The organism is Blautia sp. AF34-10, from assembly GCF_003477865.1.
Classification (GTDB): Bacteria; Bacillota; Clostridia; order Lachnospirales; family Lachnospiraceae; genus Fusicatenibacter; species Fusicatenibacter saccharivorans.
The window spans coordinates 1-57,671 of sequence record NZ_QUED01000012.1 but is presented as its reverse complement, the minus strand read 5'-3'; the positions used below and the strand labels follow the sequence as shown (position 1 = coordinate 57,671).

The window sequence follows — 57,671 nt, the reverse complement described above, 5'->3', positions numbered from 1 at the left end:
CAAAAGCGCATTCCAATACGATCGGGGTTATCGTTCCGCACATCTCGCACCCGTTTTTCAGTAAAATGATCAGTGCACTCGAGAGCGCGGCGGCAAAGCGGGGCTACAAGATTCTGCTCTGCAACTCGAAAGATCAGCCGGAGAAAGAAACCGAATATCTCGATATGTTCATCTCCAACCGTGTAACCGGCGTTGTGATGGCAAGCCGCGATGTGCAGATTGAAAAGTTTCATGATCTGAAAATTCCGATCGTCAATTTCGAGCGAGAGGAAAATACGGAGGCCATTACAATCCAGTGTGACAACGAGCAGGGAGGAGCGCTTGCAGCATCGCATCTTGCGGACTGCGGCTGCCGCCATCTGCTTCATTTCGGCGGAATCGTCGGAAGAGATATGCCGGCGGACCGGCGTGCGGATGGATTCCTGCGCGTCTGCCGGGAGCGGGGGATTGAAGGGGAAGTTCTTTTGAGTGACCGCTTAAGCTACGGCTCCATGCACTATGAATCCTATATTGAAAAGGGCCTTCTGGAGCACCCGGAGACGGACGGCATTTTTGCAAGCAGTGACCTGATTGCCGCACAGGTACTCCAGCGCCTTTACGCCATGGGAAAACGGGTGCCGGAGGATATTAAAGTTGTCGGGTTTGATGACACTGTGATCGCCGGGATTACCACGCCTTCCATCACGACGATCCATCAGCCGATTGAGGAAATGTCGGAGCTTTCCATTGCGTATATCGACCGGAGAAGAAAGGGAGAGATGGTGCCGAATGTGACGACCATGCCGGTGAGCCTTGTGGTGCGCGATTCGGCGTGAAACAAAAACGAAAAGAAAACTCTGCGGAAAAAAGAAACCGCGGAGTTTTTTTCTGCCCTGCGGTAAACGATAGACAGAAAAATAGCAAAAAAGACAAAGAAGAAGCCGGAAATTTGTTGAAAAATATGGTATGTAAACGGTTGACATATAATTCACACAACGGTATACTGCAAGAGAAGAAACGTAACACAGAATTACCGTTACCGGAATGATGTGACAAAATAAAGAATAAGATAAAGGAGAATAAACAACATGACAGTGGAATATCAGAGAAGACTCGAAAAACACTACGACGAGCTGAAATGGCTCTACTGTGAGCTGTATCCAAACGGCCAGGGACGCTTTGAGGAACTCTGTGCAGCCATGGAGCAGTGGTACAAAGAGCGGAATAAAAAATGGAAAGCGCTGGATCGGAAAAGAGAAAAACAGAAAGACTGGTACAAGAGCCAGAAAATGCTCGGTATGATGCTGTACATCGACGCATTCGCAGATAACATCAGCGGCCTTGAGAAAAAACTGGATTATTTAAAAGAGTGCAACGTCAACTACCTGCATCTGATGCCGTTCCTTGCAACGCCGAAGGGAAAAAGCGACGGCGGCTATGCGGTTGCCGATTACCGCACGGTACAGCCGTCCCTTGGAACGATGGAAGATCTGGCTGCCCTCTCTGAAAAATGCCATGACCAGGGCATGAGCCTTTGTATGGATTTCGTTATGAACCACACTTCCGAGGATCATGAATGGGCAAAACGTGCACTTGCCGGTGAAAAAGAGTACCAGGACCGTTACTTTTTCTTCGACAACTACGATATTCCGTCCGAATATGAAAAGACCTGTCCGCAGGTATTCCCGACAACGGCACCGGGCAACTTTACCTGGAGAGAGGACTGCCATAAATTTGTCATGACGACGTTCTATCCATACCAGTGGGATCTGAACTATGCGAACCCGGTTGTCTTTAACGAGATGGTAAACAATATGCTCTATCTCGTCAACCAGGGAATCGATATCGTCCGCATTGATGCCGTTCCATACATCTGGAAACAGCTCGGCACCACCTGCCGTAACCTGCCGCAGGTACATACCATTGTCCGCATGATGCGTATGATCACCGAGATCGTCTGCCCGGGCGTTCTGCTGCTCGGCGAGGTTGTCATGGAGCCGGAAAAGGTTGTTCCGTACTTCGGAACACTCGAGAAACCGGAATGCCATATGCTGTACAACGTAACGACGATGGCATCCACCTGGCACACGGTTGCAACGGCGGATACCCGCCTGCTGAAACATCAGATGGATATTGTGACGAGACTGCCGAAGGACTATGTCTTCCTGAACTATCTGAGATGCCACGATGATATCGGCTGGGGCCTCGATTACGAATGGCTGAAACAGTTCGGCATCGCCGAGGCACCGCATAAGAAATATCTGAATGACTATTTCCGCGGTTATGTGGAGGGAAGCGACGCAAGAGGAGAGCTCTATAACGACGATCCGGTGCTGCAGGATGCGCGTCTCTGCGGAACAACCGCTTCCCTGTGTGGACTTGAGGCGGCAGGCTTTGAGCAGAATGAGGCGAAGACCGAACAGGCGATCCAGAGAATTGAGATGCTGAACGCATACCTTTTCATCCAGTCTGGTATTCCGGTTATCTACAGCGGCGATGAGATCGGCCAGGTCAACGATTATTCCTACAAAGAGAGTGAAGATTCTGACCGCGCAGCCGACAGCCGTTATCTGCACCGCGGCCACTTCCGCTGGGATCTGGAGCCCCAGAAGGAGAAAAAAGGAACGGTTCAGAATCAGATTTTGCTTCGATGAAAAAGATGGAGGAGCTGAAATTCAAATACCGTCCGTTTGAGGGTGAGGCGGATGTCTGGACCGAGGAAACGTATGATACGGCGCTTCTCTGTGTCTGCAGAAAATCCGGCAATGAGATGGTAACGGGTCTCTTTAACTTCAGCAATGAAGACCGCACGGCCTGGATCGATATGGGTGAGTTCACCTGGAAGGATCTGTTTACCGGCGAGAAACGTGTTCTGCGCGGCGTTCCGGTTCCGGCACGCGGTTACGCATGGTATTACCGGAAATGGAATTAAATCCCTTGCGAAGGAAAGAAAAGTATGATATGCTTTGTAGGCTATCCTGAAGTACGATATATGTGCAAGAATGGGATAGATTCACGAAAACAAAGAAAAGGCGGTTTTGCCAGATGATAAAAACAATCCGCGGTTTTATGAAGCGCCTGAATGAGGACCATGTCGGTGCTTATGCAGCGCAGAGTGCGTATTTCATTCTTCTTTCCTTTATTCCGTTTGTTCTTCTGGTTGTTACGCTTGTAAAATATACGCCGCTGACGCGCGACGATGTTTACAGCGTTCTGATCAATATGCTGCCCACGGAGTTTCAGAGCTACGTGGGCGGTATTGTAAATGAGATCTTTTATCAGTCCGTTGCTTATATGCCGATTACGATCATCACAACGCTGTGGTCGGCGGGAAAGGGCATTGCGGCGCTGACAAACGGGCTGAACAGCATTTATCACGTAACAGAGACACGTAATTACATCATCAACCGGCTGCGGGGCATGGCATATACCTTGATATTTGTCGCTGCATTCCTCACCAGTCTGGTGCTTCTGGTCTTCGGAACCCGCATTCAGAATAAGCTGACGGAACATCTGCCGATGGTGGCGCGCGTGACATCCTCTATCATGGGCATGCGTACCCTGATTACGACAGGCGTGCTGGCGGTTCTGTTCCTGGTGCTGTATAAATGCATTCCGAACCGGAAGGCGAGCTTTAAGAGCCAGTGCCCGGGCGCACTGATCTCATCCCTTGCCTGGTCTATTTTTTCCCTTGCATTTTCCATGTACCTCGACATCGCGCTTGCGGCGTCCAATATGTACGGCAGTCTGACGATGATCGTGTTTATCATGATCTGGATGTATTTCTGCATGTGGATCCTTCTGATCGGCGCGGAGATCAACGCGTATTTTGAGGATAAACTGCGGAAACTGCAGAACGCGGCGATCGAGCATTTTATGGAAAATAAAGAGACAAATAAAGAAGCGGGAAAATAATGGCTTGACATCCGGGGGTCAAGACGGTACAATAAACATTGTTTATGAAAGTTTTATAAATAATCTAACAGGAAAAATGCTGTGAAGATGTTCAGAGAAATATTTTTTCCGCCAGAGAGAGGGAGTCATCGGCTGCAAGCTCCTTCAGGTTCAGGAATATTTCAAATTTCGCATTGGAGCAGATGTCCGGAACGCATAGCAGGATACTGGAAATGCAAGTAGGGACAGACGTTTGGTGTACGTTACAGCACCGGTTATGAGTGTCTGCAGGAAGTAGCTGCAGAAATCAGGGTGGTACCGCGAAATTTCAGATCTCGTCCCTTTGTGGGGCGGGGTCTTTTTTTCGTGAGCAACGAGCCAGGCAGCCATGCTTGCATGGATATCTGGCGACTGCCACGAAAATCAGATGCTCCGCTGTTTGCAGCGGGGTATCTGATTGTTTTTCACATTTACCATCAAACAAGCAAGAAAAAGAAAGTAGGAGAGTCAAATGCAGGAAAAAAGTGTATTAACCGGCCATCTGTCTGAATTAAAACAGAAGATTGAAAATGGACTGGAAGAGCTGAAAAGCTCCAAAGAACTGTATGAATTTAAGAGCGAGTATCTGGAAGGAAAGAAAAGTAAGATCAGCGGGCTGATGAAAGAAATGAAAAACATTGCCCCGGAAGAGCGCGCAAACTACGGTAAATCCGTCAATGAGTTAAAAGAGTGGGCGCTTGGCCGCTTCCAGAAAGTGGAAGAGGAGATGAAAGAGCGCGAGCTGCAGAAGAAATATGAGTCCGAGAAAATCGACCTGACCCTTCCGGCAGAAGAGACAGCGATCGGAAACCTTCATCCGGTTACCCTGATCCGCAAACAGCTCATCGACATCTTTGCAGGCATGGGCTTTGAGGTATACGAGGGAAGAGAAATCGAGACCGATTATTACAACTTTACTGCACTGAATACACCACAGGATCACCCGGCAAGAGATATGCAGGATACCTTCTATCTCTCCCCGGAATTCCTGCTTCGTACCCAGACATCGGCAGGCCAGATTCATGTCATGGAAAACAAAAAGCCGCCGATCAAGATCCTTTCCCCGGGACGTGTTTTTCGGTCTGATGACGACGCAACCCATTCTCCGATGTTCCATCAGATGGAGGGACTCGTTGTCGACAAAAACATCACCCTCTGCGACCTGAAAGGAATGCTCGACGTACTCGTACAGAAGATCTACGGCGAGGGAACCACAACCCGTCTCCGTCCGTCTTACTTCCCGTTCACGGAGCCGTCCGTTGAGGTAGACTGCAGCTGCTTCGCCTGCGGCGGAAAAGGATGCAGCCTCTGCAAGGGAACCGGCTGGATCGAGGTCCTTGGAGCAGGTATCGTAAACAAACGTGTGCTGGAGAACTGCGGCATTGATTCAGAAGAGTACAGCGGCTTCGCTTTTGGTATCGGCCTAGAGCGTATCGCCATGCTGAAATACGGAATCAACAACATCAAACTGTTATTCGGTTCCGATCTGCGGGTTTTAAATCAGATTAACGAGAAATAAAGACGAAACAGTTTGAATTTGGAGGTTTAATATGTTAGTACCGTTAAGTTGGCTGAAAGAATATGTAGATATCGATGTTACCCCGGAAGAACTGGAGAAAAAACTGTTCGACGGCGGTTTTGAAGTAGAAGAGCGTTATCAGGTGGGAAAAGACATCAGCAATGTTGTTGTCGGTCTGGTGGAGGGCTGCGAGCCGATCCCGGAGACCCATCTTCATGTGTGCCAGGTAAATGCAGGAGAACACGGCGCCATGCAGATCTGCTGCGGCGCAGACAACGTGCACACCGGCGGAAAATTCCCGGTTGCCCTTCCTGGCGCTTCTGTTTATGCAACAGCAAAAGATCATAAGACCATCGAGGGTGTTATGACCATCAAAAAAGGAAAATTAAGAGGATATGAGTCCTGCGGAATGCTCTGCTCCGGCGTGGAGCTCGGCCTTACCGAGGATCTGTACCCGGGCGCAGGCTACAACGGACTGCTTGTTCTGCCGGAAGATGCCGAGCTTGGCGCAGATGTCAAAGAGCTGACAGGTCTTGACGACTGGATCTTTGATATCTCCCTGACTGCAAACAGACCAGACTGCCAGAGTATCCTCGGTATCGCAAGAGAAGTATCGGCGATGCTGGAAAAACCTTTAAAAATGCCGGCAACCGATTACACCGAGACGGATGTGGAAAAAGAAGGCTTCTCTGTCCGCGTGGAAGCTCCGGAACTCTGCCCGCGTTACAGCGCTCATTACGTATATGACGTAAAAATCGGAGAGTCCCCGGCATGGATGAAACGCCGTCTGGCACTCGTCGGCATGTCCGCGATCTCCAACGTGGTTGATATCACAAACTACGTCTTAAAAGAGATCGGCCAGCCGATGCATGCTTTTGACTGCTCTTATCTGGAAGGCAATGAAATCTGTGTCAGAAGAGCAAAAGAAAATGAAAAGATTGTGACCCTCGATGAGCAGGAATACACAATGAATGAGAACAACCTCGTGATCTGCGACGGCGTAAAACCGGTTGCACTTGCCGGTGTCATGGGAGGCTTAAACTCCGAGATCCGCGACACGACAGAGGCTGTTATGTTTGAGTCCGCAAAATTCGCACGCGACAACGTCAGAAAGACAGCCCGTGCGCTTGGAAAAGCGACGGATGCCAGTGCAAGATATGAGAAAGGCGTAGACGAGTATTCAACCGTACTTGGTATGAAACGTGCCCTGCATCTGATGGAAGAGCTTGGCTGCGGTAAAGTTTCCCGTACCCATTTCGATGTGAACACCGGAAACTCCATCGATCCGACTCCGATGACCGTCAGTGTCAGCAAAGTAAACGGCGTACTCGGTATCGAAGTTCCGGAAGCAGAGATTCTCCGCATTATGAAAAACCTGAACTTTGCACCGGAAATCAACGGCGATGAGCTGACCATCCAGGTTCCGGCTTACCGTGAGGATATGCTGCCGGAGGGAGAGAACGATGTCGAGCGCTATCCGGACGTGGCAGAGGAAGTCATCCGTATGTACGGCTACGATCACGTAACCGATACCTTCCTTTCCGCTGCACAGGTAACGATGGGCGGCTACAATGAAGAGCAGAAAGGCGAGCTGGCACTGAAGAATACCTTATGCACCATGGGTATCTACGAGTGCATGCATTACTCCTTCTTCTCCCCTGCAGATCTGGATCTCTTGAAACTGCCGGCAGATGCAAAAGAGAGAAATGCCATCGAGATCATCAACCCGATCAACCAGGATCTGTCCCTGATGCGTACCACACTGGCAGCTTCCATGCTGAATGCCATTTCCAGAAATGAGAAACAGGGCACCCTTGAAGGAAGACTGTTCGAGGTAGCAAGCATCTACATTCCGGAGTCCCTGCCGCTGACATCCTACCCGGATGAGAGAAAAGTTCTCTGCGTCGGAACCTTCGGAAACAACGAGAGCTTCTTCACTATGAAGGGCATCGCCAACACCATCGCCGAGAGCATGGACATTGAGTTCACCTACGAGCCGGTTCAGAAATCCTTCCTGCATCCGTATCAGGCAGTGAAAGTACTCTGCGAGGGTACAGAAATCGGATACTTCGGAAAAGCAGCATACGATATCCAGAACGAGCTGAGCATGCGTACTTCCTCTTACATCATGGAGCTTGACTTAAAAGAGCTCTCCAGATGGTACGGCAAAAAACGCACCTTCCAGCCGATCTCCAAATTCCAGGAGGAGAAACGTGACCTGGCATTTGTCATGGACAAAAACATCAGCTGCGGCGATGTAGAGAACTGTATCCGCGAGGCAAACAAATACGTAAAAGAGATCCGTCTGTTCGATGTTTACGAGGGCGGCCAGATTCCGGAAGGCAAGAAGAGCATGGCGTTCACCGTCACCTTTGCACCGAAGGAAGAAGCATTTGACTTCGAAAAAGTACAGAAATTTGTCGAGAAGATCTGCAAGAAACTGCAGAATGAGTTCAACATCGAACTGAGAGGCTGATTTTTATGAAACTTTATATCATACGCCACGGCGAAACTGCGTGGAATGTAGAAGGCAGACTGCAGGGCCAGTCGGACACCGAGCTGAATGAGAACGGTGTCCGTCTGGCGAAAGTGACGGCGGAAGGACTGAAAAATATCCCGTTTGACCTTGGAATTTCCAGTCCGCTGCGCCGCGCAAAGCACACGGCAGAGCTCGTCCTTGCAGGCAGAAATGTGCCGCTTACGACCGACGACCGCCTGATGGAGCTTTCCTTTGGCTCCTGGGAAGGGCTTGGATGCCGGGCAAACAATTTTGAGATTCCGTCTGAACACTTCGACGATTTTTACAGAGATCCGTTCCACTTCCGCCCGGCGGGAGACGGAGAGACGATCCAGGAGGTCTGCGACCGGGCAGAAGCGTTCTATCATGAGCTGACTGCAAAACCGGAGCTCCAGGACAAGACGATCCTGATCGCCACCCACGGCTGCTGCATGCGCGCGCTGCTGCGCAATGTCTATGAAGACAAGAACGACTTCTGGCACGGCGGCGTGCCGTACAACTGTGCGGTCAGCATCATCGAAGTACAGAACGGTGTTTCCACGCTGCTTGCGGATAATAAAATCTATTATGATCCGTCGGACTGCGTAAACTTTTATAAAGAAGTAAAATAAAAAATGATATTCAGAGGCAGACATAAAAGGAAAGTATTTCCCTTTGTGCCTGCCTCTTTAAATCACGTTTGCCGTCTGACAGAAAGTGTGATACTATAGAAATAACGGATTTTAACACCAGTAGACAAGAAGTTCCCCGTTTCTGAACCGGTGGGATGAATTGCTAAAAGAAACATAATGGCAGTGGCGGGCGGAGAGAAATCGGTATTCTCCACCGACATGAGGCAAGTCACAGTCGAACTATTTTCGACATGTCAGACTCCGTGAAATACCGACTGTGAGTGAAACAACGAAAGCGAAAAAGGAGGAACATAAGTATGTCCATGGTAACACTGGGAAGCACAGGAATCTGTGTAAACAAGAACGGCTTCGGCGCGCTGCCGGTACAGCGTGTCACGAAAGAAGACGCTGTTTATCTGCTGCGCAAAGCGTATGACGGAGGCATCCGCTTTTTTGATACCGCGCGTGCCTACAGCGACAGCGAGGAAAAATTAGGCGCAGCGTTTGAGGGAATGCGTGAGAAGGTCTTTATCTCTACGAAGACGATGGCAAAGGATGTGGAGGGCTTCTGGAAGGATCTGGAGACAAGCCTTTCCCTTTTGAAGACGGATTACATCGATATCTATCAGTTCCACAATCCGTCCTTCTGTCCTAAGCCGGGAGATGGAACCGGCCTGTATGAGGCGATGCTGGAAGCAAAAGCACAGGGAAAAATCCGCCACATCGGTATCACGAACCACCGCATGAGCGTGGCAGAGGAGATCATCGAGTCCGGTCTTTACGAGACGCTGCAGTTCCCGTTCTGCTATCTGGCAACGGACCGTGAGAAAGCACTGGTACAGGGATGCAAAGAGAAAAATATCGGCTTTATCGCAATGAAAGCGCTCTCGGGCGGCCTGATCACAAACTCCGCGGCTGCATATGTTTTTGAAGACCAGTACGACAACGTGCTTCCGATCTGGGGCGTCCAGAGAGAAAAAGAGCTGGACGAGTTCTTAAGCTACATTGCCTGTCCGCCTGCCATGACGGATGAAATCAAGGCGATCATCGAGAAAGACCAGAAAGAGCTCTCTGGCAACTTCTGCCGCGGCTGCGGTTACTGTATGCCATGTCCGGCAGGCATTGAGATTAACACCTGCGCGCGCATGAGCCTGCTTCTGCGCCGTTCCCCGTCCGCCAACCAGCTCACCGAGCGCGGCCAGGCGATGATGAAGAAAATCGAGGTTGTCTTCACTGCGGCGCCTGCATGAAGAAATGTCCCTACGGTCTGAATACGCCGAAGCTTCTCGAAGAGAACTACGAAGATTATAAAAATGTACTGGCAGGAAAAACACTGGTATGAGTAATCTGATCTTCAGCCTGAACGCGACGATGCCGATCTTCCTGACAATGATTTTGGGACTTTTCTTTCGAAAGGTTGGTATTCTGGACGAATCGTTCACAAGCAAAATGAACAAATTTGTGTTTAAAATCGCACTCCCGGTGCTGCTGTTCCAGGACCTGTCGGATTCTGATTTCTCCGCTGTGTGGGATATCAAATTCGTTCTGTTCTGCTTCTTTGCAACACTGCTCTCAATTCTTGCGGTATGGGGACTTTCCCATCTCTTAAAAGAGAGAAGTGCAAGAGGCGAATTTATCCAGGCGGCGTACCGGAGCAGTGCGGCGATCCTTGGTATTGCCTTTATCCAGAATATCTACGGAAATTCCGGCATGGCGCCGCTGATGATCATCAGCAGTGTGCCGCTGTATAATATCATGGCGGTTGTCGTTCTTGCGGTATTCGGTCCGGAACGGGAGGAGATCACGGCAGATTTTGTGAAAAAGACGGCGAAAAATATCGTGACAAACCCGATTATCCTCGGGATCGCTGCAGGACTTCTCTGGTCGGTGCTTCGCATTCCAAAGCCGGTGATTCTGCAGAAAACGGTGCAGAATATTGCGGTACTTGCAACGCCGCTCGGCCTGATTGCGATGGGTGCGTCGTTTGAGGCAAAGAGCGCGGCAAAGAATATCCGGCCGTCGATTGCTGCAGCTGCGATTAAGCTGGTCGGTCTTGCAGCTGTCTTTCTGCCGATCGCCGTGATACTTGGCTTCCGTCAGGAAAAATTGGTGGCAATCCTTGTGATGCTGGGTTCCGCAACGACGGTGAGCAGTTTTATCATGGCGAAAAATATGGGTCATGAGGGAAGTCTGACGGCAAACACCGTTATGCTCACAACGTGCGGCAGTGCCTTTACGCTGACGTTCTGGCTGTATCTGATGAAAACGCTGGCGTTTATCTAACCGGATTGCGAATATCCGCTTTGATTTTCAGTACACCAAAAGCGTGTCCGGGATTTTGTCCGGGCACGCTTTTATCAATCACAAAAATCAGAAAAAGAGGGAAAAGAATGGACTTCAAAAATGCGGTCAAAGCATTACAGATTGGAAAAAAGGAAGGAAAAAAATTCCGCCTTTCTACGGAATTTGGGAAAAATCCGGAAGAAGAGCTCCCGTTTCCGGAATATCCGCGTCCGCAGATGCGCCGGGAAAACTGGACAAATCTGAACGGATGGTGGGAGTATGCGTTCACGGAAACGCAGAAAATGCCAAAACAGCGGGACGGAAAAATTCTCGTTCCGTTTTCCCCGGAGTGCGATGCGTCCGGCGTGAAGCGGCAGCTGCTTCCAAAAGAATATCTGTGGTACTTCCGCACGATTCAGCTTCCCAAAATTCCTGCCGGAAAACGGCTGCTGCTGCAGTTCGGCGCCGTGGATCAGGATGCGGTAATTTACTGCAACGGAAAGCGTGCCGGAGGCCATCTCGGCGGGTATCTTTCTTTTTCAGTGGATCTTACGCCGTATCTCAAAACGGGAGAGAACGAGCTTGCCGTCAAGGTGCGCGATGAGACGGACACGGACTGGAAGGGCCGCGGAAAGCAGAGCCTTACCCCGGGCGGCATGTTTTACACCGCGCAGAGCGGCATCTGGCAGAGTGTCTGGATGGAATGGGTGCCGGAGACATATCTGGAACGCATCGTGATCACGCCGGAATATGATACGGCGAGCGTGAAAGTACGGGTTTTTCTCAACGGACCGGATACTGGACTGACGAAAAAAATTACGGTGCGGGAGAGCGAAGCGCCGGATGCGAAGGTGATCTGCATCCGGGAGACGAGAGAAAACGAGGCGGAGCTGATTCTCGGTAATTTTGCAGGCTGGAGCCCGGAACATCCGCATCTCTATGGGGTTTCCATTGAAGCGGGAGAAGACCGCGTCGAGAGTTATTTCGGCATGCGCAAATTCGGCATTGGAAAAGATGAGAAAGGAATCACGCGTCTTTTCTTAAACGGAAAGCCGTATTTCCAGAACGGTGTCCTCGACCAGGGTTATTGGCCGGAAAGCCTCTACACGCCGCCGTCCGATGAGGCGATGGTTTATGACATTAAGACGGCCAAACGCCTCGGTTTCAATATGATCCGGAAACACCTGAAAGTTGAGTGCGCAAGATGGTATTCCCACTGCGACCATATCGGTATGCTGGTGTGGCAGGATATGATCAACGGCGGCGGCCGGTCGGTCCAGACGTTCCTTTTGTACCTTCCGACCGTACTGCCGTTTGTGACAACGGAATTCAGGGATAACTGTTATCCGCTCTTTTCGCGGACCTCAAAAACGGGAAGAGAGTGGTGGAAGCGGGAGTGCCGCGAGACGGTTCATCAGCTTTACAATGCACCGTGCGTGTCGCTCTGGGTTCTGTTCAACGAGGGATGGGGACAGTTTGATGCCAGGGAGATGACAGAAATGGTGCGCGCTCTCGATCCGACGCGGCAGATCGACCACGCGAGCGGCTGGTACGATCAGGGAGCGGGGGACATCAAGAGCCTTCACAATTACTTTCGTCCGTTAAAAGTAAAACCGGAGGAGCGCGCGTTTGCTTTTTCTGAATACGGTGGCTATACGTATCCGGTACAGGAGCATCTCTACTCCGAAAAATCGTTCGGCTACCGCACGTACCAGAACCAGACACAGTACCAGAAAGCGATGAATGCACTGGCAGAAAAGATAAGAGAACTCACAGAACAGGGACTTGCCGCAGCAGTCTACACACAGCTTACCGATGTCGAGGAGGAGTCGAACGGCATCCTTACGTATGACCGGAAGGTATGCAAATGGGAACCACAGGAGGCAAAAGATTTTTGCCCAAAAGAATAATTTGGTAAAATTTTTGTTGACAAAGTGAGGATAAGTTGCTAATATATTGGATAAGGCGTTGGAAGTTGTAAGAAATTGCTGAAAATCCGCGGCGCCTGCGGATGGAGGAAAGTTGGTGTTTATGGAACAGAAAAGAACATTATCCCTGCTGGTGGATAATACGCCGGGACTTTTAAGCAGAGTAGCTGGTCTTTTCAGCCGACGCGGATACAATATCGAGACGATCACCGCCGGTGTGACAGCAGACCCGCGATACACAAGAATGACTGTTGTTCTGTACTGCAGTGATGAAATGATTCTGGAGCAGATCAAAAAACAGCTGGCAAAACTTGTCGATGTGCGGGATATCAAAGAGCTGAAGCCGGACGAGAGTGTCAGACGAGAGCTGATGCTGGTCAAAATCCGTGTGAATGAAAATGAACGCCGCAATGTCATCGCCATCTCCGATGTCTTCCGTGGAAGAATCGTGGATGTGGGACAGGAAAGCCTGATTGTAGAGCTGACCGGAAACCAGTCAAAGCTCGAAGGGTTCCTGAATCTGGTACAGGGATACGAAATCCTGGAACTGGCCAGAACAGGAGTGACAGGACTCTCCAGAGGAGCCCACGATGTGCGTTACCTCGATTAACGCAGATCACATTACATACGTTTGCTAGAGGAATGAAATTTTTGTATAGAAAAGTTCATTTCCCTGACAAACAGCAAAAGGCAGAAATGCTTTTCGCTGTATAAATTGACCGACCTGCCGCCGGTCAAGACATTCTATATATTATGGAGGAAAATAAAATGGCAGCAAGACTTTTTTATCAGGAAGATTGTAATCTCTCTTTACTGGAAGGCAAAAAAATCGCAATTATCGGCTACGGAAGCCAGGGACATGCTCATGCACTGAACCTGAAAGATTCCGGCTGTGATGTTATTATTGGACTTTATGAAGGCAGCAAATCCTGGGCAAAAGCAGAGGCACAGGGATTCAAAGTATACACCGCTGCTGAGGCTGCAAAACAGGCTGATATCATCATGATCCTGATCAACGATGAGAAACAGGCTGCAATGTACAAAAAAGATATCGAGCCAAACCTGGAAGAGGGCAACATGCTGATGTTCGCTCATGGTTTCGCTATCCACTTCGGACAGATCGTACCTCCGAAGAACGTAGATGTAGCTATGATCGCTCCGAAAGCACCTGGCCACACAGTAAGAAGCGAGTATCAGGCTGGAAAAGGAACTCCTTGCTTGGTTGCTGTTGAGCAGGATTACACCGGAAAAGCTCTGGACAGAGCACTGGCTTACGGCCTTGGAATCGGCGGAGCAAGAGCTGGTCTTCTGGAGACAACCTCAGAACTGAGACCGAAACAGACCTGTTCGGTGAGCAGGCAGTTCTCTGCGGCGGTGTATGCGCCCTGATGCAGGCTGGATTTGAGACTCTGTGCGAGGCTGGATACGACCCAAGAAACGCATACTTCGAGTGCATCCATGAGATGAAACTGATCGTAGACCTGATCTATCAGTCGGGATTCTCCGGAATGAGATACTCCATCTCCAACACAGCCGAGTACGGCGATTACATCACCGGACCGAAGATCATCACAGAAGAAACCAAGAAGACCATGAAGAAGATCCTTTCCGATATCCAGGATGGTACTTTCGCAAAAGACTTCCTTCTGGATATGTCCCCAGCAGGCGGACAGGCTCACTTCCGTGCAATGAGAAGAAAAGCTGCAGAGCATCCGTCAGAGAAAGTCGGAGAAGAAGTCAGAAAACTGTACAGCTGGAGCAACGAGGACAAACTGATCAACAACTAATCGGTTTGCTGTCAAATGATCCATATCGGGAGGCTGCCTTTGCGGGCAGTCTCCTTTTTTCGTTCTATCGTTTTATCATAGAAAAAACACTTCCGCGCCATGCATATCCCCCAATATGATAGGGCGCGGAAGTGTTATCTTTTCTGTATTCGTTTTTTTTATGCCTCCTGACGACAGGCAGGAAAAGCACGGTAGTATTTGATATAAGAACTTAAAATATCAAAAAATTCGGAATTGGTCGGTTTTGTCAGAACCGGATGCACAGAAAGCGAAAAGAGCAGATCACGGTTTCCGCGGGTCCAGCAGACGGAAATAGCGGTGCGGATGTCTCGTTCGACGCAGGAGGACGATACCTGAAACGTTTGCGCGATCTTTGGGTACAGCGTTTTGCTGACCCGAAGGAGATAATCTTCGTCTTCCATGCATAAAGCGATACCATAGGCGAGATAGCGAAATCCGCGGTATTTTGCACCAATTCCTAAAGAGTGTAGTAGAAAGTAAATTTCAGTTTCCATTACGATGTCTCCTTTTATTCAGTTTTTACATAGTCTTTGCAGACGGGCATGCCAGAGGTGAAAGTTTGTATGGCATACGATTTTCCCCTTTCACTTATGATACGTGGAAAACGTCGAAAAATTACATATTCAGAAAGAAAAAGTGACAATATAGTAAAATAAAAGAGAATATGACACGAAATAAAGAAATGAATGTAATGAAACGGGAGAGGGAAAAATAACATTGATTTTTCAGAAGTTCGCTGGTATAATGAAAACATGATTACGGGGTATGGCGTAGCTTGGTAGCGCGCACGGCTGGGGGCCGTGAGGTCGCAGGTTCAAATCCTGTTGCCCCGATCGGTAAGAGTGTCGTTTTACGGCACTTTTTTTCTTACAGACAAAGACGTGTGCGGAAGAAAAATGAATTGCGCAGAAAAAACAGGGAGGAAGTTATGGGGAAAGTAACGATACAGAGTATGGCAAAGGAGCTGGGATTGTCCCGGAATACGGTTGCCATGGCATTAAAGGATGATCCGAAGGTAGCTCCGGTGACGCGGGAGAGAGTTCTTCGGATGGCGAAAAGAAATGGCTATCTGGGCGAAAATGTATATGTGGAAGAAGTTCGGGCACCGCAGGAGAAGCATTACAATATTATGGTTCTGCGTACGCGGGATGCCGCTGTTTATTGGGACCGTGTCGTGAGCGGCATCTCCGAGGAGGCGAGCCTCAATAACTGTCAGACGCGCGTTGCGGTCGTGACGGAGCGGGAGGAGGAGAACGGCATTCTGCCGCTCGGCCTGAATGAAAATATCGATGCGATCTTCTGCATTAAAATGCTGCCGCTGGAATATATGCAGAAACTGGTAAATCTGGGATACCGCATTTTTCAGCTCGACCATTACTGCGGTATCGAACAGCGGCCGATGGGCGATATCGTGCGTGTGGACGGTGTGCAACCGGTGAGTCTTCTGACGTCCCATCTGATCGGGCAGGGCATGACGCGGATCGGTTTCCTAAGTGAGCACAGCAGCACGTATGAGTCGATGCATGACCGGTATGTCGGTTTCCTTGCAGCGATGGAACAGGCGGGCATTCCGCTCGAGGAGGAGCTTGTGCGCCCCAATATGGAGAGCGATCATTTTTATTACCCGGAAAATTTTGACAAGATTGTGGCGAGCTACGATACACTGCCGGAAGCGATTGTCTGCGGCAACGATATGATCGCCAAAAGACTGACAGAATCCTTCCGGAAAATCGGCGTGCGCGTGCCGGAGGATGTGGCACTGACCGGATTTGATGATGATGAGGACCGGATGCTGTATCCGTTCTTCTCAACCGTTCATGTCGATACGAAGTGGCTTGGCCGCCGTATGGTGCATGAATTTTTATGGCGGGAGGAGCACCCGGAAGCGCCGAAAGAGCGGATTCTCGTTTCGGGGGAGGTTGTGGTGCGCCGTTCCTCGTGCAAGCGTCAGGGATAGAAAGAAATAGAAAAAACAGGAAAAAGTGAACAAAGAAAGAAAGCTAGGGACGCCCCGGCGGACGAGAAGAAAAACCGTCTGCCGGGGCGTTTCCGGCTCCCTTTTTGCGATGATTCAAATTCGTGCATAAATGCCATGTAGAAAAACACTACCACGGAAAACAGGTAGAGGATTACCAGAAATACCTAGAAGAGTACAACAAATAAAACAACGAAATCATGCGTTAGAGCACTCGCCGGAGCCTCCTTTCCGGCGGGTGTATTTTTACGGAATCCTGCGTTTTGCGCTTGACAGAGATGGAGAAAAATGGTAACATAAGAGCCAAGTTAGGAAAAAGGCAAAGAAGAGGAATACTACATGGAGCTTCCGAATCCAGAAAGCTGTTGGGTGATGCGAAACAGCAGACGAATTCCGTGGAACTGACCTCAGAGCCGCTGCTCCCAAATTTAGAATAAAAAGAGTAGGTGCAGACGGAAACCCACCGTTAGAAGGGCAGGATATGCAGATGTTTCATCCGTATCCGCAGAGTGTACAGAGAAAATCTCTGTAAAACAGGAGTGGTACCGCGTAAGATAGCAAGTCTTTCGTCTCTTGTGTCAGAAGCCGACACAGAAGATGAGAGATTTTTTTATGCTTTCATCCCGAATTTATGTCGGCAGAATAAATTATATTTCACTTTCTGAGAGGAGAAAATCATGATGAATGTAAAGAAGTATCAGAAACAGTACTATATGCCGCCGGTTCCGTGCATGGACTGGGCAAAAAAAGACAGCATCGAGAAAGCACCGGTATGGTGCAGCGTTGACTTGCGTGACGGAAACCAGGCGCTTGTCATTCCGATGAGCCTGGAACAGAAGGTAGAGTTCTTCAAACTTCTTGTGGAAGTTGGTTTCAAAGAGATCGAGGTTGGCTTCCCGGCAGCATCCGAGACCGAATATGAGTTTCTCCGCACCCTGATCGAGCAGGATCTGATCCCGGAAGACGTAACCGTTCAGGTTTTGACCCAGGCGAGAGAGCATATCATCCGCAAGACCTTCAAGGCATTAAAGGGCTGCAAGAATGCTATCGTTCACGTTTACAATTCCACTTCCTATGCACAGCGTCAGCAGGTCTTCAAAAAGTCGAAAGAAGACATCCTGAAAATCGCCGTTGAGGGAGCGAAGCTCTTAAAAGAGCTGACAGAAGAGGCCGGCGAGAAATACCGCTTCGAGTACAGCCCGGAGAGCTTTACCGGAACCGAGCCGGAATATGCGCTTGAGGTGTGCAACGCCGTTCTCGACGTATGGCAGCCGACTGCAGACCGCAAAGCCATCATCAACCTGCCGAGCACCGTGGAGCTTTCCATGCCGCACGTTTATGCAAGCCAGGTGGAATACATGAGCAAAAACCTGAAATACCGCGATAATGTCGTTCTTTCCCTTCATCCGCACAATGACCGCGGCTGCGGCGTTTCCGATGCAGAGATGGGTATCCTTGCCGGAGCAGACCGTATCGAGGGAACGCTGTTCGGAACGGCGAGAGAACCGGAAACGTGGATATTATCACGGTCGGCATGAACATGTACATGCAGGGCGTCGATCCGGAGCTTGACTTCTCCGATATGCCGAAACTCTGCCATGCATTTGAATCCTTCACCGGTATGAGCATCAACCCGAGAAGCCCGTACTGCGGATCTCTCGTATTTGCAGCCTTCTCCGGTTCCCATCAGGATGCGATCGCAAAAGGCATGCACTGGATCGAGGAGAAAGCACCGGATACCTGGACCGTTCCGTATCTGCCGATCGATCCGACCGATATTGGAAGAAACTACGATGCAGACGTCATCCGCATCAACAGCCAGTCTGGAAAGGGCGGTGTCGGCTATATTCTGGAGACGAAATACGGCCTGAATCTGCCGGCGAAGATGCGCGAGGCTATGAGCTATACCGCAAAATCCGTTTCCGATCATCTGCATAAAGAGCTGCGTCCGGATGAAATCTTTGAACTCTTCAAGGACAGCTTCGAGAACGTAACCACACCGTATAACATCAACGGCGTTCACTTTAAACAGCTTGATGCGGGCAAAATTGAAGCACAGGTTACTTCCAACTATGAGGGCGGCGAGTATACAACCGTATTTGCAGAAGGAAACGGCCGTCTGAACGCAGTCAGCAACGCGCTGAAACAGCAGTACAATCTGCAGTATGATCTGGTCAGCTATACGGAGCATGCTTTAGAGCAGAGTTCCAAATCCCGTGCGATCGCCTATGTCGGCATCAAGAAGCCGGACGGAACACTTTCCTGGGGTGCAGGCGTAGACCCGGATATCATCCGTGCTTCCATCGATGCGCTGGTAACTGCAATCAACAACCGATAAGAAAAGAGAGAGAATATGCTGTTTAAAAACAAAATCGAATATACCAAAGAGCTGTTTGTGGAGATTTACCGCACCGAAATGAAAAAAGTGCTGCTCGTGCTGCGGATCATCACCGGTCTTGCTGTTGCGGCTGCCATTCTCTTCATGATCTACGGTGCAGTGACCCGCGGATCCGTTCTGCCGGGCGATTTCTTCAATCTGGGAATTTCTGTCCTGATGGCACTGCTGTGTACGTTTCTGCCGAATCTGATGGCCCGTTCGCAGATGAAAAAATGCAAAAAGAAAGGCCTTCTCGGACAACGTACCCTTCGTTTTACGGAGCATGTGCTCACGATGACATACGAAAAAGAGGGCAGAAGCACCGATATTCCGCTGGAGCAGCTGGCAAAGGTCACGGAGTTTGACAACTATATCCGCATCACCATCGGAGGCAGAAGCACCTTTCTCGATAAGAAACGCTTTGAAATCGGAGACGCGGCAGCGTTTGTGACCTGGGCGGAAGATAAAATCGCAGAGAATGCGGAAAAAGAGGAAGAGGCACTCGCACTCGAGGAGACAGAAAGGGAAGCTCCGGCTTTAGAAGACGGCGAAGCAAAAACGGAGGAGTCCGACGAAAATTAAATCATACATTCTGACAAAAAATATTTTGGCAGAATAGTGGAAAATGGCTGTGCATTTTTGTGCACAGTCATTTTTTGTATATTTTTGTTGTTTTTTCATACTTCATCCATTATAATAAGAGGAAGCGTACAGGTAAAACTAATCTGAAACGTATCCGGCCGGGAGTCAGAGAGGCTCTGCCGGGAGTCAAAGTGAAGGAGAGAAAGAGCATGGAAGTATTATACAAAAGTACCAGAGGCAATGGAGAAACCGTAACTGCATCCCAGGCAATCTTAAAGGGTCTGTCCGACGACGGCGGATTATTTGTACCGACCTCCATTCCAGCACTGGATGTTCCCATGGAAAAACTTGCGGCTATGAGCTATCAGGAAGTAGCATACGAGGTAATGAGCCGTTTTCTTACCGACTTTACAGAAGATGAACTGAAAAACTGTATTGCAAACGCATACGATGCGAAATTTGACACAGAGGAAATTGCACCGCTGACAAAAGCAGACGGTGTTTACTATCTGGAGCTGTTCCACGGCGCAACGATCGCGTTCAAGGACATGGCACTTTCCATTCTGCCGCATCTGATGACGACCGCCGCAAAGAAAAACGGCGTGAAAAATGAGATCGTCATCTTAACTGCTACATCGGGAGATACCGGAAAAGCAGCAATGGCAGGCTTTGCAGATGTGCCGGGCACCAGAATTATTGTATTTTACCCGAAGAACGGCGTAAGCCCGATTCAGGAAAAACAGATGGTAACACAGAAGGGCAAGAACACCCACGTTGTAGCCATCCACGGAAACTTCGACGACGCACAGACCGGCGTGAAGAAAATGTTTAACGACAAAGAGCTTGGAAAAGAGCTGGCAGATAAAGGCTTCCAGTTCAGCTCTGCAAACTCGATCAACATCGGAAGACTCGTTCCGCAGGTTGTCTACTACGTATATGCTTACGCAAACCTGGTGAAAAACGGAGAGATTGCAGACGGAGAAAAGATCAATGTAACCGTTCCGACCGGAAACTTCGGAAATATTCTCGCTGCATTCTATGCAAAACAGATGGGACTGCCGATCGCAAAACTGATCTGCGCTTCCAATGAGAACAAAGTTCTGTTTGACTTCTTCCGCACCGGCGTTTACGACAGAAACAGAGACTTTATTCTGACAACATCACCGTCCATGGATATCCTGATCTCGAGCAATCTGGAGCGTCTGATCTACCGCATCGCCGGAAACAGCGAAGCAGCAGACCGCGAGCTGATGCAGGATCTTGCAAAGGACGGAAAATATGAGATCACCGATGCGATGAAAAAAGAGCTGGCAGACTTCTACGGCAATTATGCATCCGAACAGGAGACAGCAGACGCGATTGCAAAACTGTACAGCGATACCGGATATGTGATTGATACCCATACCGCGGTTGCAGCGGCTGTATACGGAAAATACCGCGAGGAAACCTATGACGAAACCAAGACCGTCATCGCATCTACCGCAAGCCCGTATAAATTTACAAGCAGCGTTCTTGCAGCGATTGCACCGGAGTATGACACCCTTCCGGTACTGGAGCAGGTAGACAAGCTGTCTGCACTTGCCAATACCGAGATTCCGCGTGCGATCGAAGAAATCCGTACTGCACCGGTGCTTCATACGACAGAGTGTGATGTAGATCAGATGCCGGAGACTGTTCGGGCGTTTTTGAAATAAGATAAAGCAGGAGCAGAATTTTAAAACAGGCAGAGCACACAGCAGGCTTTGCCTGTTTTTGCAGGGAGAGAAGAATAAATAATGAAAAATAAAGTAATCAGGGGAGTACTGGTGGCAGCCTGCGTGACAACCGCTGTCAGTGCTGCGAACGTATTTGGAGCAGGCACAGAGCAGAGTCTGGTAAATGAGGCTTCTGCTGTTACACAGGAAGAAACAGAAGAAACATCGGAGGCGGAAACCACAGACGAAAATACGCCGGAGATGACAGAAACGGAGACGCCGGATTCGACAGCGGAAAATGCCGCCTCGGATCTTCCGGCGGCAGAAGTACAGAGCGGAAATCCCGAAGAAACGGCGGTATCCGTGCAGGCTGGAAGCTATTACCCATGGGTGAATGAGAACGGGATCTGGTATTTTAAGGATCCGGATGGTACCATTGTCAAAGGAGCCTGGAGAGAGTACGACAAGAACCGTTACTACCTGAATAATGACGGAAAAATGGCGGTCGGCTGGAAAAAACTTGATGGAGCCTGGTATTATTTCCAAAGCTGGGGCGGTGTTTACCGGGATGCCTTTTACACCGTGAAAAATGTACCGTATTATTCTGATGCGGACGGAAAAATGGCAACCGGCTGGAAACTGATCGATGATGTGTATTATTATTTTGATGATCAGGGCGCGATGTACCGGAATCGTTTTTTTGAGTATGACAAGAATACGTATTATGTTGATGCGGATGGAAAAATGGCATCCGGGTTCGAACAGATTGACGGGATCTGGTATTACTTCCGAAGCTGGGGCGGCATGGCACGAAACACCTTTCTGACGTATAAAAATAATATTTATCATGTTGATACGGATGGAAAGATGACGACCGGCTGGCTGCAGCAGGATGGAACCTGGTATTATTTCCGAAGCTGGGGCGGCATGTACCGCAGCACCTTTTTCAAAGCACCGACAGGAAGTGCACTTTACTATGCCGATGAGAACGGAAAGATGGCTGTCGGAAAAAAACAGATCGACGGTGACTGGTACTATTTCAAGGACTGGGGCGGCATGTATCAGAATGCATTCATCAAAAACGGAACGAGTGTCTGCCATGCGGCTGCAGATGGAAAACTGACCGTCGGCTGGCTGCAGCAGGGCAGTACATATTACTATTTTGATGAAACCGGAGAGCAGTATTTTGACCGCTTTTTTGAATATGACAACAATACATATCGTGTGAATGCAGATGGAAAGATGGTAACCGGCTGGCAGAAAATCAATGGTACGTATTATTATTTCCGGGGCTGGGGCGGCATGTACCGTAGTACCTTTTTCCAGCTTGGCGGTGAAACGTATTATGCCGATGCGGATGGAAAGATGGTGACGGGCTGGCTTTCGAAAGAGAACCAGTGGTATTACTTCCGGGAAAATGGTGCGATGTACCGCAATACCTTCTTTACGCATTTAAACAACAGTTACTATGCCGATGCCAACGGCGTGATGGTGACGGGAGAGCGGACTATTAACGGCGCTTCCTATTACTTTAAAGACTGGGGAGGCATGGCAAAGAACCAGTGGCTCAATGCACAGAAACGGATGGTAAGCGGTGATCCGCAGACGGGCTGGTATTACTTTGGAAGCGACGGAAAGATGGTAAAATCGTATTACGCTCTGCTGAAAAAGAACAGCAGCAACTGGTACTACAGCTTTGACGAAAACGGAGTGTGCATTCTCGCTCGAGCCAGTATGTGCGTGCAAAGGACAGCGTAAGCGGAAAATATTATACGATGGAGCATCAGTATTACACGGATCCGTCTGTGAGTGACCGTGATTTCTTTGCGGCTATCTGCAGTGCGGAGGCGGGTGTCCAGAGAAAAACAGGTATGACGGCAGTTGCGATGGTCATCCGGAACCGGATGGCGGCACAGAATATTTCGCTCCGCACCGCGATTTATAAACAGCAGCAGTTTGAACCGGCGCGGAACGGAAGTCTGACAAACTATCTGACGGGAATTGCGGAGCAGAGCAGTTCGATTATCAATCAGCTGAAAAATAATGGAGCCTACGGTGCAGTGGATGAATCCCAGTCGATCATGGATGCATATCTGAAGAACGGCACAAAGCGTGTGATCCCGGGCTTTGGCGATACGAGAGATGATTTTGATTATCTATATTTCATGACTCCGAAAGCATTTAAAAATCTGAATATGGATAAAGAAAAATGTGTGACATATACATACACCTATAAATGGACAACTTCCAGCGGAACAGCGCGGGAAGATTCCCATATTTTCTTTGTGAACTGGGTGAAAAAACAGAGCTGATCGGACGTCATATCGAAAGAAGGGGCGAACAAAAGATGACATTACAGGAAACAATCGAACAGATCCATCCGCTTTCGAAAGAGGCGATGGATCGTGCCAAGGCTCACTGGGACGGCATTGCAAAGCCGCTCCACAGCCTCGGAAAGCTGGAGGACGTGCTCATCCAGATTGCCGGAATCACCGGAAAAGAGGAGATTTCGATTGAAAAAAGAGCACTTCTGACGTTCTGTGCGGACAATGGCGTTGTGGAAGAAAACGTGACGCAGAGCGGTCAGGAAGTGACAGCGACAGTTGCGGAAAATTTTCTGCAGGAGAAGGCGACAGCAGCCATTCTCTGCCGCGGCGCGCATGCGGATCTGTTTCCGATTGATATCGGAATGGCGCGCGATACGAAGGTTCCGCGGTATAAAGTTGCGTATGGAACAAAAAATATGGCAAAAGGCCCGGCGATGACAAGGGAAGAGGCCGTTCGTGCGCTTGAAACAGGAATCGCCGTGGCGGAAGAAAAAATTGCGGCGGGCTATCAGCTGATGGCAACCGGTGAGATGGGCATTGGAAATACGACGACGAGCAGTGCAATGGCAGCCGTTTTCCTGAATCAGCCGGTTCCGGAACTGACGGGACGGGGCGCCGGGCTTTCGAGTGAAGGTCTTGCGCGGAAAATTGCAGCGATTGAAAAAGCAATTGCCATCAATCAGCCGGATCCGTCCGATCCCATCGATGTGCTGGCAAAGGTCGGCGGTTTTGACATTGCCGGCATGGCGGGTGTCTTTCTTGCAGGGGCTGCACATGGCGTTCCGGTTGTGATGGACGGCTTTATTTCCTGTGTGGCAGCGCTTCTTGCTGCACGGATTGCACCGTTTGCAAAGGACTATATGATCGCTTCGCACGTATCGAAGGAGCCGGCGGCGCATCTGCTGCTTGCAGAGCTTGGAAAAGAAGCCTTCCTGCACTGCGATATGTGTCTGGGCGAGGGAACGGGCGCCATCATGCTTTTCCCGATTCTGGATCAGGCAAATGCCGTATACCGCGGCATGGCGACATTTGACGAGGCACAGATCGAAACGTATGTGCCGCTGACTTAAAAAAGGCAGGTGAAACGATGATACATCTGGTTACAGGCGGCAGCGGCAGCGGAAAATCGGCGTATGCGGAGCAGTGTATTCTGGATTTTGGCGGAACACGGAGGGTTTATATCGCAACGATGCAGCCGTTCGGTGCGGAAGGGCAGGCGCGTATTGCACGCCACCGGAAGATGCGCGCGGCAAAGAAGTTTTCGACGATTGAGTGTTATACGAATTTAAAAGAAGTGGAGCTGGAACCGGGAAGCGATGTGCTGCTCGAATGTATGTCGAATCTCACGGCAAATGAAATATTTGATCCATCCGGGGCGGGAAAAGCGCGGACGGAGGAGGAAATTCTTGCGGGCGTTTCCCGTCTGGCCAATCAGGCGCGGAATCTGGTTCTGGTGACGAATGAAATTTTTTCGGACGGATACCGATATGAGGAGGAGACGATGGAATACCAGCGGATCCTGGGAAACATTAATGTACGTCTGGCAGAGATGGCGGACTGTGTGACCGAGGTTGTGTATGGGATTCCCGTCAGAATAAAAAAAGAATAAGATGAAAACGATATGGAATAATTTTAAAGTGGCGTTTGCCATGTACTCGAAAATCCCGATGCCGCCGGCAGACTGGGAAAAAGAGAACATGAAATATGCGTTGTGTTTCTTTCCGTGGGTCGGACTGGCTGTCGGTGCAGTTTCGGCGGTGCTTTTCTGGCTGCTGCAGCAGATTGGCGCGGGAAGCATGCTGCGGGCTGCAGTGCTGACGGCAGTTCCGGTTCTGGTGACGGGCGGCATTCACCTCGACGGCTATCTGGATACGATGGATGCGTTAAGTTCCTGGAGAGAAAAACAGCGCCGACTGGAAATCTTAAAAGACCCGCACGCCGGAGCATTTGCGATTATTATGGGATGTCTGTATTTTGTACTGTACGCGGGCGCAGCCGGAGAACTTGTCTGGAAGATTTTTCCGGCGTATGCATTTGGCTTCGCAGTTTCGAGATCGTTCAGCGGTCTTTCGATCGCGTTTTTTCCAAATGCCAATCCGAAAGGAACAGCGGCAGCGTTTGGCATGAGCGCAGAGAAAAAAAGAACGGCGGCGGTGCTTGTTGTGACGATTTTTGCCGTGACGGCGCTCTCAGCTTCGTTCTGCGTCTGGGCGGCACTGGATGTACTGGTTGTATCGGCACTGGTATTCTGTTATTATAAATGGAAAAGCAGTAAGTATTTTGGAGGAATTACAGGAGATCTCGCAGGCTATTTCCTTTCGCTCTGTGAGCTGGCACAGCTCCTGTCTCTTGTGGTACTTTCTCTTGGAATGGAGAACTGGAAATGAAATTAGTAATTGGAGGGGCTTTTCAGGGAAAGCTTGACTTTGCAAAGAAGATGACCGGAAAAGAAACAGGATGGGCCGATGGGGCAGCAGTTTTGAAAGAGGAGCTGTCGGCATGTTCCGGCGTATATGATTTTCAGGAACTGGTCCGCAGATGGCTCCTTCTGGAAGAGGAGACCGGGACTGCACCGGAAGCGGAACTGGAAGACTGCTGCAGAAAAATCCGGAAATCTGCATTGTTACGAATGAACTCGGTTACGGAGTGGTTCCGATCGAACCCTTCGACCGGAAATGGCGGGAAAAGACGGGGCGCATCTGTACGGAGCTGGCAGCAAAGGCTGATTCGGTAACCCGTGTGGTGTGCGGAATCGGAATCCTGCTGAAAGGTGAGGAAAAACATGATTAAAATTGCAATGATCCGCCATGGAAAAACCTATGGCAATACATTAGGACGGTATATCGGCGTGACGGATGAACACTGTGTGAGGAAGGGAAAAAAGAGCTGGAACAGCGGACGATGGATACTGTTGAGCTTCTGTTCGTCAGCCCGCTGAAACGGTGTCTGGAAACGGCAGACATTCTGTATCCGTACGCCAAACAGGTCAAAATCCCGGAATTTGCAGAGTGCAATTTTGGTGAGTTTGAGAACAAAAATTATCAGGAATTAAAAGATAATCCGAAATACCAGGAGTGGATTGATTCCATGGCGACGCTTGCCTTTCCGGGCGGTGAGAGCCCGCAGCAGTTCAAGGACCGCTGCATCGCCGGCTTTGACAAGATGGTGGATACGTGTATCCGCCGCCATTACCGCAACGTGGCGATGGTGGTGCACGGAGGCACGATCATGAGTATCCTTGAGCAGTACGGCGTGCCACAGAAGAGTTACTATGACTGGCGAGTAGAAAACGGCTGTGGATATCATCTGTATCTCTCGGAGCAGAACTGGAAAATGGGCCGTAGAGAAGCGGTGGTGGAATCGGAGATAAGGCGGTAAACAAAAATGGTGACAGCAGAATGCCATGCCCATATTTTTATGGACGGTGTGGATTACAAAAAGGCGGCGGCAGCGCATGAAAACGGCCCGCGAGAGGATCTGATCCGGGAACATCTGGCGGCGTATCAGAAGGCAGGGATTTCCTATGTGCGTGACGGCGGAGATCCGTACGGGGCGGGTGTTCTTGCACGGAGCCTTGCGCCGGAGTACGGGATCACATACCGCACACCGGTTTTTGCGATTCACAGGGCGGGCCGTTATGGAAAAATTGTCGGACGCGCATTTTCAGACTGGAAAGAGTATTGTACGCTTGTGCGTGAAGTACGCCGTGCGGGCGGAGATTTTATCAAGATCATGACGACGGGAATCCTGGATTTCGCGACAAAGGGGCATGTGACCAGTGAGCCGCTTTCCAGGGAAGAGGTTTTTGCAATGACGGCTGCGGCGCATGATGCGGGGCTTTCTGTGATGGCGCATGTGAACGGCGCACAGGCTGTGATGGATGCGGCAGAGGCAGGCGTGGACTCGGTTGAGCACGGGAACTTTCAGAATGAAGAGAGCATCTGCTGTATGGCAGAGCATGCAACAATCTGGGTGCCGACAATTGTGACGGTTTCGAATCTTCTGGAGAACGGCAGATATCCGGCTGAAACGCTGGCGTGGATTTTTGAGACGCAGAAAAAAGGTCTGCAGCTCGCATTTGAAAAGGACGTTGTGCTTGCGGCGGGAAGTGATGCCGGCGCATACGGCGTACTTCACGGAAAAGGAATCCGGGAAGAAGAGCGTGTAATGCGAAAAATCCTTGGGGCAGAAAATGGGCAGGAGCTGGAAAAGCGGCTTGCGTTTGGAGAAAAAAAGATCCGGGAAAAGTTCTGAAAATTTTCTGCGTTTCAGGCTTTAGAAAAAATTTAGAATTAAACGGGCAGACAATGCTTGCGCTTTCGCCCGGACTATGGTAAGTTTAAATCACTTTTACAAGAACTTTAGAGAAAATGAAACAGGGATATTCTGAGACAGAGGGTAAATGCTATCCTCTGTTTTTTGCGTGCAAAAATGACAGTCTGGATGTCCGCATCGACGGAAGGGAGCAAATGAAAGCAAAAGGAAAACTGGGGCTGCAAGGCTTTCTTTCCTTCCTTTTTCTGGCGGCGGGATGGTATCTGATGCAGTATTTCTGCGCCTATGTCGTACTGTCCGGGTCCATGGAACCGGAGATCCCGACGGGATCTGTTGTGGTTGTGGATGGACGGAAGAAGGAATGGAATCCGGGGGATGTGATTACCTACCGGAGAGGAAATATGGTGGTGACACACCGGATCGTGGAAAAGAGCGAGGAAGGATACTGTACTAAGGGGGATGCCAACGCGGAGGAAGATGCAGGCATCGTTTTGGAAAAACAGGTGATCGGGAATGTGATCGTAGCTCTTCCCTGGCTTGGCTTTGGTATCGTCTGGCTCCGGCAGAGAGGAACACTCTTTTTTCTGGCCGTGGGAGCGGTGATGCTTTTTACAATCCGGCAGCTTTGGCACGGTAGAAAAATCATGCAGGAAAACAAGTTATAAAAAGAATTAGCAAAATTATTTAGGAAAACGGGAGGAATTGATCTATGAAAAAACAGCGGAAAATCGTATTCTGGGCAGCATCACTGCTTCTGACAGGAGCCCTGGCAGCGGGCGGAACACTGGCGTATCTGACGGATAAGGATTCTGTGACGAACCAGTTTGTTGTGGGAAAAGTAGATATCGAAGGAAATGAACCATCGTACGCACCGGATCCGGACGGAAAGACCAATCATATTGTGCCGACTCAGGTGATTCCGAAGGACCCGCGTATCAAAAATAAAGGTAAAAATGATTCTTACGTCTATATGGATGTTTCCATACCAATCGCAAAAGTGATCGTTGCAGATACATCCGGAAACCGTTTAAACGGCGGGGCAGCCGTCGATACGGAGCTGTTTTCGATGAATCAGCTTTCGAAAAAATGGGTGCTGATGTACAAGAAAAAACAGAACAATTCGATGGTATATACATATCTCTACAATGAAGTGCTTGCAGCTGGCAAAACGACGGAGCCTTTATTTACGAGCGTGACAGTAGCTAATATCGTGGAAGGGCAGCTGGATGAAAAAGAGGTCGATATTCCGATCAATTATTATGCAATCCAGGCGCTGAATACCGGTGAGGGAAGTACGGCTGCCGAGCGGGCAGCAAAGGCCTGGGAGAAGTATGTAAATCAGAATAATGGGCAGAAGGGGCAGGTAACGGCACCGCAGTCGGAGCCGGAACAGACAGAAGCACCTGGAATTTAAGCAGTTTTCTGGGGGACAAAAGATGAAGAAAAAGACGAAACGGCTGTTTTTCCTTGCGGGTGCGGCCGGGTGTACGATGGCGGCAGCCATTTGGCTGCTGCCGGGAACTTCGGCGTATTTTACAGATCACGAGAGTGTCTGGAATCGTATGGTGTTCGGACATAATACAAGTACTATCGATGAAGAATTTCCGACACCGACGCCCGTACCGCCAGGGAAAAGTGTGGTAAAGAGAGTAAAAATCAGAAATGAAGGTTCCGTTGCCTGCTATATTCGTGCGGCACTTATATTCAGTGAACCAATTGAAGCGATTGAGGGACTTGATACGGAAAACTGGGTAAAAGGAGAAGATGACTACTATTATTACAAAAAACCGGTTTCAGAAGGCGAAAGCACGACGGAATTGTTTACCGGAATCCGCGTTGCAAAAGAAATGGAACAGAAAGAACTTGAGGTTTCGGTCTATGAGGAATCGGTGCAGATCCAGAAGGGGAATATGGTATTTCACGGCTATCGGGAGGCATGGGATGCTTATGAGAGAGGTGGTCAGACATGAAAGGAAAACGCGTCAGGATCGGATGTGCGGCGGCGAGTCTTCTGATGGGAATCAGCGGAACGTATGCATATTACCGGAGCAGTGTTGAGACCATTAACAAAATAGCTGTCGGAGATGTAAATATTGGAATCTGGGAATATGAGGAAGACGGGGATGGAGAAAAGAAGTATGAGGGACCGGAAAACGGCATTGTACTGCCTTCCCAGGTGATTTCAAAAATTCCGCGGATCACCAATTATGCTGAACCATGCTATGTCCGGGTAAAGCCTGTGTTTGATGCGGAAGAAACGCAGGATTACCGTCTGGGGGAAGAGGACCTTGGGGGAATCGAGGACGTCTGGCTGAAAGCAGGAGAGTATTATTATTATCCCAAAGTGCTGGGAAAGCAGGAATCTGTCGATTTTTTCCGTACAATCACCATTCCATCTGCGTGGACCAGTGAGGCGGAGGGACAGGTGCTGTCCGTTGAAATCCAGGCGGAGGCCGTACAGGCAGCGAATGTGACGCCGGATTTTACGGCAGAAGCTCCGTGGGGAGAAGAACTGGAAATAGAACAGTGTGTCCACGAGGCGGATAATACCGTTTCGGAGGTTTCGCAGCAGAGCTTCCTCACCGTTTCGTACGAAGGAGCAGCGCGGAATCTGATCTTGGCACCCGACAATTTCTTTCGGAACTTTCCAGTGCTGATGCCGGGAGATGAATGGGAAGATACGTTCACACTGGTGAACACGACAGCAAGCCGTGCAGAATTTTTTCTGCGGACGGAACTTCCGGAAGAACTCAGTGAAGCAGAAAAAGAACTGCTTTCCAAGGTGAAACTGGAAATACGAGAGGGAGACAGCGTGATTTATGAAGGTGATTTAGAGAGTGAGGGACTATGGGCAGCAAAAAGTCTTGGAATATGCAGTCCAGATGAACGGAAAGAAATCTGTTTTTCAATCCGTGTGCCGTCAGAACTTGGAAATGAATGGGCACTTCGGAAAAGCGGGGTAAAATGGATTTTTTCTGTCGAAGGAGAAGATCTGCCGCAGGAAGAAGGCCCCTCTATCTGGCACAGCGCGCCAAAAACAGGTCTGCGCGATCCGTCAGCAGCGGTCCCCATTGGAATTGCCGTGACAGGAGCCTTCCTGTTTCTTGCCGCGGGCCGGTCTGAAAGGAGGAAAGAATGAAAAGAGCAAAGAAAAGCTTCTGGTTTCTCGCAGGAATTCTGCTGTTGTTGGGATTTTGTTTTCGGGAAGATGTTCTGGCTTCGAGTCTTACGAGTCTTCCTTCTCTTTCGAAAGCCGGAATCGGAGAAGTTGTATCATCGGACTCTGTTATTGACGGCCGATATGATTTTACCCCGCTGATCGGAAGTGAGACAAAAATCCGTTTTGGAAGTACAGATGGAAGTACCTGGGACAATCTGTTCTGCAAAAACGGAGAGAGCCATTCGAAATGCTGTTCCACATGGTGGCCGGCGGCCGATGTGAAGGGATGGAGTAATCTCCGTTCCTTCACGCCGCTGGAGTCGAAAAAAGGAAAAATGTATGCGGAATATACGAATGTTGGAGAGTGCCACGGGGAAAATGTAACGATGCGGATCTGGCTGGAAGACTGGCAGAACACGGTTGTACCATCAGGGTATGAGGACGTGGATGCGGTAGTCGTGGCGATTGACCACAATAAGCCGGTCATTGATATTAAAGGTCTGCTCTGGATCAAGGTACGGTTTGCTTATTACGACAGTAAAGGAAATCCGCTGAATGTGAAAGGATATTTTACACTTTCAGATCTGGACTTTAAGCAGGGCTTTTATCTGGCTGATGAGACAGAACATATCTATCTGACGAAGGAGGCAGATGCCAGAATCGTCTACGATGCCAGAACAGAAGCGATCTGGTCGGCAAGACGCGGCTCTGAGCCGGACGGTGGAACAACTCCGGAAAATTCGGAAGGCTGGGTTACAGTTACCTTTGAAGGAAATTCCCAGACGATGATTTTCTATGATGGAGGCACTAACGACGCGGTAACTGGTCCCGGCGGCGGAGTGAAAGCACCGAAAAAATGGCCGGATAATTTTGTAAACGATACTTCCAGTACGTACAACAACTGGCATGGAGCATCCCGGGAAACGGGAATAACTGTTGTGCCGTGGAATACTTCGGAATTTGGTTACACAGCGAACGTTCCCTGTCATCTGTCGAAAGTAGGAGATCTTGTAGTGAAAAAAATGGATGCAGAGACAAAAGAAGCTCTTTCGGGTGCAGAATTTACCGTGTACCGCTGGAAAAACAACACCTGGAGTGAATTCAAAAAGATGAACTGGGTGAAAAAAACGGGTTCTTATCTGCTGGAGGGAATTCGGGATACAGACAGTGAAAATGGAAAATTCCGTGTTGTGGAGACAAAGAATCCAGCTGGTTATGCAGGAAGCTGGGAGCAGGAATTTTCCATTGACAAGGAAGGCATGCAGACGATCCATCTGGAGGCAGAAAACACAAGAAAAACAGGCTCACTGAAGATAAAAAAGACGGAAGAAAACTCAGGGAAAGCACTTTCTGGTGCAACATATCAGGTGATTGCGAGCGGAGCAATTACAACGGTAAACGGAACAGTGCTGTTTCCGGATCAGGCGGTAGCAGCTGTGCTGAAAACGGATGAAAATGGAGAGGCGTTCAAAAACGGGCTGGAGTACGGAACGTATCTTGTGCGGGAAACGGCGGCTCCAAATGGATATGTGCTGGATCCGACGGAAAAGAAAATAACGATCGGGGAACAAAACGCACAGATCACACTGACGTTTACAAACTGGAAGAACCGTTTTGTTCTGCAGAAAGTAAGTCAGGGAGACGGAAAAGTGCTTCAGGGAGCAGCCTTTCATATCTGGACGAAAGATGGAAGTTTTGATGAGACAAAAAAGACGGATGCAAATGGAAAAATTGAGCTGACGGGACTTTTGGACGGTGTCTGGTACTATCAGGAGACAGCATCTCCGGAGGGCTATCTGCTGGACAGCACATGCCGGGAATTTGTGGTAGAAAACGGAAAAATTGACGGTAAATCGGAACTGTCGGTGGCGGTCGAAAATGATGGAACACATCTGACAATTGAAAAAATAGATGCAGAGAGCGGAAAACGAATTTCCGGCGCAAAGCTGGTATTAAAAGATATGGATGGAAACCGTGTGGACAGCTGGATTTCAGGAGGAAGCGGCCCGCATGAACTGGAAAAATTAAAGCCGGGTTCTTATGTCCTTGTGGAGGAGGCCGCGCCGGATGGATACCTTGCGGCAGAACCGGTTTCGTTTGTGCTGGAGGCAAAACAGGAAGTGCAGACCGTGACGATGAAGGATCTTGCATGTGAAACCTTGACGATTACAAAGAAGATCAAGGCGGATGAGATTACATGGGCGCATGGAAATCCAACGTTTCTGTTTTCCGTGAAGGGAAAGGATCTGTATGGAAAAGAACATACATACCAATGCTATCTTACGTTTACAAAAACACAGGTGGAGAAAACGACAGATCAGGACGGCTACACGGAACAGTCGGTACAGATCCGGGGAATTCCGGCAGGAAACGATTACCGGGTACAGGAGAAGAAGGTGCTGCGGTATTCGCTTATGCAGGTGACAGGTACGAAGAATGTTACCGTGAAAAAACTAGAAGAGCCGGCATATGGAAAAGATCCTGCGCGCGTCTTTTCGGTATCGGTAAATCTTTGCGGACATCCCAAAGAAAGTGAGGTTGTATTTGAAAATCAGAAATACCGCTGGGATGATTATGGACACAACAGTATTGTAAAAAACCGGATTCCGGTTGAATAACAAAACGGAAAAACATTCCACCATCGGTTCGGGTGGTGGAATGAAAACAAAATGGAGAGAGAAAAAATCAGCAGAAAAAGAAGAGGGATTGCAGTTCTGACATTGGCGGCGCTTTTTTTCTGGTATCTGCCGCAGATTCAGGTAAGCCGGCAGATTCGAAAAGAACAGGAAGAAGCGGTGGAGATGTATGTCAGAGAAGAAAAAGAAGAGAACAAAGAGGAAAACGAAAAAAGCGAAGAAGTGCAGGAGCAGGAACCGGGCAGTACAGACAAAAATCTGTTTCGGACAATTGATTTTGCAGGACTTCGATCAAAAAATAGAGAAATCTGCGCGTGGCTCTGGATTCCGGCTGCGCCTTAGATGTTCCGGTTGCGCACGGGCAGGATAACGCATATTATCTGACACACGATGCGTTTTGCAGGGAGCGGATTTACGGCAGTATTTTTGCACCGTGTGATACACCGGAGGATTTTTCTGAACGTCACACGATTTTATATGGGCATAATATGCGGGATGGAACGATGTTCGGAGGATTGAAAAAGTATCGTGAAGCGTCGTGGAAACAGGAATTTCCGTATCTGTACCTGTATTTGCCGGGTGAAGCATGGCAGTGCCGTATTTGGAGTGTGGAGGAGACGGATGCCAAAAGTGATGTTTACCGGCTGGGAGCATGGAGCGATGCGGACTGGAATGCATGGGTACAGGAAAGAAAAGAAAACAGCATTATCTTTGGCAGCGGTGAGGAAAAGGAAGTTCAAAAGATACTTACCCTTTCCACCTGCATTGGTGACGGCAGCAGTTCACAGAGACTGGCTGTACATGCGGCGGTGGAGATGATTTTTGCAACAAAATCTGGAAGGGAAGAGGGTTCTGTGCTAGAATAAGACAGAATCAAAAGACTTATGATACAGAGCAGGAAAAAGGATGGCGATAAGACATGAAAGAACTGTACACGGCAGCAGGAATTTTTGTGGTTCTGATACTGCTGGGAGTTTGGATGGTACAGAATAACAGAAATGAACAGGAAAAGAAGCTGGTACAACTGCGGAAGAAATGGGGAAAAAGCAGGAGAAACGGACGGCACGGGAAAAGAAAGAAAAACTGGAAGCGTGTCTGAGACGAAAAGCAGGGGAAAACTTCTGCGTGGACGCGATTACCTGGAATGACCTGGATCTCGATGCGGTTTTTGACACAGTCGACCACACAGTGTCGGTGTGCGGGGAAGAATATCTGTACACGGCGCTTCGGATGCCGGTCACAACAACAGAAATCAGGGAAGAGCGGGAACGGCTGATGAAGCTTTTTGCAGAGAACCAAAAAGCCAGAGAAGCAGTGCAGAAAGCACTTCTTTTGATGGGAAAAGAAAAGATGAATCCGCCGACAGAAGAAATAGCCGTACTGATGGAGGCGGAGCCGGGAGAGAAGGGGAAATATCTTCTGATGACCGGTATTGCTGTGCTTGGAATTGGACTGCTGTTTGTACTGCCTCCGCTGGGTGTGGCTGTTCTGTTTGCTTCTATGGTCGGCAACGGACTGATGCATGGAAGGGAGAGCAAAAAGCTGGAGAGTGCATTAAAAGCGTTTGGCTGTATCCTGCGGCTGCAGCGGACAGCCAGGGAACTTGGAAAAGAAAAAATTTCCGGACTGGAAATGTATCAGAAGCGTCTGGAAGAACAGGAAAAACAACTCCGTCCGATTACAAGAAAATGCAGAACACTTGTGAATACGAAAGAATCGCAGGGCGGTGCAGCAAACATGATTTTTGCATACTTTCATACGTTCTTTCTGCTGGATCTGATTGAGTATTCTTCGGTTGTTTCCGGAGTGAAATCGTATGAAAAAGCGATTCTGCAGATGGCAGAGGATCTTGGACTCCTGGACTTTGCACTGTCTGCAGCATCGTACCGGGAGAGCCTTTCGTATTACTGCCGGCCGGAATTCCTGGATGAGAAAAGGGCGGGCTGTCGGATCGATGTGGAGGAGCTTTATCATCCGCTTCTGACACATCCGGTGGCAAACAGTCTGTATGCGGAGGGCGGAATTCTGCTGACCGGCTCGAATGCGTCGGGAAAATCCACATTTATGAAAAACATGGCAGTGAATGCGATTCTGGCACAGGCACTGAACACGAGTCTTTCGAAGCGGTACCGCGGTGTTGTGTGCCGGATCATGACATCCATGGCACTCCGCGATAATCTGGCACAGGGAGAGAGTTACTTTGTTGTGGAAGCAAAATCTTTAAAACGGATTCTGGAGGCAAGCCGGGAAAAAACACCGCTTCTGTGCGTCATTGATGAGGTGCTGCGGGGAACAAACACGACGGAGCGGATTGCAGCGTCAGAGAGTGTGCTTGCTGCCCTGCGCCGTGCAAATGTGCTCTGTCTTGCAGCAACACATGATACTGAACTGACGTATCTGCTGGAAGATCTCTATACCAATTATCATTTTGAAGAGCAGATTACCGCGCAGAGTATTTCCTTCCCGTATCGCCTGGAACAGGGGCCGGCAAGAGGAAAGAATGCGATTGCGCTGCTTGGAAATATGGGAATTGATGAAAAAATTGTAAAACAGGCAGAAAGAAGAGCTGCGGAGTTTGAAACAACAGGAAGCTGGGAAAAGAATAAGTTTCTGAGATAGAAAAACAGCCGGGAAAAATTGATCTTTTTTGAAAAAATATGCGAAAATGGTTCAGCATTTTTTCATTGTGTGTTATGATAAAATAGATCGCGTGATCCGGCAGAAAAACCGCCGGATCTGTTAAGGAGAAAAACATGAGCAGGACAGGCTTGGAAGATGCATATATTATGCGCGGCAGCAAGAAACTCCGCATGGGATATACGACGGGTTCCTGCGCTGCAGCGGCAGCGCGGGGAGCGGCGTTTATGCTGCTTTCCGGGAAAGAAATACAGGAAGTGAAAATCCATACGCCAAAGGGCATTGTTCTGAATCTGGAATTGCTGGATATCCGGAGAAGTGCCGAAAAAGTAAGCTGTGCCGTCCGAAAAGACGGCGGGGATGATCCGGATGTGACAGATAAAGCATTGATTTACGCGGAAGTGACGTTTGGAACAGAAGAGGGAATTGTAATCGATGGAGGATTCGGCGTCGGGCGTGTGACAAAGCCGGGGCTGGATCAGCCGGTCGGAAACGCGGCGATCAACCATGTACCACGCCAGATGATCCGCGAGAATGTGGAGGAGATTCAGAAAAAACTCGATGATTTCCGCGCACTGCAGGTTATCATCTCCGTACCGGAAGGGGAAGAACTGGCAAAGCATACATTCAATCCGAGACTTGGCATCACCGGCGGCATTTCAATCCTTGGAACGAGCGGGATTGTAGTGCCGATGAGCGAGGAGGCGCTGATTTCCACGATCCGCGTCGAGATGGAAATGCGGAAAGCACAGGGTGACTGCGTCCTTCTGGTGACACCGGGAAATTACGGACAGGACTTCTTAAAAACGTATCCGTGGGTCCGTGCAGACCATTCCGTTAAGTGCAGTAATTACGTCGGAAAAACACTGGAATTTGCAGCTGAGCTCGGCTTTGACGCCATCCTTTTTGTGGCACATCTTGGAAAATTTGTCAAGGTGTCCGGCGGAATTATGAATACCCATTCCCACGAGGCAGACTGCCGTGCGGAGCTTCTTACGGCGCAGGCGGTGCGTGCAGGGGCGGATCTTGCACTGGCAAAAAAACTGCTGGAGACCGGAACGACGGAAGAAGCGGTGCAGATTTTAAAGGAAGCAGGATGCCTGAAAGAGACCATGGAAAAAGTGACAGAAAAAATTGCTTTTTACATGAATTACCATATTGAGGGCAGAGTGCAGACGGAGGCGATTGTTTTTTCAAGCAATGAGGGCCTGCTCGGGGAAACCCCGGGAGCGGGAGAACTTCTGGAGCGCCTGCGGGAGCAGGAAGAAAAAGAAAACAGAAAAGAGTAAAAACAAAATGACAGGAATTTTATTTGGAACAGGAATCGGACCGGGAGACCCGGAGCTTATGACGTTAAAGGCCGTCCGTCTGATCCGGGAAAATGATACGATTGCAGTACCAGGAGAGAAACCGGAAGAGAGCATTGCCTACCAGATTGCTGTTCAGGCAGTGCCGGAACTGGCAGAAAAAGAGCTCGTTGCTATTCCAATGCCGATGACAAAGAATGCCAAAGAACTGGAGGAAAATCACCGGCGCGGTGCAGAAAAAATAGAGGAGCTGCTGGATGCAGGAAAAAACGTAGTATTTCTGACACTCGGAGATCCAACCGTGTATTCTACCTACCTTTATGTACACAGACGGGTACTGGAAGACGGTTACGATGCGAGAATTGTAAGCGGTGTTACATCGTTCTGCGCGGCAGCAGCATCTCTTTCCGAGGGACTGGTGGAAAATTCCGAAGAACTGCATGTGATTCCGGCGTCTTATCAGATTGAAGATGCACTGGAACTTTCAGGAACAAAGGTTCTGATGAAAGCGGGTAAAAAGATGCCGGCTGTGAAACAGTTCCTGAAGGAAAAGAACTGCCGGGCGGTGATGGTAGAAAACTGCGGCATGGATACGGAACAGAAGTATTTCAGCGCGGAAGAAATCCCGGACCAGGCAAGTTACTATTCACTGATTATTGTAAAAGAAAAGAGGAAAAAATAGATGGTACATTTTATTGGAGCGGGCCCTGGAGCCCCGGATCTGATTACGGTAAGAGGACAGAAGCTGCTTGGTGAGGCGGACATTATCATTTATGCAGGTTCTCTTGTCAATCCGGAACTACTGGATCTGAAAAAAGAGGGCTGTGTGGTATATAACAGTGCAACCATGACGCTGGAGCAGGTGATTGATGTTATGAAAGAGGCCGAAAGCAAAGGTCAGACTGTGGCAAGACTCCACACGGGAGATCCGTGCCTGTACGGTGCAATCCGCGAACAGATTGATGCGCTCGATGCCCTTGGAATCGCTCACGATGACTGTCCGGGTGTCAGCTCTTTCTGCGGAGCGGCTGCTGCCCTTGAAATGGAATATACGCTGCCGGATATCTCCCAGAGTGTTGTCATCACCAGAATGGCCGGAAGAACACCGGTTCCGGAGCGGGAGAGCATTGCGTCTTTTGCGGCACATCAGGCAACGATGGTTGTATTCTTAAGCACGGGACTCTTAGAGGAACTTTCCCGTGAGCTGATTGCAGGCGGCTATACGGCAGATACTCCGGCAGCGATCGTTTACAAAGCAACCTGGCCGGAGGAGAAGACGTTCGTCTGCACCGTTGGAACACTTGCCGAGACGGCGAAAAAGAACCAGATCACCAAGACAGCGCTGATGATCATCGGAAATGCCGTTTCCCAGGGAAATTACCGCAGAAGTGATCTGTACAATCCGACGTTTACCACCGAATTCCGAGAGGCAGAAAAATAAGATGAAAATAGCCATAGCAAGTTTTACAAGAAACGGATGCGTCTGGAATCAAAAACTCTGTGCGGCACTGAAAAAACACAGCTGTGAAGGATATGCACTGGAAAAGTACGGGAAAGAAGCGGGAATTCCTGCGATTGCACCGTCGCTTCCTGCATGGACAGAGCGTATGTTTCAGAAAATGGATGCGATTTTGTTTATCGGGGCGTGCGGGATTGCGGTGCGCAGTATTGCACCGTACGTGAAAAGTAAAAAGACAGATCCGGCGGTTCTGTGTATGGATGAACAGGGAAAGTTTGTGATTTCATTACTTTCCGGTCATATCGGCGGAGCAAACGAGCTGACGGAAGAAGTTGCAGCTGTAACGGGTGCGGTTCCGGTCATTACAACGGCAACGGATGTCAATCACAAGTTTGCGGTCGATGTCTTTGCTGTAAAAAATCATTGTGAAATTTGTGAGATGGAGCTGGCAAAAGAGGCAGCGGCGCTTCTGGTGGACGGAAAAACGGTTGGATTCTGCAGCCGTTTTCCGGTGGAGGGAACAAAACCGGAGGAACTGATCCCGGAAGAGGCGGCAAAACCGTCGATGGGAATCTGCATTACCACATCGGAAGAGGATTCGCCATATGAGAGAACACTTCACCTGATCCCGAAGGTGATCACCGTCGGCATCGGCTGTAAGAAGAATACACCGGCCGGCCGGATTGAAGAAAAGGTTCTTGCGGCACTTGCGGCGGCCGGGATTTCTCCAAAAGCAGTTCGACAGGCGGCAAGTATTGATCTGAAAGCGCAGGAGCCGGGAATTCTGCAGCTGGTGGAAAAGTATGGCTGGCAGTACCGGACCTTTTCTGCAGAAGAACTGGAAATGGCGGAGGGGGAATTTACGCCGTCTCCGTTTGTGAAGAAGATTACAGGAATTGACAATGTCTGTGAGCGCAGCGCAGTTCTCGCCGGCGGCAGACTGATAAAGAAAAAAAAGGCAGCGGACGGTGTAACAGTTGCACTGGCTGCGGCGGACTGGAGGGCAGTATTTTGAGTACAATTTTTGTCGTGGGCATCGGCCCCGGAGCATATGAAAAAATGACGATCGAGGCGGCGGATGCGCTGCGGAACTGCGATGTGATCATCGGCTATACCGTCTATGTGGATCTGGTAAAAGAACATTTTGCAGGAAAAGAATTTCTGACGACGCCGATGCGGAAAGAGGTGGAGCGCTGCCGTCTAGCATTTGAAACTGCGGCAGAGGGAAAACAGGTTGCTATGATCTGCAGCGGAGATGCCGGCGTTTACGGTATGGCAGGTCTGATGTATGAGCTTTCGGAAGAATGGCCTGATATTGAAATTAAGGTAATTCCAGGCGTGACCGCCGCAACGGGAGGCGCTGCCGTTCTTGGTGCACCGTTGATCCACGATTTCGCCCTGATCAGCCTGAGCGATCTTCTGACACCGTGGGAGAAAATTGAAAAACGTCTTCTGCTGGCATCGGAAGCGGATTTTGTCATCTGTCTTTATAACCCGGGAAGCCATAAGAGAGCGGATTATCTGGAAAAAGCGTGTGATCTGATGCTTCGTTACAAAGCGCCGGAAACCGTCTGCGGAATCGTAAGCCAGATCGGAAGAGACGGGGAGACGAGCCGGACCATGACGCTTGCAGAACTTCGCAATACAAAAGTGGATATGTTTACGACGGTATTTATCGGAAACAGTCAGACAAAGGAAATCCGGGATCACATGGTAACGCCGAGGGGATATCGCTATGAATAAAGTAATCGTCTTTGCCGGAACGACGGAAGGCCGGGAAATCTGCAGTTTTCTGAAGAAATATGAGATTGCATCCCTTGCCTGTACGGCGACAGAATACGGCAAGTGCCGGATCGAGGAGGGCGGTGCCCTGACGGTTCGAAGCGGAAGACTGACAGAAGAAGAGATGGAACAGCTTTTTGGCGAAGAACAGCCGGAAATGGTTATCGATGCAACCCATCCGTATGCCGATCTTGTGTCGGAAAATATCCGGTCTGCATGTGAAAAAGCAGGAAAAACGTATCTTCGGCTGCTGCGGCCGTCGCTTGCGGCAGATCCATCCTGCGTCATGGTCGATACGACAGAAGAAGCGGTATCGTATCTGGCGGGAACAGAGGGAAAGATTCTGGTGACAACAGGAAGCAAGGAACTCGCAAAATTTGCAGAGCTTCCGGATTATAAAAACCGTGTGTATGCCCGGGTGCTGCCGTTGCCAGGCGTAGTTGCATCCTGCGCGGAACTTGGATTTGATGCCGCACATACCATAGGCATGCAGGGACCGTTTTCTATGGACATGAACGTTGCAATGCTGCAGTCGTTCCATGCCGAATGGATGGTAACGAAGGAATCCGGAAGAAACGGCGGCTTTGAAGAAAAAATTGAGGCAGCAAAAAAGGCCGGTGTCCGTGTCGTTCTGATCGGCCGTCCGAAAGAGGAAGAAGGACTCTCGGAGGACGAGGTCAAGCGGTATCTCGTTGAAAAATTTGATCTGTCCGTGAAACGGGACGTAGTGATCGCCGGAATCGGACCTGGTGCAGAAGCACAGATGACGCTGGCGCTCGTAGACGCGTGTGAGCAGGCGGATGTGCTGATCGGTGCGGGACGCATGACAAAAGCAGTAGAAAAATATCAGAAGCCAATGCTTGCAGAATACAGCCCGGAAAAGATTTACGAGTATCTGAAGGCGCACCCGGAATATGAAAAGATTGTTCTTCTGCAGTCGGGTGATGTCGGCTTTTACAGCGGAGCAAAGAAACTTCAGGCCGTCCTTGCGGAAGATGCGGATTTTTCTGTCCGTGTAGAGCCGGGAATTTCTTCGCTGGTTTATTTCTGTGCCAAAATCGGAGTGTCCTGGGAGGATGCAGCATTTGTGAGCCTGCACGGGCAGCACTGCAACTTTCTGGAGACGGTCCGCCGAAACCGGAAAACTCTGGCGATCGCCGGCGGAAAGGGCAGTGTCAGGGAAATCTGCCAGACGTTAAGTTCGTACGGCTGGGAGCAGATTGTGCTGCATGTGGGAACGGATCTGTCGTATCCGGAAGAACAGATTGTGACAGGAACCCCATTCGAACTTGCTAAAATGGAGTTTGCTCCGCTTGCGGTTCTTCTGTTTGAAAACCCGAATCCGGAACCGGAGTTTACAGCCGGCATGGCAGATGAAGTATTTCTGCGTGACAAAGTACCGATGACCAAGCGGGAAGTGCGCAATGCATCTCTTTCTCATCTGCAGCTTTCTTCGAATTCTGTTGTCTATGATATTGGATCGGGCACAGGTTCTGTTTCGATTGAGATGGCGCTTCGTGCAGCACAGGGAAAGGTATATGCGATAGAAAAAAATCCGGCAGCCGTTGCACTTCTGCAGGAAAATAAAAAGAAATTTGCAGTGGATCATCTGGAAATTATTGAGGGAACTGCACCGGAAGCACTCGAAGCACTCCCGGTTCCGACGCATGCATTTATCGGCGGGTCTGCCGGAAACTTAAAAGAGATTCTGGAACTGCTCCTGCGGAAGAATCCGAACATCCGCGTGGTATTAAATACAGTAACCGTGGAAACATTAGCGGAGGCAGCATCGTGTTTCAAAAAACTTGCGTTTGAAGAGCCGGAAATCGTCTGCCTGCAGGCTTCCAATGCGAAAAAGGCCGGAAGAAGCCATCTGATGATTGCCCAGAATCCGGTTTATATCTTTACAGCCCAGGGAGGTGCCAAAGAATGAAAGCACCAAGAATCATGCTGGCAGCAGGAAGGAGCGGAAGCGGGAAAACGATGATCACCTGCGGACTGCTCCGTGCACTGCAGCAGATGGGAAAGCAGCCCGCAGCGTTTAAATGCGGCCCGGATTATATCGATCCGATGTTTCACGAACAGGTAATCGGCGCCCCGTCGTGTAATCTGGATCCGTTTTTCACAGAGGAAGAAACAACACAGTATCTGTTCTGCAAACATGCAGCGGGTCATGACATTTCCGTATTGGAAGGCGTTATGGGGTATTACGACGGTCTTGGAGGAATTTCTACCAAAGGCAGCGCCTACGATCTCGCCGGTATGACAAAAACGCCGGTTCTTCTGGTTGTCGATGCCAAAGGCATGAGCGTTTCAGCGCTTGCCTTTATCAAGGGATACCTGCAGTACAAAGAGGACAGCCGGATCGCCGGTGTAATCTTTAACCGGATGTCAGAGATGCTGTACCGGGAGATCGCGCCGATGGCGGAAAAAGAACTTGGCATTTCCTGTGTCGGCTTTGTGCCGGAACTGAAGGAATGCCACTTAGAAAGCCGCCACCTCGGCCTTGTGATGCCGGATGAGGTGGAAAATCTGCAGGAGCAGGTCAATCTGCTTGCAGAAACACTGCAGAAGACACTGGATTTTGAAAAAATTCTTGCGATTGCAGAAGGGGCAGAAGAGCTCTCGGGAAAAATGCCGGAAGCCCTGCGTAAGGTGACAGAAAGCGAAGCAGCCGCCAAGGTGCGTGCTGCGAAGCCGATTCTTGCCGTTGCAAAGGATGAAGCATTCTGTTTCTTTTATCGGGATAATCTGGAGCTTCTCGCGTCACTCGGAGCCAAAATCGAATATTTTTCGCCGCTTTCCGATGCGGAGCCGCCAAAGAATACAGACGGACTTCTGTTCTGCGGCGGCTACCCGGAGCTGCACGCAGAAGAGCTTTCGGAAAACCAGACCATGAGAACGAAGATCCGCGATAACATCCGTCAGGGAATGCCGGTTCTTGCAGAATGCGGCGGTTATATGTACCTGTCAGAATCCATGGAGGATATGGATGGAAATGTGTATCCTATGGTACAGGCTGTTCCGGGAAATGTTTACCGGACAAAAAAGCTGGGAAGATTCGGCTATATCACCCTCACGCCAAACACGAAGGATACCTTTCGGAACGGCGGAAATCCGGTGCGCGGCCATGAGTTCCATTACTTTGACAGCACAGACTGCGGAAGTGCATGGCATGCGGCAAAACCGCTGCGGAAGCGGAACTGGGAATGCATTCATGCGACAAAACGGATGATGGCGGGATTCCCGCATCTTTACTATATGGCAAGTCCGCACCTCGCACTGGAATTTCTGGAGCAGTGTGTCTCTTACCGGAAAGAACAGGAGAAAACAAGATGAAAACAGCATTAGCAGCCCTGATTGTGGGCTATGGATTGGACCTGCTGCTTGGAGATCCCTCCTTTTTGTATCATCCGATCCGTGTGATCGGAAATCTCATTGCCCTGCTGGAAAAATGGCTGCGGAAGGTATTTCCGAAAACGCCAAAGGGAGAGCTTGCCGGAGGAGTTTTTCTCGTGATCCTCGTCTGTCTGGCGGGATACGGTGTTCCGGCACTGCTGCTCTTTGCGGCATTTAAAATTCATCCGGTCATCGGCTTCCTTCTGGAGGTTCTCTGGTGCTGGCAGATTCCGGCAACGAAATGCCTGAAGGATGAGAGCATGAAGGTCTATCAGAAATTAAAAGGAAACGATCTTCCGGGGGCGCGCTATGCGGTTTCCATGATCGTAGGACGTGATACGGAAAATCTTTCGGAAACAGGAGTGACGAAAGCTGCCGTGGAAACGATCGCGGAGAATACGTCGGACGGTGTCATTGCACCGCTCCTCTTTCTTGCCATCGGCGGACCGGCATTGGGCTTTCTGTATAAGTCCATCAATACCATGGATTCCATGGTGGGATACAAAAATGACAAATATCTGTATTTTGGACGGTGTGCGGCAAAGCTGGACGATGTCGTCAATTACATACCGGCGAGAATCAGCGCATGGCTGATGATTCTTGCGTCTGCATGCGAGCGCATGAACTGGAAAAATGCAGAAAAAATTTACAAACGCGACCGTTACTGCCACGCCAGCCCAAATTCTGCGCAGACAGAAGCAGTTATGGCAGGGGCGCTGGAAGTACAGCTTGCCGGAGATGCCGTGTATTTCGGCAAAGTCGTAAAGAAACCAACGATCGGCGATGACATCCGCCCGGTCGAGGCGGAAGATATCAAAAGAGCAAATCATCTGATGTATCTGACCTCGTTCCTCGGACTGGTGTTCTTTGCGGGAATCCGCGCGCTCTTTTTATTTCTGTAAAAAGAGAAGATAGAAACACAACGGAAAAGAGAAAGGAAGGCATATGGTATGAGACAAAATCCACATGGAGGAGACATTTACACGAAAAAATGCAGAGTCGATTTTTCTGTGAATGTCAATCCTCTTGGAGCTCCGGAAAGTGTGAAAGAGGCGGTGAGAAAGAGCGCGGAATCGGTGGAACAGTATCCTGACGCACTGTGCCGGGACCTGACCCGGGCACTGTCGGAAAAGGAGCAGCTTCCAGAAGAAAATATCCTGTTTGCAAACGGCGCCGCGGAGCTTATTTTTGCCCTGACACAGGCTCTCCGCCCGAAAAAAGCGCTGATTGCAGCGCCGGGATTTGCAGAGTATGAAGCAGCACTTTCAGCGGCAGGGTGTTTTATCCGTATGTATCCGCTGCAAAAGGAAAAAGGCTTTCTTTTACAGGACGATTTCTGCGATGATCTGACCGACGATCTGGATCTTGTTTTTTTATGTAATCCAAATAATCCAACCGGCCTTACGATTCCGCAGGAGCTTCTTTTAAAGATCCTGGATAACTGCCGGGAGCGTAACATCTATCTGGTGCTGGATGAGTGTTTCATAGAATTTCTGCCGGAGCCGGAAAAAGTGACGATGCAGGGAAAACTGGACGAATATCCGAATCTGCTGATTCTGCGTGCGTTCACAAAGATTTACGCAATGCCGGGTCTGCGTCTTGGCTATCTGCTCTGCAGCGACGAGGATCTGCTGGATCGGATCAGCCGCAGCATGCAGTCGTGGAATGTTTCGACTCCGGCGCAGATGGCAGGCCTTGCCGCCTGAACGAGGATGCTTACGTCAAAGAAGCACGGGAACTGATCGGAAAAGAACGCGCCTGGATGAAAGCAGAACTGGAAAAAGCAGGTCTTACCGTATGGGATTCCTGTGCAAATTATCTGTTCTTTGAGGGACCGAAAGGACTTGCCGCACGGCTGGAAAAAGGCGGCATTCTGATCCGCGACTGTTCCAACTACCCGGGCCTTGCCGATGGATATTACCGTGCAGCCGTACGCACACATGAAGAAAACCAGATTCTGACAGAAGCCGTTTCACAGATTCTGCAGTGGTTTTAGGAGGAAAAACGATGGCGAAAGTAATTATGATACAGGGAACGATGTCAAATGCGGGAAAGAGTCTGCTTGCGGCGGGCTTATGCCGGATTTTCCATCAGGACGGATACCGTGTAGCGCCGTTCAAATCACAGAATATGGCGCTGAATTCGTTTATTACGAGAGAAGGTCTTGAGATGGGACGTGCACAGGTCATGCAGGCGGAAGCGGCCGGGATCGAACCGTCCGTTTTGATGAACCCGATTCTGTTAAAGCCGACGAATGACACCGGTTCGCAGGTGATTGTAAACGGTGAGGTACTGGGAAACATGAGTGCGCGGGAATATTTTTCCCACAAAAAAGAGCTGATCCCGGACATCATGAAAGCGTACCATGCACTGGAAGAACAGTATGATATCATTGTGATCGAGGGAGCCGGAAGTCCGGCGGAGATCAACCTGAAAGCCGATGATATCGTCAATATGGGAATGGCAAAGCTTGTGGATGCACCGGTGCTCCTCGTCGGAGATATTGACCGCGGCGGCGTTTTTGCTCAGCTTTACGGTACCGTAGAGCTTTTAGAGCCGGATGAGCGCGACCGCATCAAGGGTCTGATTATCAACAAATTCCGCGGGGACAAAACCATCCTGGACCCGGGCGTTGTGATGCTGGAAGAAAAAACACACATCCCGGTGGTCGGCGTGGCGCCGTATCTCCACATCGAAGTGGAAGACGAGGACAGTCTGACCGAGCGATTCACCAGAAAAGAGGAGATCGGTCTCATTGACCTTGCGGTCATCCGTCTCCCGCGTATTTCAAACTTCACCGATTTCAACCCGTTCGAGCGGATCGAAGGCGTATCACTCCGCTACGTAAGCTCTGTCTCCGAACTGAAAAATCCGGATATGATTCTGCTTCCTGGAACGAAAAACACGATGGAGGATCTGCTCTGGATGCGTCAGAATGGTCTGGAAGCGGCCGTACTGAAGGCGGCTGCGGCCGGAAAAGTAATTTTCGGTGTCTGCGGCGGCTTCCAGATGCTCGGAGATACGCTGAGCGATCCGCTGCATGTCGAAGCCGGCGGAACGATCAAAGGAATGGGACTCCTGCCGATGGATACCGTATTTGCCGGTGAGAAGACGAGAACCCGCGCGGAGGGCGCTTTTGGAAAAACAGAAGGCGTTCTTGCCGGGATCGAGGGAACCCGGATCGAGGGCTATGAAATCCATATGGGAGAAACGGTGCGGAAAGAAGAAACAGAAGCATTCACGTTCATCGATGATCAGAACCGTGCTGATTCGGATAAGCTGGACGGTGCACAGAAAGGAAATGTGTACGGTACGTATGTGCACGGCATTTTCGACAAAGAAGAAGTTGCCGAGCGGATCGTGGAAGCACTTGCAAAGAATAAGGGAATTGCCATGGAGCAGATTCACGGTGTCGATTACCAGACATTCAAAGAGACACAGTACGATATTCTCGCAGATGCGCTGCGCGAGCATCTCGACATGAAGAAGATTTATCAAATTCTGGAAGAAGGGGCATAAAGATGAAGATAGAACTGGAGCAGGTAAGCCCGCACGAGATTGAAAAGAGAAGCTTTGAAATTATCACGGAAGAATTAAACGGAAGAACGTTTCCAGAGGATCAGGAACTGGTTGTAAAGCGGTGTATCCACACAAGTGCGGATTTTGATTATGCGGATAATCTCTGCTTTTCGGAGCATGCGGTGGCAAAAGGCATCGAGGCGATCCGGGAGGGAGCCTGCATTGTGACGGATACGCAGATGGCAAGATCCGGCATCAACAAAAAGGTGCTTGCGCGCCACGGCGGTGAAGCGCTCTGCTTTATGTCAGACGAAGATGTTGCGGCAAGAGCAAAAGAAACCGGAAGCACCCGCGCGGCAGCCTGCATGGAAAAAGCGGCGGAGCTGGATAAAAAGCTGATTATTGCGGTTGGAAATGCGCCGACGGCACTGGTCCGCCTCTATGAACTGATCGGGGAAGGAAAAATAAAACCGGCGCTGATCATCGGAGTTCCGGTCGGCTTTGTCAATGTGGTACAGTCCAAAGAACTGATTATGCAGACCAATATCCCGTATATCGTGGCACGCGGACGAAAAGGCGGCAGCAATATCGCGGCGTGCATCTGCAACGCACTCCTGTATATGATGGATCAGGACCGCGGATATTAAAAATAGATGAAAAAACGGAAAGCAGAAGTCTTGACAGATTTCGAATCACCGTTTATACTATGGAACATGGAAAAAGGCTTGGAAGGGAACAAGTAGACGTACAAAAACGCGGACAGAAAGCAGCCGGCAGATGAGAGGCGCATGCAGGTTCTGTACGATTCGAATACATCCCGGAGTTGCGCACCGAATAAAACGGGCGGCAGAAGAACTATGATGCACGTTTTTAGTAGGCTGCGACGTAAGAGACGAACGTTACAGCGTCAGGGTATTCAGAGGTTTTGGATACCGACAAAGGCAGCTGCCGTGAGACAGCTGTGAAGTAAGGTGGTAACACGGGAGATACGGGCTCTCGTCCTTTGAATCGGAAAGGACGGGAGTCTTTTTGTATAAAAAACTTTGGTCCCAGACGGTAACACATACCCGAAAGTCAACCGAAAAAAGGAGAAAAACAAAATGCAGATTTATGACGAACTGATCGCCAGAGGCCTTCTGGCACAGGTAACCGACGAAGATGAAATCAGAGACCTGGTAAACAATGGAAAAGCAACGTTCTATATCGGATTCGACTGCACCGCAGACAGTCTGACCGCAGGTCACTTCATGGCACTGACCCTGATGAAACGGATGCAGATGGCAGGAAACAAACCGATCGCCCTGATCGGCGGCGGCACCACCATGATCGGTGACCCGTCCGGAAGAACCGATATGAGAAAAATGCTGACCCGCGAGGAGATCGACCACAACGCAGAGTGCTTCAAACGTCAGATGGAGCGTTTCATCGAGTTCGGCGAGGGAAAAGCTATGATGCTCAACAACGCAGACTGGCTGCTGAACCTGAACTATGTAGAACTGCTCCGTGAGGTAGGTGCATGCTTCAGTGTCAACAACATGCTCCGTGCAGAGTGCTACAAACAGCGTATGGAAAAAGGTCTTTCCTTCCTGGAGTTCAACTACATGATTATGCAGAGCTACGACTTCTATCACATGTTCCAGAAATACGGCTGCAATATGCAGTTCGGCGGCGATGACCAGTGGTCCAACATGCTGGGAGGAACCGAACTGATCCGCCGTAAACTTGGAAAAGATGCCTATGCAATGACCATCACCCTTCTGACCGACTCTCAGGGCAAGAAGATGGGTAAAACCGCAGGAAACGCTGTATGGCTTGACCCGAACAAGACCAGCCCGTTCGATTTCTACCAGTACTGGAGAAACGTGGACGATGCCGACGTCTTAAAATGTATCCGTATGCTGACCTTCCTGCCGCTGGAGCAGATCGACGAGATGGATTCCTGGGAAGGAAGCAAGCTGAACGAGGCAAAAGAGATCCTGGCCTATGAGCTGACCTCCATGGTACACGGCGAGGAAGAAGCAAAGAAAGCGCAGGAAGGCGCACGTGCCGTATTCTCTACCGGAAGCTCCGAGCATATGCCGACCAGTGAAGTTTCTGCAGAGGATTTCACGGACGATAAAATCGATATCGTAACCCTTCTTGTCAAAGCAGAGCTTGCAAAGACCAGAAACGAAGGACGCCGTGCCGTAGAGCAGGGCGGTGTATCCGTAGACGGTGAGAAAATCACAGATCCGAAATATGCCGTAGAAAAAGCAGCCTTCGGCGAGGACGGTATCGTTCTGAAAAAAGGAAAGAAGAATTTCAAAAAAATTTGCGTTAAATAATTAAGTGTGCTATTATAAAAGAATGGATTCCCGGAAGAAATTCCGGGACACACTGAATTATTTGGAGGACAAACAGTCATGGAAAAATATGGCGTAAACGAATTACGAAAGATGTTTCTTGAGTTCTTCGAGAGCAAAGGACATCTTGCTATGAAGAGTTTTTCGTTGATTCCACACAACGATAAAAGTCTTTTACTGATCAACTCCGGTATGGCTCCGCTGAAACCTTACTTCACAGGCGCAGAGATTCCGCCGAGAAGAAGAGTAACAACATGCCAGAAATGTATCCGCACCGGCGATATTGAAAATGTAGGAAAAACAGCCCGTCACGGCACCTTCTTTGAGATGCTCGGAAACTTTTCCTTCGGTGATTATTTCAAACACGAAGCAATCGCATGGTCCTGGGAGTTTTTAACACAGGTAGTAGGGCTCGATCCGAATCGTCTGTACCCATCCATCTATCAGGACGATGATGAAGCATTTGATATCTGGAACAAAGAGATCGGCATCCCGGCAGACCGTATTTTCCGTTTTGGAAAAGAGGACAACTTCTGGGAGCATGGCGCAGGTCCGTGCGGTCCGTGTTCTGAGATTTATTATGACCGCGGAGAAAAATACGGCTGCGGCAAACCGGGATGTACCGTTGGCTGCGAGTGTGACCGTTACATGGAAGTATGGAACAACGTATTCAGCCAGTTCAACAACGACGGCGAGGGCCACTACACCGACCTGATCCAGAAGAACATTGATACCGGTATGGGACTTGAGCGTCTGGCCGTTGTCGTACAGGATGTAGATCCATCTTCGATGTCGACACCATTCAGGCACTCCGCAACAAAGTATGCGAAATCTCCGGAAAAGAGTATGATAAAGATCATGAGACCGATGTTTCCATCCGCCTTATCACAGACCATATCCGTTCCGCAACATTCATGATTTCCGATGGAATCATGCCGACCAACGAAGGAAGAGGCTACGTACTGCGCCGTCTGATCCGCCGTGCAGCACGTCATGGCCGTCTGCTTGGCATTGACGGACTGTTCCTTGCCCGCCTTTCCGCAAGCGTAATCGAAGGCTCCAAAGACGGATATCCGGAACTTGAAGAGAAAAAAGATTTCATCTTCAACGTTCTGAACAACGAGGAGACCCAGTTCAACAAAACCATCGACCAGGGACTTCATATCCTCTCCGAGCTCGAAGAAAAAATGCAGAGCGAAGGCAAAAAAGTTCTGGACGGACAGGATGCATTCAAACTGTACGATACCTACGGATTCCCGCTGGATCTGACCAAAGAGATCCTCGAGGAGAAGGGCTACGGCATCGACGAGGACGGTTTCCATGCAGCAATGGAAGAGCAGAGAGAGCGTGCAAGATCGAGCCGTGAAGTAACAAACTACATGGGTGCTGATGCAACCGTTTACGATGAGATCGACCCGTCCGTAACAACTGAGTTTACCGGATACGATCATCTGGAGGATACCTCCAAAGTAACCGTTCTGACGACAGAGACTGAGATTGCAGAATCTCTGATGGAAGGCCAGAAGGGAACCATTTTCGTAGAGAAAACTCCGTTCTACGCTACCATGGGCGGTCAGGAAGGCGACTGCGGTATCATCAAAGGAGCAAATGGTGTGTTCGAAGTAGAAGATACCATCAAACTCCGCGGCGGAAAATACGGCCACGTCGGTGTCATGAAATCCGGTATGATTTCAAACGGCGAGGAAGTTACACTTCAGGTCAACGAAGAGGCAAGAAAAAATATCGAGAAGAACCACAGCGCAACACACCTTCTGCAGAAGGCATTAAAGACTGTTCTCGGTGCACACGTAGAGCAGAAAGGTTCTCTCGTAACCCCGACCAGACTCCGTTTCGACTTTGCCCACTTCCAGGCTATGACACCGGAAGAACTGGAAAAAGTTGAGAATCTGGTAAATGAAAAGATTCAGGAGCAGATCCCGGTTGTAACCGACATCATGGATACTGAGGAAGCAAAGAAATCCGGCGCGATGGCTCTGTTCGGTGAGAAATACGGCGACAAAGTACGTGTCGTTTCCATGGGAGACTTCTCCAAAGAGCTCTGCGGTGGTACCCATGTAAAGAATACCGCTGAAATCGGACTGTTCAAACTTGTTTCTGAGGCAGGCGTTGCAGCAGGTGTCCGCAGAATCGAAGCTCTGACCGGACCGTCTGTTACTGCATACTATAAAGCACAGGAAGAGAAAATACATGAGGCAGCAGCTCTCTTAAAGACAACACCGGCGGATCTCCTCGAGAAGATCGCTCATCTGCAGGCAGAGGCAAAAGCACTCCAGGCAGAGAATGAGTCCTTAAAGAGCAAACTGGCAAAAGAAGCGCTCGGCGATGTTATGGATAAAGTAACCGAAGTCAAAGGTGTAAAACTTCTCGCTGCATCCGTACCGGATGTCGATATGAACGGACTGCGTGACCTTGGCGACCAGCTGAAAGAAAAACTGGGAAGCGGCGTTGTTGTTCTGGCATCTGCAAAGGACGGCAAAGTAAGCCTTCTTGCCATGGTAACCGATGATGCGATGAAGAAAGGTGCACATGCCGGAAAACTGATCAAAGAAGTGGCAGCCGTTGTCGGCGGCGGCGGCGGTGGACGTCCGAACATGGCACAGGCCGGCGGAAAGAATCCGGAGAAGATCGACGAAGCAGTTGCAAAAGCTGCTGAGGTACTGGAAGGCCAGATCGCATAACAATAAGCAGGAAAAACAGCACAAAATCCTGCCGCCTGCAGGGCAGAAAAAGGAGCCAGGCAGGCGGCAGGGAAAAATTTTGCAAAAAAATGAAAAAACTTGTTGACGTACGAGATTTTTCTGGTATAATAAGAACAGTGCAAAAAATACCCATACAGTTGTATTATGCACAATCTACAACTGGAGGGAGGTTAGGTGTGAGACTATGTCAAATGTAATCGTTAAAGAAAACGAAACGTTGGACAGCGCTTTACGCAGATTTAAGCGTAGCTGTGCAAAAGCTGGCATTCAGCAGGAGATTCGTAAAAGAGAGCATTACGAGAAACCAAGTGTTCGTCGTAAAAAGAAATCTGAAGCTGCCAGAAAACGTAAGTATAATTAATGTGCAAAAAATCCCCGGCGATCTGTTTTGCCGGGGATTTTTATACTTGTAACTTAAAGTCGCAGGTTTTGACAAAACAGCAAGGCGGTGACAAATGAGAATTTTGTACAAAATAGCAAACAAGCTGTTTCGTATCGTGAAAAAGATTCTGAAGCTGCTTACCAGCCGTATGGTCATTATCGGTGTTGCACTTCTTCTGGAATTTTGCTGGCTGGCCGGAATTGTGATGCAGCTCAATGAAAAATCTGTCTACATCAACTATGCGGTCACGATCCTTTCCCTGATTGCAGTGCTTTCGATTATCAATAATCCGAAAATGAATCCCGGCTACAAACTGATGTGGGCAGTCTGTATCCTGGCGCTTCCGGTAACCGGAATCTGCCTGTACGGCATTCTCGGCCATTCCAGTGTGGCAAGAAAATTCCGTACACATTACGATACAGTTCTGCTTTCGCAGGGAGGCGTTCTTGGAGAGGAAGAAGAGACGCGTAAAAAGCTCGAGGAAGAAAATATCCTGGCAGCGGGGCAGTCTTCCTATCTGACCAATTATGCGCATTATCCTGTTTATGAAAACACAGAAACAGAGTATTACCCGCTGGGAGATGTATGGTTTGAGCACTTTATTGAGGAACTCAAAAAGGCAGAACACTACATTTTTATGGAATATTTCATCATCAGCGAGGGGTATCTGTGGGATACGGTGCTGGAGATTCTGAAGGAAAAAGCGGCCGCCGGTGTGGATGTGCGGCTGATTTACGATGATTTCGGCTGCGTGACGACGCTGCCGTATCAGTATTATAAATCGCTGCAGCAGATGGGCATCAAGTGTGCGGCGTTCAATCAGTTCCGACCGGTGCTGAATGTCATTTTAAATAACCGTGACCACCGGAAAATTGCCGTGATCGACGGTCATACGGCTTTCACGGGCGGCATTAATCTTGCGGACGAATACATTAACCGCAAGGAGCGGTTCGGCCACTGGAAGGATTCCGGAATCTGTCTGCATGGTGAGGCGGTATGGAGTTTTACGGTGATGTTTCTGCAGATGTGGAGCACAATCACCGGTATGGAATGCAATTTCGAATCATACCGGCCGGAGATCTATCACGAGGAAGCGTTTAAAAAAGACGGTTTTGTGCAGCCGTACGGCGATTCCCCGCTGGATGGAGAGACAGTAGGCGAGCATGTTTATCTGAACATTATTTCACAGGCGAAAAAATATCTTTATATTTTTACTCCGTATCTGATTCCGGACAACGAGACGCTGACCGCTCTCTGCATGGCGGCAAAGCGCGGAGTCGATGTGCGGATTGTAACGCCGGGCATCCCGGATAAGAAGATTGTCTATATTCTGACGCAGGCCAATTACGAGATCCTGCTGGAATCCGGCGTTCAGATTTACCAGTATACGCCAGGCTTTATCCATTCCAAGAGCTTTGTCTGTGATGATGAAGTTGCGACGGTCGGAACGATCAACATGGATTACCGGAGCATGTACCTGCATTTTGAGTGCGGTGTCTGGATGTACGGCAGCAGTGCGGTTGCCCAGGTAAAAGAGGATGCGCTGATCACGTTTGAACAGTGTGAGCAGATCAATATGGACTACTGTCGAAAGAAAAATTTTGCAGTCCGTGCACTCCGCGGTGCGCTGAAGTTTCTGGCACCGCTGCTGTAAACGGAACAGACAGCATAGTTCTGCGGTCGTCTGCATAGCCTGTAGGGAAGAAAGAGCAGATGTTTCGGGGGAATATGAAGAGAAGAACACGAAATATCGTCTGGAGCCTGCTGATGATCCTGGCGCTTCTTGCAGCGCCCTTGAAAGTGACTGCGGCAGAGCAGAATGGAGAATCTTCCGACAAGCAGCAGAACGAAACAACGGAACAGAAAACAGAAGAGACGGAGGAGACAGCACCGGAGATAACAACGGACCTTGGGCTGGCTTCGCCGTCTGTTCTTTTGATGGAGGCACAGACCGGAACTGTTCTGTACGAGAAAAATGCGTCGGAACAGCGAAGCCCGGCGAGCATCACAAAAATCATGACGCTGCTGCTGATTTTTGAAGAGCTCGAAAAAGGGACGCTCCAGCTGACCGACGAAGTGACGACGAGTGCGCACGCCAGAAGTATGGGCGGGTCCCAGGTTTTTCTGGAAGAGGGCGAAAAGCAGACCGTTGAGACGATGATCAAGTGTATTGTCGTTGCTTCGGGAAACGATGCATCTGTAGCGATGGCAGAGCATATTGCGGGGACAGAAAGCGAGTTTGTCAGCCGGATGAACCAGAAAGCAAAAGAACTCGGCATGAACGACACGAAGTTTGAGGACTGCTGCGGTCTTACGGATTCCGACGGCCATTACACGACAGCGGCAGATGTGGCGAAAATGTCTCGGGAGCTGATCGAGCGCTTTCCGCAGATCCTGAACTATTCCTCTATCTGGATGGAAGAGATTACGCATGTCACACAGAAGGGAAGCAAACCATTCACCCTCACCAATACAAATAAGCTGATCCGCGGCTATGAGGGCTGTGTGGGACTGAAAACAGGAAGCACCTCGAAGGCGAAGTACTGCGTCTCGGCAGTGGCGAAGAAAAATGATCTGACGATGCTGGCAGTCGTGATGGGAGCACCGGACTACAAGGTGCGGTTTGCAGATGCAGCGTCACTGTTCCAGTATGGGTTTTCGTCCTGTAGCATCTACATAGACCGGGAACGCGATCCCCTGCCGGAACTTTCGGTTGTTTACGGAAAGCAGGATACGGCAGAACTGGAATATGCGGAAGAATTCCGCTATCTTACGACGGGCGGGACGGTGATTGGTGAAGTGGAAAAAACGATGGAACTGCCGGAAGAGGTGCAGGCCCCTATCCAGAAAGGCGAGTGTGCCGGAAGAGTTGTTTACAAAGCAGACGGTGAGGAACTTGGTTCCGTTGCGATTTTATATGGAGCAGACGTGGCAAGAGCCGGCATGTGGGACCTGTTCGGATGTACGATGAAACAATATTTTCTTGGGACGGCATAAAGCCGGAGTATCATGCGCGAAAAGGAGAAAAACATGGCAAAGAAAAATTACTATGCGGTAAAACAGGGAAAGGTTCCGGGCATCTACCGGACATGGGATGCGTGCAAAGCGCAGGTACACGGTTATCCTGGCGCAATTTACAAGGGATTTGAGCGTCTGGAGGAGGCAGAGGCCTTTCTGGGCGGCGGTAAAATGCTGGAACCATTGCTGCGGGAAACAATCGGAACGTATTTCGCTGCCCCGGAACGAAAGGCAGTACAGAGCACGGCAGCACCCGATCCTTCTTCTTGGGACTGGGAACACCTGATTCTGGCGGAAAAACCATGCGAAGACCCGGAATACGCCGGTGTCGGCAGGAGCGCCGTCGCATACGTGGATGGAAGCTATCAGCATGCGCTCGGAAAGTTCTCCTGCGGTGTGGTCCTCTTCCTGGACGGAAAAGAGCTGAATCTTGCAGAAGACTACAGCGACCCGGATCTCGTCTCCATGCGGAATGTAGCAGGCGAGATCAAGGGCGCAGAGCTGGCCATGGCTTACTGCCTGACACATGATATTCCGGAGCTGGCCATCTATCACGATTACCAGGGAATCGCAAGCTGGTGTACGAGAGAATGGCAGGCGAAAAAACAGGGAACCATCGATTACCGGAATTTTTACGATCTGGCATCGGCCAAAGTTGCGATCCGCTTCTGCAAAGTAAAGGGCCACACCGGCGTCACCTACAACGAAAAAGCCGATCAGCTGGCAAAACAGGCACTGGGCTTATAAACAGCAGGGAAAACGGGTTGTCATACACCGAAAAATCAAGTATAATGAACGGTATGAGAAAATTTACAACGACCTATTACAAACTTTCGTCAAACGGAAAATTTCTGGAAGGAAACGGTTTTCGTCTGGCGTTTATCAGTGATCTTCACAATATGGAGTTTGGCCCGGACAACACGGTGTTAAAGGCAGTCATCGATGAGGCGGCTCCGGATCTTGTCATCATCGGCGGGGACCAGATTGTGGCAAAGCCGGGGGAGAACCTCGACCCGGGTCTGAGTTTCGCGGAACGTCTTGCGGAGGAATACCAGGTAATCTATGGCTGCGGAAACCACGAATACCGTCTGAAGCTGTATCCGGAACAGTACGGTGATCTGTATGAAAAGCTCCGGGAGCGCCTGAAAAAGGCAGGAATCTGCTATCTGGAAAATGAGACGGCGGATCTTACCATCAGCGGCTGTCCGGTCCGGATCTACGGCTATGCCATGGACCGCACCTATTACAACCGCTTTTACCGCGGACCGCTGCCGGTTTCGGAACTGACAGACCACCTTGGAAAACCGGATCTGGCGCGCTACGGCATTCTGCTGGCGCATCACCCTGCCTACCTCAGCTCCTATGCATCATATGGAGCCGATCTGACGCTTTCCGGCCATTATCACGGCGGCGTGGTGGGCCTTGGCGCGCACCGGGGGCTTGTGACACCGGATTTCCGCCTTTTTCGAAAAACTGCCGCGGGCTGTTCCTGACGGGCGGC

At 49.7% G+C, this 57,671-nt stretch carries 45 protein-coding genes, 1 tRNA gene, 6 pseudogenes and 2 other annotated features (1 of these 54 running past the window's edge); of the genes and pseudogenes, 51 read left to right on the top strand and 1 reads right to left on the bottom strand.

Going from position 1 to position 57,671, the window contains the following annotated elements; all coding sequences use genetic code 11:
* From DWZ60_RS09115 to ilvC, 11 genes and pseudogenes are all read left to right on the top strand, one after another.
* Nucleotides 1-815, top strand: partial view of a LacI family DNA-binding transcriptional regulator gene (locus tag DWZ60_RS09115; protein WP_055226539.1) — the 3' portion only. Its footprint begins 163 nt before the window's first position; the window shows 815 of its 978 coding nt (coding positions 164-978); the start codon falls outside the window, past its left edge; the stop codon is at nucleotides 813-815.
* A gap of 252 nt (nucleotides 816-1,067) precedes the next feature.
* A pseudogene (locus DWZ60_RS09105) lies at nucleotides 1,068-2,911 on the top strand (alpha-amylase family protein).
* Between the two features lie 113 nt (nucleotides 2,912-3,024).
* On the top strand, nucleotides 3,025-3,894 hold the full coding sequence (locus DWZ60_RS09100; RefSeq protein WP_117812879.1) for a YihY/virulence factor BrkB family protein: 870 nt from the start codon (nucleotides 3,025-3,027) through the stop codon (nucleotides 3,892-3,894).
* Nucleotides 3,895-3,966: 72 nt separating this feature from the next.
* Nucleotides 3,967-4,219 (top strand) — a binding site (T-box leader).
* Between the two features lie 165 nt (nucleotides 4,220-4,384).
* Nucleotides 4,385-5,431 (top strand): phenylalanine--tRNA ligase subunit alpha, encoded by a 1,047-nt coding sequence (gene pheS / locus DWZ60_RS09095; protein ID WP_022461828.1) that lies wholly within the window; start codon nucleotides 4,385-4,387, stop codon nucleotides 5,429-5,431.
* A gap of 31 nt (nucleotides 5,432-5,462) precedes the next feature.
* Nucleotides 5,463-7,907 (top strand): phenylalanine--tRNA ligase subunit beta, encoded by a 2,445-nt coding sequence (gene pheT, locus DWZ60_RS09090; protein ID WP_022461827.1) that lies wholly within the window; start codon nucleotides 5,463-5,465, stop codon nucleotides 7,905-7,907.
* 5 nt (nucleotides 7,908-7,912) lie between these two features.
* A complete protein-coding gene (locus DWZ60_RS09085; RefSeq protein WP_119221551.1) occupies nucleotides 7,913-8,560 on the top strand; it encodes a histidine phosphatase family protein in 648 nt (215 codons plus the stop codon).
* A 317-nt stretch (nucleotides 8,561-8,877) separates the two neighbouring features.
* Nucleotides 8,878-9,902 (top strand): annotated as a pseudogene (locus tag DWZ60_RS09080) (aldo/keto reductase).
* Nucleotides 9,899-10,843, top strand: a complete 945-nt coding sequence (locus DWZ60_RS09075; RefSeq protein ID WP_117812881.1) for an AEC family transporter — start codon at nucleotides 9,899-9,901, stop codon at nucleotides 10,841-10,843. Before DWZ60_RS09080 ends, DWZ60_RS09075 begins: the two are co-directional and overlap by 4 nt.
* 107 nt (nucleotides 10,844-10,950) lie before the next feature.
* Nucleotides 10,951-12,753: a glycoside hydrolase family 2 protein gene (locus DWZ60_RS09070; RefSeq protein WP_119221550.1), complete on the top strand. Its 1,803-nt coding sequence runs from the start codon at nucleotides 10,951-10,953 to the stop codon at nucleotides 12,751-12,753.
* A 121-nt stretch (nucleotides 12,754-12,874) separates the two neighbouring features.
* The gene (gene ilvN, locus DWZ60_RS09065) at nucleotides 12,875-13,381 is read left to right on the top strand and encodes an acetolactate synthase small subunit (RefSeq protein ID WP_022462281.1); all 507 of its coding nucleotides are present in this window, start codon (nucleotides 12,875-12,877) and stop codon (nucleotides 13,379-13,381) included.
* 158 nt (nucleotides 13,382-13,539) lie between these two features.
* Nucleotides 13,540-14,558 (top strand): annotated as a pseudogene (ilvC, locus tag DWZ60_RS20760) (ketol-acid reductoisomerase).
* Nucleotides 14,559-14,716: 158 nt separating this feature from the next.
* On the opposite strand, the gene DWZ60_RS09055 reads toward ilvC, so the two are convergent.
* Nucleotides 14,717-15,073, bottom strand: coding sequence for a sporulation initiation factor Spo0A C-terminal domain-containing protein (locus DWZ60_RS09055; protein WP_022462283.1), 357 nt, complete (start codon nucleotides 15,071-15,073; stop codon nucleotides 14,717-14,719).
* A 265-nt stretch (nucleotides 15,074-15,338) separates the two neighbouring features.
* Here DWZ60_RS09055 and DWZ60_RS09050 point away from each other — a divergent pair.
* The 40 genes and pseudogenes from DWZ60_RS09050 (at nucleotide 15,339) to DWZ60_RS08860 (ending at nucleotide 57,663) form a co-directional block, all read left to right on the top strand.
* Nucleotides 15,339-15,412, top strand: a tRNA-Pro gene (locus tag DWZ60_RS09050).
* 95 nt (nucleotides 15,413-15,507) lie between these two features.
* Nucleotides 15,508-16,536 (top strand): LacI family DNA-binding transcriptional regulator, encoded by a 1,029-nt coding sequence (locus DWZ60_RS09045; protein WP_118600608.1) that lies wholly within the window; start codon nucleotides 15,508-15,510, stop codon nucleotides 16,534-16,536.
* A gap of 331 nt (nucleotides 16,537-16,867) precedes the next feature.
* Nucleotides 16,868-17,131: a binding site (T-box leader), on the top strand.
* A 100-nt stretch (nucleotides 17,132-17,231) separates the two neighbouring features.
* Nucleotides 17,232-18,892, top strand: a pseudogene (locus DWZ60_RS20755) (2-isopropylmalate synthase).
* A gap of 15 nt (nucleotides 18,893-18,907) precedes the next feature.
* Nucleotides 18,908-19,513, top strand: a complete 606-nt coding sequence (locus DWZ60_RS09035; RefSeq protein ID WP_119221549.1) for a hypothetical protein — start codon at nucleotides 18,908-18,910, stop codon at nucleotides 19,511-19,513.
* A gap of 209 nt (nucleotides 19,514-19,722) precedes the next feature.
* Nucleotides 19,723-21,207, top strand: coding sequence for a threonine synthase (thrC, locus tag DWZ60_RS09030; RefSeq protein WP_117760348.1), 1,485 nt, complete (start codon nucleotides 19,723-19,725; stop codon nucleotides 21,205-21,207).
* Nucleotides 21,208-21,288: 81 nt separating this feature from the next.
* A complete protein-coding gene (locus tag DWZ60_RS09025) occupies nucleotides 21,289-22,965 on the top strand; it encodes a hypothetical protein (protein WP_119221548.1) in 1,677 nt (558 codons plus the stop codon).
* Nucleotides 22,944-23,519, top strand: coding sequence for a cell wall hydrolase (locus tag DWZ60_RS09020; RefSeq protein WP_119188477.1), 576 nt, complete (start codon nucleotides 22,944-22,946; stop codon nucleotides 23,517-23,519). Before DWZ60_RS09025 ends, DWZ60_RS09020 begins: the two co-directional genes overlap by 22 nt.
* Nucleotides 23,520-23,554: 35 nt before the next feature.
* A complete protein-coding gene (gene cobT, locus DWZ60_RS09015; RefSeq protein WP_022462290.1) occupies nucleotides 23,555-24,604 on the top strand; it encodes a nicotinate-nucleotide--dimethylbenzimidazole phosphoribosyltransferase in 1,050 nt (349 codons plus the stop codon).
* Nucleotides 24,605-24,621: 17 nt separating this feature from the next.
* Entirely contained in the window at nucleotides 24,622-25,143 is a 522-nt protein-coding gene (locus tag DWZ60_RS09010; protein WP_117509027.1) for a bifunctional adenosylcobinamide kinase/adenosylcobinamide-phosphate guanylyltransferase, read from the top strand.
* A 1-nt stretch (nucleotide 25,144) separates the two neighbouring features.
* A complete protein-coding gene (locus DWZ60_RS09005; RefSeq protein WP_055226435.1) occupies nucleotides 25,145-25,921 on the top strand; it encodes an adenosylcobinamide-GDP ribazoletransferase in 777 nt (258 codons plus the stop codon).
* Nucleotides 25,922-26,072: 151 nt separating this feature from the next.
* Complete coding sequence (locus DWZ60_RS18115) at nucleotides 26,073-26,324, top strand: bifunctional adenosylcobinamide kinase/adenosylcobinamide-phosphate guanylyltransferase (protein WP_243038271.1); 252 nt, start codon at nucleotides 26,073-26,075, stop codon at nucleotides 26,322-26,324.
* Nucleotides 26,317-26,472 (top strand): hypothetical protein, encoded by a 156-nt coding sequence (locus DWZ60_RS18110; RefSeq protein WP_242998336.1) that lies wholly within the window; start codon nucleotides 26,317-26,319, stop codon nucleotides 26,470-26,472. Before DWZ60_RS18115 ends, DWZ60_RS18110 begins: the two co-directional genes overlap by 8 nt.
* Entirely contained in the window at nucleotides 26,436-26,912 is a 477-nt protein-coding gene (locus tag DWZ60_RS08995) for a histidine phosphatase family protein (protein WP_243038270.1), read from the top strand. The genes DWZ60_RS18110 and DWZ60_RS08995 overlap by 37 nt, the downstream gene beginning before the upstream one ends.
* 6 nt (nucleotides 26,913-26,918) lie before the next feature.
* A complete protein-coding gene (locus DWZ60_RS08990; protein ID WP_243038269.1) occupies nucleotides 26,919-27,788 on the top strand; it encodes an amidohydrolase family protein in 870 nt (289 codons plus the stop codon).
* Nucleotides 27,789-27,904: 116 nt separating this feature from the next.
* Complete coding sequence (locus tag DWZ60_RS08985) at nucleotides 27,905-28,474, top strand: signal peptidase I (protein ID WP_117760345.1); 570 nt, start codon at nucleotides 27,905-27,907, stop codon at nucleotides 28,472-28,474.
* Between the two features lie 44 nt (nucleotides 28,475-28,518).
* Nucleotides 28,519-29,223, top strand: coding sequence for a SipW-dependent-type signal peptide-containing protein (locus DWZ60_RS08980; protein WP_119221547.1), 705 nt, complete (start codon nucleotides 28,519-28,521; stop codon nucleotides 29,221-29,223).
* A gap of 22 nt (nucleotides 29,224-29,245) precedes the next feature.
* Complete coding sequence (locus tag DWZ60_RS08975) at nucleotides 29,246-29,779, top strand: hypothetical protein (RefSeq protein WP_022462298.1); 534 nt, start codon at nucleotides 29,246-29,248, stop codon at nucleotides 29,777-29,779.
* Nucleotides 29,776-30,948 (top strand): hypothetical protein, encoded by a 1,173-nt coding sequence (locus DWZ60_RS08970; RefSeq protein WP_119221546.1) that lies wholly within the window; start codon nucleotides 29,776-29,778, stop codon nucleotides 30,946-30,948. The genes DWZ60_RS08975 and DWZ60_RS08970 overlap by 4 nt, the downstream gene beginning before the upstream one ends.
* Nucleotides 30,945-33,587 carry a SpaA isopeptide-forming pilin-related protein gene (locus tag DWZ60_RS08965; protein ID WP_119221545.1) on the top strand — a complete coding sequence of 881 codons (2,643 nt, stop codon included), beginning with the start codon at nucleotides 30,945-30,947 and terminating at the stop codon, nucleotides 33,585-33,587. The genes DWZ60_RS08970 and DWZ60_RS08965 overlap by 4 nt, the downstream gene beginning before the upstream one ends.
* Before the next feature lie 51 nt (nucleotides 33,588-33,638).
* Nucleotides 33,639-33,947 (top strand): hypothetical protein, encoded by a 309-nt coding sequence (locus DWZ60_RS08960; protein ID WP_119221544.1) that lies wholly within the window; start codon nucleotides 33,639-33,641, stop codon nucleotides 33,945-33,947.
* Nucleotides 33,920-34,471 carry a class B sortase gene (locus DWZ60_RS08955; RefSeq protein WP_158576372.1) on the top strand — a complete coding sequence of 184 codons (552 nt, stop codon included), beginning with the start codon at nucleotides 33,920-33,922 and terminating at the stop codon, nucleotides 34,469-34,471. The genes DWZ60_RS08960 and DWZ60_RS08955 overlap by 28 nt, the downstream gene beginning before the upstream one ends.
* 169 nt (nucleotides 34,472-34,640) lie before the next feature.
* Complete coding sequence (locus tag DWZ60_RS08950; RefSeq protein WP_119221543.1) at nucleotides 34,641-36,224, top strand: MutS-related protein; 1,584 nt, start codon at nucleotides 34,641-34,643, stop codon at nucleotides 36,222-36,224.
* A gap of 134 nt (nucleotides 36,225-36,358) precedes the next feature.
* A complete protein-coding gene (cbiD, locus tag DWZ60_RS08945; protein WP_199669409.1) occupies nucleotides 36,359-37,531 on the top strand; it encodes a cobalt-precorrin-5B (C(1))-methyltransferase CbiD in 1,173 nt (390 codons plus the stop codon).
* 7 nt (nucleotides 37,532-37,538) lie between these two features.
* On the top strand, nucleotides 37,539-38,231 hold the full coding sequence (gene cobI, locus DWZ60_RS08940; RefSeq protein WP_022462304.1) for a precorrin-2 C(20)-methyltransferase: 693 nt from the start codon (nucleotides 37,539-37,541) through the stop codon (nucleotides 38,229-38,231).
* A complete protein-coding gene (gene cobM / locus DWZ60_RS08935; protein ID WP_118697224.1) occupies nucleotides 38,232-38,990 on the top strand; it encodes a precorrin-4 C(11)-methyltransferase in 759 nt (252 codons plus the stop codon).
* Nucleotide 38,991: 1 nt separating this feature from the next.
* Nucleotides 38,992-40,023 (top strand): cobalt-precorrin 5A hydrolase, encoded by a 1,032-nt coding sequence (locus DWZ60_RS08930; RefSeq protein ID WP_119221542.1) that lies wholly within the window; start codon nucleotides 38,992-38,994, stop codon nucleotides 40,021-40,023.
* Nucleotides 40,020-40,751 (top strand): precorrin-3B C(17)-methyltransferase, encoded by a 732-nt coding sequence (gene cobJ / locus DWZ60_RS08925; protein ID WP_022462307.1) that lies wholly within the window; start codon nucleotides 40,020-40,022, stop codon nucleotides 40,749-40,751. The genes DWZ60_RS08930 and cobJ overlap by 4 nt, the downstream gene beginning before the upstream one ends.
* Entirely contained in the window at nucleotides 40,744-42,723 is a 1,980-nt protein-coding gene (cobK, locus tag DWZ60_RS08920; RefSeq protein WP_119221541.1) for a precorrin-6A reductase, read from the top strand. The genes cobJ and cobK overlap by 8 nt, the downstream gene beginning before the upstream one ends.
* Nucleotides 42,720-44,129 (top strand): cobyrinate a,c-diamide synthase, encoded by a 1,410-nt coding sequence (locus tag DWZ60_RS08915; protein WP_118699864.1) that lies wholly within the window; start codon nucleotides 42,720-42,722, stop codon nucleotides 44,127-44,129. The genes cobK and DWZ60_RS08915 overlap by 4 nt, the downstream gene beginning before the upstream one ends.
* Nucleotides 44,126-45,091, top strand: a complete 966-nt coding sequence (cbiB, locus tag DWZ60_RS08910; protein WP_119221540.1) for an adenosylcobinamide-phosphate synthase CbiB — start codon at nucleotides 44,126-44,128, stop codon at nucleotides 45,089-45,091. The genes DWZ60_RS08915 and cbiB overlap by 4 nt, the downstream gene beginning before the upstream one ends.
* 48 nt (nucleotides 45,092-45,139) lie before the next feature.
* Nucleotides 45,140-46,185, top strand: a pseudogene (cobD, locus tag DWZ60_RS08905) (threonine-phosphate decarboxylase CobD).
* A gap of 11 nt (nucleotides 46,186-46,196) precedes the next feature.
* Nucleotides 46,197-47,708 carry a cobyric acid synthase gene (locus DWZ60_RS08900; RefSeq protein ID WP_117760332.1) on the top strand — a complete coding sequence of 504 codons (1,512 nt, stop codon included), beginning with the start codon at nucleotides 46,197-46,199 and terminating at the stop codon, nucleotides 47,706-47,708.
* Between the two features lie 2 nt (nucleotides 47,709-47,710).
* Nucleotides 47,711-48,355 (top strand): precorrin-8X methylmutase, encoded by a 645-nt coding sequence (locus DWZ60_RS08895; RefSeq protein WP_055218068.1) that lies wholly within the window; start codon nucleotides 47,711-47,713, stop codon nucleotides 48,353-48,355.
* 453 nt (nucleotides 48,356-48,808) lie between these two features.
* Nucleotides 48,809-50,032 (top strand): tyrosine--tRNA ligase, encoded by a 1,224-nt coding sequence (gene tyrS, locus DWZ60_RS08890; RefSeq protein WP_119221539.1) that lies wholly within the window; start codon nucleotides 48,809-48,811, stop codon nucleotides 50,030-50,032.
* A gap of 78 nt (nucleotides 50,033-50,110) precedes the next feature.
* Nucleotides 50,111-52,749 (top strand): annotated as a pseudogene (gene alaS / locus DWZ60_RS08885) (alanine--tRNA ligase).
* Between the two features lie 205 nt (nucleotides 52,750-52,954).
* On the top strand, nucleotides 52,955-53,131 hold the full coding sequence (rpsU, locus tag DWZ60_RS08880) for a 30S ribosomal protein S21 (RefSeq protein WP_004222305.1): 177 nt from the start codon (nucleotides 52,955-52,957) through the stop codon (nucleotides 53,129-53,131).
* 94 nt (nucleotides 53,132-53,225) lie between these two features.
* Entirely contained in the window at nucleotides 53,226-54,806 is a 1,581-nt protein-coding gene (gene cls, locus DWZ60_RS08875) for a cardiolipin synthase (RefSeq protein ID WP_119221538.1), read from the top strand.
* Between the two features lie 74 nt (nucleotides 54,807-54,880).
* The gene (locus DWZ60_RS08870; RefSeq protein ID WP_243038268.1) at nucleotides 54,881-56,149 is read left to right on the top strand and encodes a D-alanyl-D-alanine carboxypeptidase family protein; all 1,269 of its coding nucleotides are present in this window, start codon (nucleotides 54,881-54,883) and stop codon (nucleotides 56,147-56,149) included.
* 33 nt (nucleotides 56,150-56,182) lie between these two features.
* The gene (locus tag DWZ60_RS08865) at nucleotides 56,183-56,917 is read left to right on the top strand and encodes a ribonuclease H1 domain-containing protein (protein ID WP_119188469.1); all 735 of its coding nucleotides are present in this window, start codon (nucleotides 56,183-56,185) and stop codon (nucleotides 56,915-56,917) included.
* A 53-nt stretch (nucleotides 56,918-56,970) separates the two neighbouring features.
* Complete coding sequence (locus DWZ60_RS08860) at nucleotides 56,971-57,663, top strand: metallophosphoesterase (protein ID WP_158576370.1); 693 nt, start codon at nucleotides 56,971-56,973, stop codon at nucleotides 57,661-57,663.
* Nucleotides 57,664-57,671 lie beyond the last annotated feature (8 nt).

Bases quoted from the DNA above. Each gene is read 5' to 3' on its own strand.
- DWZ60_RS08970 (WP_119221546.1), top strand. From the start codon at position 29,776: ATGAAAGGAAAACGCGTCAGGATCGGATGTGCGGCGGCGAGTCTTCTG.
- DWZ60_RS08915 (WP_118699864.1), top strand. From the start codon at position 42,720: ATGAAAGCACCAAGAATCATGCTGGCAGCAGGAAGGAGCGGAAGCGGG.
- thrC (WP_117760348.1), top strand. From the start codon at position 19,723: ATGGAAGTATTATACAAAAGTACCAGAGGCAATGGAGAAACCGTAACT.
- DWZ60_RS08895 (WP_055218068.1), top strand. From the start codon at position 47,711: ATGAAGATAGAACTGGAGCAGGTAAGCCCGCACGAGATTGAAAAGAGA.
- cls (WP_119221538.1), top strand. From the start codon at position 53,226: ATGAGAATTTTGTACAAAATAGCAAACAAGCTGTTTCGTATCGTGAAA.
- pheS (WP_022461828.1), top strand. From the start codon at position 4,385: ATGCAGGAAAAAAGTGTATTAACCGGCCATCTGTCTGAATTAAAACAG.
- DWZ60_RS09070 (WP_119221550.1), top strand. From the start codon at position 10,951: ATGGACTTCAAAAATGCGGTCAAAGCATTACAGATTGGAAAAAAGGAA.
- tyrS (WP_119221539.1), top strand. From the start codon at position 48,809: ATGCAGATTTATGACGAACTGATCGCCAGAGGCCTTCTGGCACAGGTA.
- DWZ60_RS08990 (WP_243038269.1), top strand. From the start codon at position 26,919: ATGGTGACAGCAGAATGCCATGCCCATATTTTTATGGACGGTGTGGAT.
- cobM (WP_118697224.1), top strand. From the start codon at position 38,232: ATGGTACATTTTATTGGAGCGGGCCCTGGAGCCCCGGATCTGATTACG.
- ilvN (WP_022462281.1), top strand. From the start codon at position 12,875: ATGGAACAGAAAAGAACATTATCCCTGCTGGTGGATAATACGCCGGGA.
- DWZ60_RS09045 (WP_118600608.1), top strand. From the start codon at position 15,508: ATGGGGAAAGTAACGATACAGAGTATGGCAAAGGAGCTGGGATTGTCC.
- cobK (WP_119221541.1), top strand. From the start codon at position 40,744: ATGAATAAAGTAATCGTCTTTGCCGGAACGACGGAAGGCCGGGAAATC.
- DWZ60_RS09025 (WP_119221548.1), top strand. From the start codon at position 21,289: ATGAAAAATAAAGTAATCAGGGGAGTACTGGTGGCAGCCTGCGTGACA.
- DWZ60_RS08980 (WP_119221547.1), top strand. From the start codon at position 28,519: ATGAAAAAACAGCGGAAAATCGTATTCTGGGCAGCATCACTGCTTCTG.
- cobT (WP_022462290.1), top strand. From the start codon at position 23,555: ATGACATTACAGGAAACAATCGAACAGATCCATCCGCTTTCGAAAGAG.
- DWZ60_RS08865 (WP_119188469.1), top strand. From the start codon at position 56,183: ATGGCAAAGAAAAATTACTATGCGGTAAAACAGGGAAAGGTTCCGGGC.
- rpsU (WP_004222305.1), top strand. From the start codon at position 52,955: ATGTCAAATGTAATCGTTAAAGAAAACGAAACGTTGGACAGCGCTTTA.
- DWZ60_RS08860 (WP_158576370.1), top strand. From the start codon at position 56,971: ATGAGAAAATTTACAACGACCTATTACAAACTTTCGTCAAACGGAAAA.
- DWZ60_RS08930 (WP_119221542.1), top strand. From the start codon at position 38,992: ATGAAAATAGCCATAGCAAGTTTTACAAGAAACGGATGCGTCTGGAAT.
- DWZ60_RS09005 (WP_055226435.1), top strand. From the start codon at position 25,145: ATGAAAACGATATGGAATAATTTTAAAGTGGCGTTTGCCATGTACTCG.
- DWZ60_RS08985 (WP_117760345.1), top strand. From the start codon at position 27,905: ATGAAACAGGGATATTCTGAGACAGAGGGTAAATGCTATCCTCTGTTT.
- DWZ60_RS08975 (WP_022462298.1), top strand. From the start codon at position 29,246: ATGAAGAAAAAGACGAAACGGCTGTTTTTCCTTGCGGGTGCGGCCGGG.
- DWZ60_RS08950 (WP_119221543.1), top strand. From the start codon at position 34,641: ATGGGGAAAAAGCAGGAGAAACGGACGGCACGGGAAAAGAAAGAAAAA.
- DWZ60_RS08995 (WP_243038270.1), top strand. From the start codon at position 26,436: ATGGATACTGTTGAGCTTCTGTTCGTCAGCCCGCTGAAACGGTGTCTG.
- DWZ60_RS18115 (WP_243038271.1), top strand. From the start codon at position 26,073: ATGGCTCCTTCTGGAAGAGGAGACCGGGACTGCACCGGAAGCGGAACT.
- pheT (WP_022461827.1), top strand. From the start codon at position 5,463: ATGTTAGTACCGTTAAGTTGGCTGAAAGAATATGTAGATATCGATGTT.
- DWZ60_RS09035 (WP_119221549.1), top strand. From the start codon at position 18,908: ATGCTGTTTAAAAACAAAATCGAATATACCAAAGAGCTGTTTGTGGAG.
- DWZ60_RS09085 (WP_119221551.1), top strand. From the start codon at position 7,913: ATGAAACTTTATATCATACGCCACGGCGAAACTGCGTGGAATGTAGAA.
- DWZ60_RS18110 (WP_242998336.1), top strand. From the start codon at position 26,317: ATGATTAAAATTGCAATGATCCGCCATGGAAAAACCTATGGCAATACA.
- cobI (WP_022462304.1), top strand. From the start codon at position 37,539: ATGACAGGAATTTTATTTGGAACAGGAATCGGACCGGGAGACCCGGAG.
- DWZ60_RS09055 (WP_022462283.1), bottom strand. From the start codon at position 15,073: ATGGAAACTGAAATTTACTTTCTACTACACTCTTTAGGAATTGGTGCA.
- DWZ60_RS08965 (WP_119221545.1), top strand. From the start codon at position 30,945: ATGAAAAGAGCAAAGAAAAGCTTCTGGTTTCTCGCAGGAATTCTGCTG.
- cbiB (WP_119221540.1), top strand. From the start codon at position 44,126: ATGAAAACAGCATTAGCAGCCCTGATTGTGGGCTATGGATTGGACCTG.
- DWZ60_RS08900 (WP_117760332.1), top strand. From the start codon at position 46,197: ATGGCGAAAGTAATTATGATACAGGGAACGATGTCAAATGCGGGAAAG.
- DWZ60_RS08960 (WP_119221544.1), top strand. From the start codon at position 33,639: ATGGAGAGAGAAAAAATCAGCAGAAAAAGAAGAGGGATTGCAGTTCTG.
- cbiD (WP_199669409.1), top strand. From the start codon at position 36,359: ATGAGCAGGACAGGCTTGGAAGATGCATATATTATGCGCGGCAGCAAG.
- DWZ60_RS09100 (WP_117812879.1), top strand. From the start codon at position 3,025: ATGATAAAAACAATCCGCGGTTTTATGAAGCGCCTGAATGAGGACCAT.
- DWZ60_RS09075 (WP_117812881.1), top strand. From the start codon at position 9,899: ATGAGTAATCTGATCTTCAGCCTGAACGCGACGATGCCGATCTTCCTG.
- DWZ60_RS08870 (WP_243038268.1), top strand. From the start codon at position 54,881: ATGAAGAGAAGAACACGAAATATCGTCTGGAGCCTGCTGATGATCCTG.
- DWZ60_RS09010 (WP_117509027.1), top strand. From the start codon at position 24,622: ATGATACATCTGGTTACAGGCGGCAGCGGCAGCGGAAAATCGGCGTAT.